The sequence below is a fragment of the Rubrivivax albus genome (assembly GCF_004016515.1).
Taxonomy (GTDB): Bacteria; Pseudomonadota; Gammaproteobacteria; order Burkholderiales; family Burkholderiaceae_C; genus Rubrivivax; species Rubrivivax albus.
On the sequence record NZ_SACT01000003.1, the window covers coordinates 57,672 to 112,268 of the forward strand.

63 protein-coding genes and 5 tRNA genes (2 of these 68 running past the window's edge) are annotated in these 54,597 nt (G+C 65.4%); 7 read left to right on the plus strand and 61 right to left on the minus strand.

The features are described from left to right. The 3 genes from ENE75_RS10770 to ENE75_RS10780 all read left to right on the plus strand — a co-directional run. Window positions 1-1,050 carry the final stretch of a DNA phosphorothioation-associated putative methyltransferase gene (locus ENE75_RS10770; RefSeq protein ID WP_128198744.1) on the plus strand. The gene continues 1,527 nt to the left of window position 1, outside the view, so only the last 1,050 of its 2,577 coding nucleotides appear in the window; the start codon falls outside the window, past its left edge; it ends in the stop codon at window positions 1,048-1,050. 107 nt (window positions 1,051-1,157) lie between these two features. Further along, window positions 1,158-2,054 carry a phosphorothioated DNA-binding restriction endonuclease gene (locus ENE75_RS10775; protein ID WP_128198322.1) on the plus strand — a complete coding sequence of 299 codons (897 nt, stop codon included), beginning with the start codon at window positions 1,158-1,160 and terminating at the stop codon, window positions 2,052-2,054. Between the two features lie 189 nt (window positions 2,055-2,243). Beyond that, window positions 2,244-3,364, plus strand: a protein-coding gene (locus tag ENE75_RS10780) for an IS3 family transposase (protein ID WP_375138482.1) whose coding sequence is annotated in 2 segments (ribosomal slippage) — window positions 2,244-2,508 and window positions 2,508-3,364 — 1,122 coding nt in all. Because the reading frame shifts where the segments join, the coding sequence is not laid out codon by codon here. Between the two features lie 43 nt (window positions 3,365-3,407). Here ENE75_RS10780 and ENE75_RS10785 read toward each other — a convergent pair. The 40 genes from ENE75_RS10785 to rpsL all read right to left on the minus strand — a co-directional run bounded on the left by ENE75_RS10785 (window position 3,408) and on the right by rpsL (window position 30,637). After that, complete coding sequence (locus tag ENE75_RS10785) at window positions 3,408-4,634, minus strand: DNA phosphorothioation-associated DGQHR protein 1 (RefSeq protein WP_128198324.1); 1,227 nt, start codon at window positions 4,632-4,634, stop codon at window positions 3,408-3,410. A gap of 647 nt (window positions 4,635-5,281) precedes the next feature. Continuing rightward, a complete protein-coding gene (locus tag ENE75_RS10795) occupies window positions 5,282-6,823 on the minus strand; it encodes a DNA translocase FtsK (RefSeq protein WP_128198326.1) in 1,542 nt (513 codons plus the stop codon). Beyond that, the gene (dndD, locus tag ENE75_RS10800; protein WP_128198327.1) at window positions 6,820-8,889 is read right to left on the minus strand and encodes a DNA sulfur modification protein DndD; all 2,070 of its coding nucleotides are present in this window, start codon (window positions 8,887-8,889) and stop codon (window positions 6,820-6,822) included. Before dndD ends, ENE75_RS10795 begins: the two co-directional genes overlap by 4 nt. Window positions 8,890-8,904: 15 nt before the next feature. After that, window positions 8,905-9,117, minus strand: coding sequence for a DNA modification system-associated small protein (locus ENE75_RS10805; protein WP_128198328.1), 213 nt, complete (start codon window positions 9,115-9,117; stop codon window positions 8,905-8,907). Next, complete coding sequence (gene dndC, locus ENE75_RS10810; protein ID WP_128198329.1) at window positions 9,110-10,237, minus strand: DNA phosphorothioation system sulfurtransferase DndC; 1,128 nt, start codon at window positions 10,235-10,237, stop codon at window positions 9,110-9,112. The genes ENE75_RS10805 and dndC overlap by 8 nt, the downstream gene beginning before the upstream one ends. Window positions 10,238-10,817: 580 nt before the next feature. After that, a tRNA-Met gene (locus tag ENE75_RS10815) sits at window positions 10,818-10,894 on the minus strand. A 45-nt stretch (window positions 10,895-10,939) separates the two neighbouring features. Further along, window positions 10,940-11,335, minus strand: a complete 396-nt coding sequence (gene rplQ / locus ENE75_RS10820; RefSeq protein WP_128198330.1) for a 50S ribosomal protein L17 — start codon at window positions 11,333-11,335, stop codon at window positions 10,940-10,942. 66 nt (window positions 11,336-11,401) lie between these two features. Further along, on the minus strand, window positions 11,402-12,397 hold the full coding sequence (locus ENE75_RS10825) for a DNA-directed RNA polymerase subunit alpha (protein WP_128198331.1): 996 nt from the start codon (window positions 12,395-12,397) through the stop codon (window positions 11,402-11,404). A 146-nt stretch (window positions 12,398-12,543) separates the two neighbouring features. Further along, window positions 12,544-13,167, minus strand: coding sequence for a 30S ribosomal protein S4 (gene rpsD, locus ENE75_RS10830; RefSeq protein WP_128198332.1), 624 nt, complete (start codon window positions 13,165-13,167; stop codon window positions 12,544-12,546). A 239-nt stretch (window positions 13,168-13,406) separates the two neighbouring features. Next, on the minus strand, window positions 13,407-13,811 hold the full coding sequence (gene rpsK / locus ENE75_RS10835; protein WP_128198333.1) for a 30S ribosomal protein S11: 405 nt from the start codon (window positions 13,809-13,811) through the stop codon (window positions 13,407-13,409). A gap of 28 nt (window positions 13,812-13,839) precedes the next feature. Then, window positions 13,840-14,205, minus strand: coding sequence for a 30S ribosomal protein S13 (gene rpsM, locus ENE75_RS10840; RefSeq protein ID WP_128198334.1), 366 nt, complete (start codon window positions 14,203-14,205; stop codon window positions 13,840-13,842). Window positions 14,206-14,229: 24 nt separating this feature from the next. Further along, window positions 14,230-14,343 carry a 50S ribosomal protein L36 gene (gene rpmJ / locus ENE75_RS10845; RefSeq protein ID WP_128198335.1) on the minus strand — a complete coding sequence of 38 codons (114 nt, stop codon included), beginning with the start codon at window positions 14,341-14,343 and terminating at the stop codon, window positions 14,230-14,232. 32 nt (window positions 14,344-14,375) lie between these two features. Continuing rightward, a complete protein-coding gene (gene infA, locus ENE75_RS10850; RefSeq protein ID WP_128198336.1) occupies window positions 14,376-14,594 on the minus strand; it encodes a translation initiation factor IF-1 in 219 nt (72 codons plus the stop codon). A gap of 9 nt (window positions 14,595-14,603) precedes the next feature. Continuing rightward, window positions 14,604-15,914, minus strand: coding sequence for a preprotein translocase subunit SecY (gene secY / locus ENE75_RS10855; protein ID WP_128198337.1), 1,311 nt, complete (start codon window positions 15,912-15,914; stop codon window positions 14,604-14,606). A gap of 32 nt (window positions 15,915-15,946) precedes the next feature. Next, window positions 15,947-16,378, minus strand: coding sequence for a 50S ribosomal protein L15 (gene rplO, locus ENE75_RS10860; RefSeq protein WP_128198338.1), 432 nt, complete (start codon window positions 16,376-16,378; stop codon window positions 15,947-15,949). Further along, entirely contained in the window at window positions 16,378-16,560 is a 183-nt protein-coding gene (rpmD, locus tag ENE75_RS10865; RefSeq protein WP_128198339.1) for a 50S ribosomal protein L30, read from the minus strand. The genes rplO and rpmD overlap by 1 nt, the downstream gene beginning before the upstream one ends. 22 nt (window positions 16,561-16,582) lie before the next feature. Then, on the minus strand, window positions 16,583-17,101 hold the full coding sequence (rpsE, locus tag ENE75_RS10870) for a 30S ribosomal protein S5 (RefSeq protein ID WP_128198340.1): 519 nt from the start codon (window positions 17,099-17,101) through the stop codon (window positions 16,583-16,585). 25 nt (window positions 17,102-17,126) lie between these two features. Then, complete coding sequence (gene rplR / locus ENE75_RS10875) at window positions 17,127-17,492, minus strand: 50S ribosomal protein L18 (RefSeq protein WP_128198341.1); 366 nt, start codon at window positions 17,490-17,492, stop codon at window positions 17,127-17,129. 12 nt (window positions 17,493-17,504) lie between these two features. Beyond that, window positions 17,505-18,038 carry a 50S ribosomal protein L6 gene (gene rplF / locus ENE75_RS10880; RefSeq protein ID WP_128198342.1) on the minus strand — a complete coding sequence of 178 codons (534 nt, stop codon included), beginning with the start codon at window positions 18,036-18,038 and terminating at the stop codon, window positions 17,505-17,507. A 13-nt stretch (window positions 18,039-18,051) separates the two neighbouring features. Beyond that, entirely contained in the window at window positions 18,052-18,447 is a 396-nt protein-coding gene (gene rpsH / locus ENE75_RS10885) for a 30S ribosomal protein S8 (RefSeq protein ID WP_128198343.1), read from the minus strand. 30 nt (window positions 18,448-18,477) lie between these two features. Further along, window positions 18,478-18,783 carry a 30S ribosomal protein S14 gene (gene rpsN / locus ENE75_RS10890; protein WP_128198344.1) on the minus strand — a complete coding sequence of 102 codons (306 nt, stop codon included), beginning with the start codon at window positions 18,781-18,783 and terminating at the stop codon, window positions 18,478-18,480. Between the two features lie 9 nt (window positions 18,784-18,792). Beyond that, on the minus strand, window positions 18,793-19,356 hold the full coding sequence (rplE, locus tag ENE75_RS10895; protein WP_128198345.1) for a 50S ribosomal protein L5: 564 nt from the start codon (window positions 19,354-19,356) through the stop codon (window positions 18,793-18,795). Between the two features lie 11 nt (window positions 19,357-19,367). Then, the gene (gene rplX / locus ENE75_RS10900) at window positions 19,368-19,685 is read right to left on the minus strand and encodes a 50S ribosomal protein L24 (RefSeq protein WP_128198346.1); all 318 of its coding nucleotides are present in this window, start codon (window positions 19,683-19,685) and stop codon (window positions 19,368-19,370) included. Window position 19,686: 1 nt separating this feature from the next. Next, entirely contained in the window at window positions 19,687-20,055 is a 369-nt protein-coding gene (gene rplN, locus ENE75_RS10905) for a 50S ribosomal protein L14 (RefSeq protein ID WP_128198745.1), read from the minus strand. A 186-nt stretch (window positions 20,056-20,241) separates the two neighbouring features. Next, window positions 20,242-20,751 (minus strand): peroxiredoxin, encoded by a 510-nt coding sequence (locus ENE75_RS10910; protein ID WP_128198347.1) that lies wholly within the window; start codon window positions 20,749-20,751, stop codon window positions 20,242-20,244. A 105-nt stretch (window positions 20,752-20,856) separates the two neighbouring features. Further along, entirely contained in the window at window positions 20,857-21,141 is a 285-nt protein-coding gene (gene rpsQ / locus ENE75_RS10915) for a 30S ribosomal protein S17 (RefSeq protein ID WP_128198348.1), read from the minus strand. Continuing rightward, the gene (rpmC, locus tag ENE75_RS10920; RefSeq protein ID WP_128198349.1) at window positions 21,138-21,338 is read right to left on the minus strand and encodes a 50S ribosomal protein L29; all 201 of its coding nucleotides are present in this window, start codon (window positions 21,336-21,338) and stop codon (window positions 21,138-21,140) included. Before rpmC ends, rpsQ begins: the two co-directional genes overlap by 4 nt. A gap of 14 nt (window positions 21,339-21,352) precedes the next feature. Then, complete coding sequence (gene rplP / locus ENE75_RS10925; RefSeq protein WP_128198350.1) at window positions 21,353-21,769, minus strand: 50S ribosomal protein L16; 417 nt, start codon at window positions 21,767-21,769, stop codon at window positions 21,353-21,355. 3 nt (window positions 21,770-21,772) lie between these two features. Beyond that, on the minus strand, window positions 21,773-22,624 hold the full coding sequence (gene rpsC, locus ENE75_RS10930) for a 30S ribosomal protein S3 (protein WP_128198351.1): 852 nt from the start codon (window positions 22,622-22,624) through the stop codon (window positions 21,773-21,775). Between the two features lie 8 nt (window positions 22,625-22,632). Then, complete coding sequence (gene rplV, locus ENE75_RS10935; RefSeq protein WP_128198352.1) at window positions 22,633-22,962, minus strand: 50S ribosomal protein L22; 330 nt, start codon at window positions 22,960-22,962, stop codon at window positions 22,633-22,635. Window positions 22,963-22,972: 10 nt separating this feature from the next. Further along, window positions 22,973-23,248, minus strand: coding sequence for a 30S ribosomal protein S19 (gene rpsS / locus ENE75_RS10940; protein ID WP_128198353.1), 276 nt, complete (start codon window positions 23,246-23,248; stop codon window positions 22,973-22,975). Between the two features lie 11 nt (window positions 23,249-23,259). Further along, window positions 23,260-24,090 carry a 50S ribosomal protein L2 gene (rplB, locus tag ENE75_RS10945; protein WP_128198354.1) on the minus strand — a complete coding sequence of 277 codons (831 nt, stop codon included), beginning with the start codon at window positions 24,088-24,090 and terminating at the stop codon, window positions 23,260-23,262. Beyond that, complete coding sequence (gene rplW, locus ENE75_RS10950; RefSeq protein WP_128198355.1) at window positions 24,090-24,407, minus strand: 50S ribosomal protein L23; 318 nt, start codon at window positions 24,405-24,407, stop codon at window positions 24,090-24,092. Before rplW ends, rplB begins: the two co-directional genes overlap by 1 nt. Further along, a complete protein-coding gene (rplD, locus tag ENE75_RS10955) occupies window positions 24,404-25,039 on the minus strand; it encodes a 50S ribosomal protein L4 (RefSeq protein WP_128198356.1) in 636 nt (211 codons plus the stop codon). Before rplD ends, rplW begins: the two co-directional genes overlap by 4 nt. Then, window positions 25,039-25,710 (minus strand): 50S ribosomal protein L3, encoded by a 672-nt coding sequence (gene rplC, locus ENE75_RS10960; RefSeq protein ID WP_128198357.1) that lies wholly within the window; start codon window positions 25,708-25,710, stop codon window positions 25,039-25,041. Before rplC ends, rplD begins: the two co-directional genes overlap by 1 nt. 153 nt (window positions 25,711-25,863) lie before the next feature. Beyond that, a complete protein-coding gene (rpsJ, locus tag ENE75_RS10965) occupies window positions 25,864-26,175 on the minus strand; it encodes a 30S ribosomal protein S10 (RefSeq protein WP_128198358.1) in 312 nt (103 codons plus the stop codon). 10 nt (window positions 26,176-26,185) lie between these two features. After that, complete coding sequence (gene tuf, locus ENE75_RS10970; RefSeq protein WP_128198359.1) at window positions 26,186-27,376, minus strand: elongation factor Tu; 1,191 nt, start codon at window positions 27,374-27,376, stop codon at window positions 26,186-26,188. Between the two features lie 117 nt (window positions 27,377-27,493). Further along, window positions 27,494-29,596: an elongation factor G gene (gene fusA, locus ENE75_RS10975; protein ID WP_128198360.1), complete on the minus strand. Its 2,103-nt coding sequence runs from the start codon at window positions 29,594-29,596 to the stop codon at window positions 27,494-27,496. A 70-nt stretch (window positions 29,597-29,666) separates the two neighbouring features. Further along, window positions 29,667-30,137: a 30S ribosomal protein S7 gene (rpsG, locus tag ENE75_RS10980; protein WP_128198361.1), complete on the minus strand. Its 471-nt coding sequence runs from the start codon at window positions 30,135-30,137 to the stop codon at window positions 29,667-29,669. Between the two features lie 122 nt (window positions 30,138-30,259). Next, a complete protein-coding gene (gene rpsL / locus ENE75_RS10985) occupies window positions 30,260-30,637 on the minus strand; it encodes a 30S ribosomal protein S12 (protein WP_058088974.1) in 378 nt (125 codons plus the stop codon). 189 nt (window positions 30,638-30,826) lie between these two features. On the opposite strand from rpsL, the gene ENE75_RS10990 reads away from it, so the two are divergent. Continuing rightward, entirely contained in the window at window positions 30,827-31,270 is a 444-nt protein-coding gene (locus ENE75_RS10990) for a putative toxin-antitoxin system toxin component, PIN family (RefSeq protein ID WP_233259023.1), read from the plus strand. Window position 31,271: 1 nt separating this feature from the next. On the opposite strand, the gene ENE75_RS10995 is transcribed toward ENE75_RS10990, so the two are convergent. From ENE75_RS10995 to trpD, 17 genes are all read right to left on the minus strand, one after another. Continuing rightward, window positions 31,272-32,087 carry a TlpA disulfide reductase family protein gene (locus ENE75_RS10995; RefSeq protein ID WP_128198363.1) on the minus strand — a complete coding sequence of 272 codons (816 nt, stop codon included), beginning with the start codon at window positions 32,085-32,087 and terminating at the stop codon, window positions 31,272-31,274. 103 nt (window positions 32,088-32,190) lie between these two features. Continuing rightward, window positions 32,191-36,420, minus strand: a complete 4,230-nt coding sequence (gene rpoC, locus ENE75_RS11000) for a DNA-directed RNA polymerase subunit beta' (RefSeq protein ID WP_128198364.1) — start codon at window positions 36,418-36,420, stop codon at window positions 32,191-32,193. Between the two features lie 21 nt (window positions 36,421-36,441). Further along, window positions 36,442-40,566 (minus strand): DNA-directed RNA polymerase subunit beta, encoded by a 4,125-nt coding sequence (rpoB, locus tag ENE75_RS11005; RefSeq protein WP_128198365.1) that lies wholly within the window; start codon window positions 40,564-40,566, stop codon window positions 36,442-36,444. 239 nt (window positions 40,567-40,805) lie between these two features. Continuing rightward, entirely contained in the window at window positions 40,806-41,180 is a 375-nt protein-coding gene (gene rplL, locus ENE75_RS11010; RefSeq protein WP_128198366.1) for a 50S ribosomal protein L7/L12, read from the minus strand. 51 nt (window positions 41,181-41,231) lie between these two features. After that, on the minus strand, window positions 41,232-41,753 hold the full coding sequence (gene rplJ, locus ENE75_RS11015) for a 50S ribosomal protein L10 (protein ID WP_128198367.1): 522 nt from the start codon (window positions 41,751-41,753) through the stop codon (window positions 41,232-41,234). A gap of 209 nt (window positions 41,754-41,962) precedes the next feature. Further along, a complete protein-coding gene (gene rplA, locus ENE75_RS11020) occupies window positions 41,963-42,667 on the minus strand; it encodes a 50S ribosomal protein L1 (RefSeq protein ID WP_128198368.1) in 705 nt (234 codons plus the stop codon). Between the two features lie 2 nt (window positions 42,668-42,669). Continuing rightward, the gene (gene rplK, locus ENE75_RS11025; RefSeq protein ID WP_128198369.1) at window positions 42,670-43,101 is read right to left on the minus strand and encodes a 50S ribosomal protein L11; all 432 of its coding nucleotides are present in this window, start codon (window positions 43,099-43,101) and stop codon (window positions 42,670-42,672) included. A 104-nt stretch (window positions 43,102-43,205) separates the two neighbouring features. Then, window positions 43,206-43,802: a transcription termination/antitermination protein NusG gene (gene nusG / locus ENE75_RS11030; protein WP_375138483.1), complete on the minus strand. Its 597-nt coding sequence runs from the start codon at window positions 43,800-43,802 to the stop codon at window positions 43,206-43,208. 10 nt (window positions 43,803-43,812) lie between these two features. After that, on the minus strand, window positions 43,813-44,199 hold the full coding sequence (gene secE / locus ENE75_RS11035) for a preprotein translocase subunit SecE (RefSeq protein WP_128198370.1): 387 nt from the start codon (window positions 44,197-44,199) through the stop codon (window positions 43,813-43,815). Between the two features lie 130 nt (window positions 44,200-44,329). Further along, window positions 44,330-44,405 (minus strand) — tRNA-Trp (locus ENE75_RS11040). A 12-nt stretch (window positions 44,406-44,417) separates the two neighbouring features. After that, window positions 44,418-45,608: an elongation factor Tu gene (gene tuf, locus ENE75_RS11045; protein ID WP_128198371.1), complete on the minus strand. Its 1,191-nt coding sequence runs from the start codon at window positions 45,606-45,608 to the stop codon at window positions 44,418-44,420. Between the two features lie 51 nt (window positions 45,609-45,659). Then, window positions 45,660-45,734, minus strand: a tRNA-Thr gene (locus tag ENE75_RS11050). Window positions 45,735-45,783: 49 nt separating this feature from the next. Then, window positions 45,784-45,857, minus strand: a tRNA-Gly gene (locus tag ENE75_RS11055). Between the two features lie 57 nt (window positions 45,858-45,914). Then, window positions 45,915-46,000: transfer RNA gene (locus ENE75_RS11060), tRNA-Tyr, on the minus strand. Between the two features lie 27 nt (window positions 46,001-46,027). Then, window positions 46,028-46,705: a uracil-DNA glycosylase gene (locus ENE75_RS11065; RefSeq protein WP_128198372.1), complete on the minus strand. Its 678-nt coding sequence runs from the start codon at window positions 46,703-46,705 to the stop codon at window positions 46,028-46,030. Beyond that, entirely contained in the window at window positions 46,702-47,490 is a 789-nt protein-coding gene (trpC, locus tag ENE75_RS11070) for an indole-3-glycerol phosphate synthase TrpC (protein WP_128198373.1), read from the minus strand. The genes ENE75_RS11065 and trpC overlap by 4 nt, the downstream gene beginning before the upstream one ends. 4 nt (window positions 47,491-47,494) lie before the next feature. Then, on the minus strand, window positions 47,495-48,532 hold the full coding sequence (gene trpD, locus ENE75_RS11075; RefSeq protein WP_128198374.1) for an anthranilate phosphoribosyltransferase: 1,038 nt from the start codon (window positions 48,530-48,532) through the stop codon (window positions 47,495-47,497). Between the two features lie 116 nt (window positions 48,533-48,648). Between trpD and ENE75_RS25090 the strand changes: the two genes are divergently transcribed. Then, entirely contained in the window at window positions 48,649-49,281 is a 633-nt protein-coding gene (locus tag ENE75_RS25090) for a PEP-CTERM sorting domain-containing protein (RefSeq protein WP_233259024.1), read from the plus strand. Window positions 49,282-49,321: 40 nt separating this feature from the next. Here ENE75_RS25090 and ENE75_RS11085 read toward each other — a convergent pair whose 3' ends face one another. Together ENE75_RS11085 and trpE are read right to left on the minus strand one after the other, a co-directional pair. Continuing rightward, a complete protein-coding gene (locus ENE75_RS11085) occupies window positions 49,322-49,915 on the minus strand; it encodes an anthranilate synthase component II (protein WP_128198375.1) in 594 nt (197 codons plus the stop codon). Between the two features lie 2 nt (window positions 49,916-49,917). Then, a complete protein-coding gene (gene trpE / locus ENE75_RS11090) occupies window positions 49,918-51,393 on the minus strand; it encodes an anthranilate synthase component I (protein WP_128198376.1) in 1,476 nt (491 codons plus the stop codon). A gap of 298 nt (window positions 51,394-51,691) precedes the next feature. On the opposite strand from trpE, the gene ENE75_RS11095 reads away from it, so the two are divergent. Next, window positions 51,692-52,312 (plus strand): chalcone isomerase family protein, encoded by a 621-nt coding sequence (locus ENE75_RS11095; protein ID WP_128198377.1) that lies wholly within the window; start codon window positions 51,692-51,694, stop codon window positions 52,310-52,312. A gap of 21 nt (window positions 52,313-52,333) precedes the next feature. Here ENE75_RS11095 and ENE75_RS11100 read toward each other — a convergent pair whose 3' ends face one another. Together ENE75_RS11100 and lplT are read right to left on the minus strand one after the other, a co-directional pair. Further along, entirely contained in the window at window positions 52,334-53,092 is a 759-nt protein-coding gene (locus ENE75_RS11100; protein WP_128198378.1) for an EamA family transporter, read from the minus strand. Next, window positions 53,092-54,369: a lysophospholipid transporter LplT gene (lplT, locus tag ENE75_RS11105; RefSeq protein ID WP_128198379.1), complete on the minus strand. Its 1,278-nt coding sequence runs from the start codon at window positions 54,367-54,369 to the stop codon at window positions 53,092-53,094. The genes ENE75_RS11100 and lplT overlap by 1 nt, the downstream gene beginning before the upstream one ends. Before the next feature lie 129 nt (window positions 54,370-54,498). On the opposite strand from lplT, the gene alr reads away from it, so the two are divergent. Continuing rightward, window positions 54,499-54,597: the start of an alanine racemase gene (alr, locus tag ENE75_RS11110; protein ID WP_128198380.1), read on the plus strand. 1,002 nt of this gene lie beyond the right edge of the window; the window shows 99 of its 1,101 coding nt (coding positions 1-99); its start codon is at window positions 54,499-54,501; the stop codon falls past the right edge of the window.

The window sequence follows — 54,597 nt, forward strand, 5'->3', positions numbered from 1 at the left end:
ACTGACGCAGCCGACAGCGCGACAATCTTGGAGGCATGCCGACAGGCCGCGGCCAAGGGTCTTGGGTGGCTCGAAGCAGATCACTCACTGCAGTTGCACGTGTCGCTGGTCGAGCGACTTCCCGTCGTGCTGCGGGCTTACGTCGCTTGCGGCTTGATTTTGTGGGACGCCCTCAGCGAGGTGCAGCTCATCAAGATCCACATCGGTTCGGGGAAGCTGACACTGATGGAGTTCGATGACTTCGACGCGAGCCCGACACCCCTTCTTCGTCGTCGCATCAAGGTCAACGTGCGTAGGCAGGACTACGACCTCTTCGAGTACGGGTCAAGGGAGTATCCCAAGCCTCTGCTCTATCGAAAGAGCCGGTATCTGCATGAGGACTATGCGGGATACGCAGACCAGCTAGCGTTCGACGAAGGTCTAGAGGCAACTGGAATCTTGGGCGACTCTGACTTCGGACCAGCCCCCGAGGCGCTTGCAGCTGCCTTGGAGGCAAGGCGTCTAGGCATCGACGGCATGAAGTTGGTGCGGAGCGAGCGCATCCCCGACCTCGATCAGCGGTGCGGCGAGAACTTCACATTCAGAGACTTCATCGAATGTGGCGAGACGCAAAGGAGGCTCTCGGTACGCAATATCCCCCTGAACCCGCATTCCTACAACGCTCTCTTCGATCTGGCAGTTCACGTTCTGGATCCGCTGGTCGACTACTTCGGTGCGATCAAGCTGACTTACGGCTTCTGCTCATCAGAGCTTGGACGCCACATACATCGAAGGGTGGCGCCGGGTCTTGATCAACACGCAGCGCTTGAGGTCAACCGTTTTGGTAGACAGATATGCGCGCGCGGCGGTGCGGCCTGTGACTTCCTGGTCGAGCACGAGGACATGCGTGAGGTCGCCGACTGGGTCATCGCCCATACTCCCTTCGATCGCCTTTACTATTACGGTCGAGACCGCCCGATTCATGTAAGTTTCTCGCCCGCTGTTTCAGGTGAGGCTTTTCATATGCTCACTACTAAGCAGGGCCGTCTAATTCCACGCCCACTCAATTAGAAACACGGATGAGTCATGTTTTGGAATCAACATCATCAACCGAGCTCAAGGCTTTGCCCTCATTGACAGATCGCGCGGGTCGGCAACAGAAGAACGAGACGCAATAAATGCAAGCGCCCACAGGAGTAGCGAAGATGGCCGAGTTGGCCATATGGAGGCGCGGTGATGTGCGCGCTCCACATAAGCCACTACTTCTGCTACTAGCACTTGCGCGGCGCCGAAAAGGCATCACAGACTTTCCGTACTCCGATTGCGAACCACTCCTGGCGAAACTTCTTCGTGAGTTTGGACGGTCCGCGCGATCTGTCCATCCTGAATACCCTTTCTGGCGGCTCCAGAACGATGGCGTGTGGATCGTGGACACAGGCCGCCCACTAAAGACAAGAGCCTCGAACTCCGATCCCCCACGAAGTGAACTCCGATCAGCCGGTGCGATTGGTAGATTTACTCCGCAGATTTGCGAGGAATTTTCCTCGAATCCCACACTAATCGATACAACTGCGCGACAGCTCCTCGACGCACATTTTCCTTCATCTCTTCATGAAGACATCCTCTGCGCCGTGGGACTTCCACTCGACTTGGACAGTCCAGGTCTCCGGGATCGGCGATCACGAGATCCCGCGTTCCGACTAGCCGTTTTGCAGGCGTACGCTTACAACTGTGCAATATGCGGCCTAGACCTTCGAATTGGCAACCTGACCATCGGCTTGGAGGCCGCACACATACGTTGGTATCAGGCCTCGGGGCCGGACATTGTTCCGAATGGTCTAGCGCTTTGCTCGCTGCACCACAAGCTTTTCGACTATGGCGCCGTTACGATCGACGAGAACAGCCGAGTGCTGGTATCAGAACAAGCTCACGGTACCGCAGGTTTTGAGGAACACCTGATACGGCATCATGGCCAGAAACTTCGATCGACAGTACGGCCAGAGGATAAACCGCTATCGAGCTATACACAGTGGCATAGGCTGCAGGTCTTTAAGGCACGTGCACGTCCCGCGTGAGTACTGAGTCGAATAAAGAACGCGATCTGGGGCAGCCGCGCCGAGAGAAGCACTTGCGGCTTTCCGCTTGGGTGGAAGGGCTTCCCAAAAGGGGCGACTTTCGATCGCCGCTTGCCGTGCACCTCCGTAAGCTCCCCCTGTAGCAGGACAGTTTGAAAATGGAGACTTCCGCATCTTCGAGGAAGAGCGATGAGGAAGTCGAGATTCACAGAGACGCAGATCCTGGGCGTTTTGGGCGAGGGCGATGCCGGCATGCCGGTTGCCGAGCTCTGCCGCAAGTACGGCATCAGCACGGCGACGTACTACCAGTGGAAGAGCAAGTTCGCCGGCATGTCGGTCAGCGAGCTCAAGCGCGTGAAGGAGCTCGAGGCGGAGAACACACGGCTCAAGCGCATGTACGCCGATCTGGCGCTGGAGAACGCGGCGATCAAGGACGTCCTGTCGCGAAAGTTGTGACGCCGACCGCCAGGCGCGTAGCGGTGCAGATCATGGTGGACGAACACCATCTGTCCCGTGTACGAGCCTGCCAGGCCGTGGGCCTGTCGCGGTCGGCGCTCTACAGGCCCACACCGGATCGATCACGCGCCGATGCGCCGGTGATCGACGCGATCAACGCCGTGCTGGAGAAGCGCCCGCGCTGGGGCTTTTGGAAGTGCTTCAGCCGGCTGCGCAAGGATGGGTTCGGATGGAATCACAAACGCGTCTACCGGGTGTACTGCGCGCTGCGCCTGAACCTCAAGCGCAAGGCCAAGCGGCGCGTGCTCACGCGCCAACCGCAGCCGCTGCTGCTGAGCGCCGAGCTCAACCGCGTCTGGGCGCTGGACTTCATGCGCGACACCCTGTACGACGGCCGGCCCTTCCGCACCCTGAACGTGATCGACGAAGGCAACCGGGAGGCGCTGCGCATCGAGTGCGGCACGTCGATCCCTTCGGCGCGTGTGGTGCGTGTGCTGGATCAGTTGCTCGAGGTCTACGGCAGGCCGGAGTCGATTCGCCTGGACAACGGCCCCGAGCTGACCGCCGACTGCTTCGTCGACTGGGCCGAGCGCAACAACGTGAAGCTGCTGTTCATCCAGCCAGGCAAGCCCAACCAGAACGCATTCATCGAGCGGTTCAACCGCAGCTTCCGCAACGAGGTCCTGGACGCGTGGCTGTTCAACGCGGTCAGCCAGGTGCAACAGGCCGCCGACGAATGGCTCGCCGACTACAACGAGTTCAGGCCGCATGACTCGCTGAACGAGCTGACGCCGATGGAGTTCAGGCCAAGAAACTTCAACCAGGAAGTCTCTACTTCTGGACTGTCCTCTTGACGGGGGAGCTTACGCCTCAACTACCGTTCGCAGAAGATTCGAATCAGGCGGTAACGCCCATTGCTCCCTCAATGGCCTTGCGGATGGCAGTTCGACCTGCCCCGCTCGCGCTTCGGTAGATATCGTCTGCGAAGTTCAACTTCGAAGCTGGCTCAAGCGCATCGCCAAAGTAGGTCACTGATATGTTCTTCGAGTCATACGAACTCTTTGCCAAATGCCTTCGAAGCACATCGAATAGCGCTTGGAAGCCGACTGTACGAGTAATAAAGGAGTCCTTCGCAGCAGAAGCCCAGAAGAGCTTCTCGCAAGCCTTCAGATAGTTGATTACTATTGTGTAGAGGATCTTGTCTTGATTATCAAGATAAACATCCCGCAGCGGCGACCTGTCTTTTCTGAGGCCTCTCAATGCGCTGCGCGGCTTACGACTACCATCCAGCAGATCGGATGTATCCTTCTTCGGATTGGTAGTAATCAAGCGCATGATGCCCTCCACGACAACAGCGGTGGAGACCCTCCACTCGGCGCTTTCCTGAAGCTTCTCTAGGGGCTGATCTTTTATCGGTGCAATCGAGATGCGGCCGCGTAGGGGTGACATCAACTCTTCGTCTACGTGCAATCTACGAGTAAGGAACACAGCCAACTTATCAGGACTCCAGTGATCTTCCGGCTCCTCATCAATGTTGTAGCCAAACAGTTCGTAAGTGAGGCTCTTGTCTACCGGCTTTTGCGTTGAATTGATAGTCGCAAACAATTGGGCCTGGTATGGCTTTGGCAGATCCAGAAACACGGAGCAAATCAGCTCCATCTCGTACCGTTGTTCACGCGCCTCCGCGAAAGCGAAGAGCCGATGCTGCCCGTCGATCACAGCGGCCAGCTTATCGCCCGTTGGTATCGTAAGTACGTGCCCTTTATCACCTTCCTGAATTGTCCAACGCCTGGACGCGTTTGCCTGGGCGCGATCGTCGTCGGGATCTTCACCCTCACTCAGGCCATCCTCGGGGCGAATATTGGCAGCGAGGATGATGGTATTCGGGAACGCGGCGTCTGACCTATTAATGTAGTCCGCGATTGCATTTAGCCTCTTTGGCTGGAGCAGTCGCTGCGTACCCTCGAGTTCATAGGACTGTCCGTCCGCACTAATTCTGGCGCTCAACCGATCGCTGTATGCCACCCGCAACAAGAGTTCGGCCGGCAGCACTACTACAAAGTATTCGCCCATAGGCTGGCGAACCCTTAGGGCAGGCACACTGTGCGGGAAGGTTGTCGCCATATGTCTAGGAGCTAAAGCCTTCAAGGCTACCCTGTAGGCTGGAATTCGGGTTGCTTCTACCTATGGCGGCATCAGTCCGACCATCCTGCAGCCCGGGCTGGTTAGCGTTGGCAATCCACCAAGCCCACAACGCGAGCCAACAACCGACGAGCCCCAGCGTGATAGCGGTCGGGGAGCTCACCGAAGACGGCGCTATCGCCAAAGCAAGTATTGAAAGTGCTATCAGCAAACAAACCGCCGACGCACGCAATGCACGGTCATCATTCTCCTCCAAGATCACCTGCATGCAGGCAGAACCAGCGAGCGCCGGGAAGAATGTAATCAGTGCGGTGCGCAAGTTCTCCAATGAGCTGCATTCCCCAGCCGTCGGGAAGAGGAGCTTGTGCAGTTCGAGCCAAAGACCCGCACCGCCAACGAGTAAGACTGAAGCGAAAAAATAGAGTACGAAACTGGGGTGGCGCCAAGGCTTCCGACTACGCTCCAAGAGCGTTCTCTTGATCCGGCGCCAGTAGATGTACTTATCGGCCTCATCGTCCATGGATCTCCCCGCGAGAATGAAAAATCAGGCAGTGCTGCCACCCAGTTCTTCCGATGTTAGTGCCTTGTCCCCACGGGGAACCCCACGAGGGCCCCCTGCAGGAGGGAAGTTACTTCATTAGGGCACCGACGGCCTGGATCACTGACTCCAACCGTACAAAGACACCATGCGCTCGTTTCGGGGACTCGCCAGAAAGACGCATCAGCATGTCCCCGGCTCCCAGCAGATTCTCAGCACCCGTCTCATCCAAGATGATGGAAGATTCACTTCCCCGTTGGACTGTCAGTGCAATCCGACTTGGAATGTTGCTGCGTATGAGTCCGCTGAACGTCTTGGCGTCAGGCCGCTGCGTAGCCAAGACCAAGTGGATGCCTGCCGCGCGAGCCTTCTGCGCCAACCGTGCAATCAAGGGCTCGATGTTCTTGTCCTGCATCACAAGGTCGGCCATCTCCTCGATGAAGACCACGATGTAGGGCATCGCTTGGCCCTTCCGGCGGGCCTCCACGATGTTGTTCACCCCGATGCGGTTGAAGATGCCGTATCGGGCGTCCATCTCAACTGCCAGTTCGGTCAGCATCTCCTTGGCGACCGGAATCTCCGTGGCAATCTCGCCTCGGTAGAGGTTCGGCAGCTTGGCGTACGGCTGGAACTCGACCTGCTTGGGGTCGATTAGCGCCAACTGCAACGTATCCGGCGTGTGCCGCAGGAGCAGCGACAACAGCAAGGAGTGCAAGCAGACGCTCTTGCCCGAGCCGGTCGTGCCTCCCACCAGCAGGTGCGGTGCGCTCGCTAGGTCAAAGCCAATGTCCTCGCCCGTGACCGAGACTCCGGCGTAGACCATCAGCTGGCTTGGATCACGAGAACCGGAGTGCGCCCACTCGCGCAGCCGCTCGATGCCCACCGTCTTCCAGGTCGCCTTGGGCCGAGGGAGGTCGATGAAGACAGTCTTGGCCTCGTCGCCATTGGCCACGGTCGGCAGTGCCGAATTCATGGCCAGGCCCAGCTGCGGCATGTTGCGCTCGAGTTTGGCGGAGTCCGCCAAATTCAATAGCAGCACGCGGTAGCGGGTGATGCGCGGGCCGTGGATGGCATCCTTGACCTGGACCTTGATACCCAGCTCGTTGAGTGCCTTGGTCAGCGTCGCGGAGGCGTCCTCGGGAGCCGCCGTGCCCTCTTGCTCGTCGCCACCGTTGTCCTGGGCCCCCGGCTTCTTGCGGACCACCTCGGGCATGTCGGAGCGGCGCTCGACCAGGGTCTCGATGAACTTGTCGTAGTTCTCTTCGCAGGCCTTCCAGTCCGCCCAGAGGGACAAGGCACCGCGGTGCCAGTGAGCACGGATGGCCAGGCGCAGTCCGTCCATCGAATCAATGACCGGGCCGCCGTTGGTCAGGGAGTGCGCCACGAGCAGGCCCACCCACGCGCCCACGTTCTCGGTGCTGAACAGCGAAGTGGCCGGAATGTCTCGGCCCTGGCCGTCGATAGCACCGTCCGGCAGCTTTCCCATCGCAAGAGAGCGACCGATGGCCAGGCGAGCCACCTGCGCCTTGGTTTCCAGGGCGAGGTGCTGGCGCATCTGGTCCGTGTAGCCGTCCGCTTCCAGGCTGGTCTTGTAGCGCGAGCCCAAAACTTGTTGGAGGTCGATGTCGCTCATGCTGCACCTCCGAAGTACTTGTTGGGCACGACCGTCGTTCGTCCCAGCCCGTCACCCACGTCCTCGTGCTCCAGCAGGAAGGTAGCGCTGACGTTCTTCTTGATGCGCTTGTAGAACTCGGCGTCGATTTCCTCGTCCTGAGACAGCAAGATGACTTGCCGATTGGCGTTGCCAATCCAGAAGTTCAAGATGTTGGCGCGGTGCTTGCTGTCCAATCGGCCCAGAGGCGTGTCGACCACCAACGGAGCCTTGACCTTGGAAACCTCCGCCAGGCCTGCAATCAGGGCCGTGGCAAAGATTTGGTTCTCACCGGCGGAGCGGTCGAAGCCGATTTCCTTGTTGGTCTTGCTCAGAATGTGGGCCGTGCCGTCGCCGTCAATGACGATGCGGGCCACCTGGGTCTTGTGGGCAAGCTGCTTGTAGACCCGGGTCATCGCCTCCGACAGCGCCTTGACTTTCAGCGGGAACAGCGCCGGGATGACCTCTTCCACCACGGCACGCACACGCTCGGACTTGTTAAGCAGCTGACGAACGGGGCTGGTTTCGTCGCGACGCTTGCTCTCCTGCTGATAGCGGGAGCGCGTGTTGTTGACCGTCACCTCCAGACCGATGACCTCGCGCTCATCGTCCTTGATATGGGTCTCCATCGCGTCAATATCGGCGGTGACGCGGCTGAGGTTCTTCTTCAGCTCGGCCAACGTCCCATCGCGGTCGATGCCCTCGACGCGGGAAATCTTGCGGTTCAGCTCTTCAATGCGTGAGGTCAGCTCACGCTGCTGGTTCAGCAGGTCCAGAACTTCCTGCTGACCCACGTCGATGGAGTCGAGGAACGACAGCGCACGGTCACGCAGGCTTTCGTGCAGATAGCTGTGCGTGATGGTCTCGGCACAGTTGGCCGGCGGCGGATGGAACAGCGAGGCCCACGCGGTCTCAATGCGGCCCTTGATGGCGACAACCTGCTCCTCGGTCAGCTGCGGAGAAATCGCAGGCGTCGCAGCACCCAAGAATGCGTTCTCGAACTTGGCACGCTTGGGCTGCAGAGCCCGACACTCGGCCTGCCACTCGGTCAGGGCTACTTCTCGCTGGAGCTGCGTGCGGAACTCCTGCAGCAGCGTGCGCGGCATCAGGTGGAAGGGCAGCTTGTCGGCCAGGATGCGCTCCAGCGACTTCTGCACATCTCGCTGGGCGTTGCGCAGCTGCTCGCGTTCTTCCACGAGGTCCTTGACGGTCGCAATGTCGCCACCGCCACCCCCGGCCGCGGTGATGCGCTCGAAGTACGAGTTGCGCTCTGCCTTGAGGTCGTCGAGCTTCTTCTTGCTCTGCTCGGCATCAAGACGCAGCGCCTTGAGCTTGGCCTCATCTGCCGTCAGCGCTTCCAGCATGCGGTCGATGTTCTGGTCATCAACATTCGCAATGCCTGACCGCTTGTAGCCTTCAAAGCCCTTCAGACGCTCGGCCAGATTGCGCAGCAACACGACACCCAGCAGGCCTTCCAGGCCTTGCTTAACCTGCTCGATGCGGTTCTGGTCGGCCAGCTTCTTGACTTCTTCACCGTCGAAAAAGAAGAACGGGGCGACGTGGGCAGGCACGAAGTTGTCGTCCAGCATTTCTGACAGCAGGAAGTTGTTCTTGCCGTCGGTCTTAGGCATGCCAGGAACGCCGCGCGTGGTCTCACGCACGACAGCTTCATCCTCCTGCCAGGCGCCGGTGGAGGTGCGGAAGTACCAGCGACGAAGAATGTCGATGCCCTTGGTCTTAGTCTTCTGGACCACGACACGAACGGACATGAGGTCTTCGCTGGCTCGTCGAGCCTCGCCATTGAAGGCCCGTTCCAGGAAGGACGGGTAGCCCTTGAACTCATCGGTCTTCAGACCCGCACGAGCCAGGTGGACGATGGCGTCCTTGCCATAGAGGCACAGGTACAGCGCCTCCAGGATGGAGGTCTTGCCATAGCCATTGATGCCGCCGACAAGAACGATGTTCTTCTCGCCCTCCGGCTCCGGGAAGTTGAAGTCGGCGTGACGGTAACTTTTGAAGTTCGTCAGCTCAATCTTTGAAATCCACAAGTTGTCGTCTCCCTGCTATTCCATGCCGCCCAGGATTTCTTCGAATCGGGCGTTAATGCCGGCAGCACGCTCTTGGTGTTGGCGCTCTCGCTGCAACGCCACCAGCTCGGTGATGACGTCTACGGGCACTTTGTGCTTACTGCAGACTTGTCGAAGCACTTCATTGGCTTCGGGGTCCGCCCACAAGGGCAGGTCTGCAACGCTGGTCTCTTCGTAGTTGTCAGGCATTTGCCAGCCTCTCCTCTTGTTGCAAGTCCATCGCCCAGCACTTGTGGATGAGGTCGATTTCCTCGTCCGTGATGAGCTTCGTACCGAACTCAGCCTGGGCAGCCAGTAGCCTCTCAAGAATCTCTTGCCGGGCCTGGATGGTGAACGGACCCGGGATGTGTTTACCCGACACATCGAACGTCAGGCGTCCGTTGCGGCGAATTGCGCTGCGCTTGGTCTTGTCGTTGCGGATGCTGACCAGCCAATCGCGGAAAGCGATTAGGGGCTTGTACGCATGTTGACCCGAGTCGACGAAGCCCTGCAGGCTCTTGTCCTTCTCGACCACGGTGCAGGTCCAGCAGCCGAAGCGGCTGTTCTTCGTGCCGCAACCAGGCGCCTCGTCTTTGCTCAGAACGACCGGGCACTCGCCGCCTTCGGCGTCGCGGTAAAGCTGGAACAGCTTCTTGTGCGAGCCACCCCAGGGAGCGTGGAAGGAGCCCAAAATTTCCCAGACGTCATCGGTCGTGAGGTCGACGATGGGGCGGAAGATGTAGGCGCCAGTGATGCTCGAGTGCAGGTTGAGGTTGGTACCTCGGTCGTTCTCGTACTTGTCGACCGTGCGCATGCGCCGAATGCTTTCCGTGCGTCGCACACCCAGCACTACGACGGCAGCGCCGTGCTTCGAGACGTTGTCGCGGATGTAGGTGCTGGTAGGCTGAATCTTGAGGCGGTCAGTGCACCAGCGCATTTGCTGGTTGGGGCTGGGGTACCCCTTGCCAATGAGGAGTACCCAGAACGTCTTGTCTGGGTCCGGTCGCGTGCGCGCCACCGTGATGGGCAGGCTTAGGTTGTCGACTGCCCCTTGAATCTGGGCAGACACTTCGTCTAGGTGCGCCATGACCAAAGGACTTTCCACCATGGTGTCGTTGGACACGATGTGAACTGGCCGACTGCGTTGGCTAGGCGGTACCGTGGCGAGGGCTTCGAACACCGCGTGGGCGACAACTGTCGAGTCCTTGCCGCCGGAGAAGCCAACAATCCAAGGCCAGCGCTGCGCATCTGAAAGGTACTCGTCCTTAACGTGTTGGACGACTTCGGCCCATCTTTCCTGTATTGGCCTGTCTGTTTGCTCAGCGGTCACGAATCTGTCCTACAAGCATGTTTGTGTGTTCGACGGCAACGCCGGCACCTGTCGCCGTCTGCGAGGCGTAGCCGGCTCGCGCCTCTTGGGAGGGCGGCGGAATCGAGCCGCTCCGCTTCTACACACGGATGGTAGTGGAGACGGTGCGTGGCGCGGGCACTCGGAAACGATTGGGAAATGCGTAGGCAACGGCCGCGTATGCCCGTTTGCTGTCGCGACGCGAAGCGTCGGTCCGCGGCTGGTGTTGCGTAGGCGTCCAGCCCGAAATGTGGTTTGCAGCACGCTCAAACCGCGCATACCAGCTGGACTCGCAACACACTGCCGCGTTTACAGCCTGCACGACGATCACAGGCCTCGCCTCGCGATCACACCGAAGGAGTCGGCCGCCAGGCTTGGCCAAGGTTTGTCGGCAAGATCGAACACTTGTGGGCCAGTAGACCTACGGTCATTCAGGAACCAGTGCTGAGTCACGCGGGCCACAGATGGGCCAACTGTGGGCCACAGACGGGCCACGTGGCCCAGAAACGCCGAAGCCCGCACGAGGCGGGCTTCGTAAGTGCTTGTCAGCACTCATATTTCTTGGTTGCGGGGGAAGGATTTGAACCTTCGACCTTTGGGTTATGAGCCCAACGAGCTACCAGACTGCTCCACCCCGCGACTGAGCCTGACATCATAGCACGCCACGCGTGCCGATGTGAAGTCTTATTCGGCGGCGGGCTCTTCCGCAGCGGCTTCCTCGACCGGACGATCAACCAGCTCGACGAAGGCCATCGGCGCGTTGTCGCCGACGCGGAAGCCCATCTTCAGGATGCGGGTGTAGCCGCCCGGGCGCGCGGCGTAGCGCGGGCCGAGCACGTCGAAGAGCTTGGTCACCACGTCGCGGTCGCGCGTGCGGTCGAAGGCCAGGCGGCGGTTGGCCAGCGTGGCGTCCTTGCCCAGCGTGATCAGCGGCTCGACGAGACGGCGCAGTTCCTTGGCCTTGGGGACCGTGGTCTTGATCGCCTCGTGGGTGATCAGCGAATTGCACATGTTGCGGAACATCGCGGCGCGATGGCTGCTCGTGCGGTTGAGTTTGCGGAGTCCGTGACGATGGCGCATGGTGTGTTCCTTTCCTTATAGAGCCCCGGCCGTGTCAGGTACCGGGGTTGCATGCGACGCGCTGCTTCAGCGCTTGTCGAGGCCCTGAGGGGGCCAGTTCTCCAGCCGAGCGCCGAGCGTGAGCCCGCGCGAAGCCAGCACTTCCTTGATCTCGTTGAGGCTCTTGCGGCCCAGGTTCGGCGTCTTCAGCAGCTCGGTCTCGGTGCGCTGGATCAGGTCGCCGATGTAGTAGATGTTCTCGGCCTTCAGGCAGTTGGCGGAACGCACGGTGAGCTCGAGCTCGTCCACCGGACGCAGCAGGATCGGATCGAAGATCTTCTGGTTGGCGGGCGAGGGGTCGGTCGGGAAAACATTGTCCAGGTTGTCCGATGGCAACTGGGCGAACACGACCAGTTGCTCGACCAGGATCTTGGCCGACGCGCGGATGGCTTCCTCCGGGCTGATGGCACCGTTGGTCTCGATCTCCATCACCAGCTTGTCCAGATCGGTGCGCTGTTCGACGCGGGCGTTCTCCACCGCGTAGCTGACGCGCTTGACCGGCGAGAAAGACGCGTCCAGCACGATACGGCCGATGGCCTTGGTGGGCTCGTCGCCATAGCGGCGCAGGTTGCCCGGCACGTAGCCACGGCCCTTCTCGACCTTGATCTGCATGTCGAGCTTGCCGCCTTGCGCCAGGTGGGCGACGACGTGCTCGGGGTTGATGATCTCGACGTCGTGCGGGGTCTGGATGTCGGCCGCGGTGACCGGGCCCTCGCCTTCCTTGCGCAGGACCAGCGTGACCTCGTCGCGGTTGTGCAGCTTGAACACCACGCCCTTGAGGTTGAGCATGATGTGGACCACGTCCTCCTGCACGCCATCGATGGCCGAGTACTCGTGCAGCACGCCGGCGATCGTCACTTCGGTGGGCGCGTAGCCGACCATCGACGACAGCAGCACGCGGCGCAGCGCGTTGCCCAGCGTGTGGCCGTAGCCACGCTCGAACGGCTCGAGCGTCGCCTTGGCGCGGAAGCCGCCCAGAGGTTCGACGTGGATGGCCTTCGGCTTCAGGAGATTGGTTTGCATTGAGTGTGTGTTCCTGTCAATACCCTCGGCTCGTTACACCGATAAGGCTGATGGACCATGCCGGGCGGAAGTACCGAACCCCGCGCCCGGCGGACAAGGTGCGGTTCGCGGCGCGCCCGCATCGCGGGGCGCCGGCAATGCGGTGATCAGCGCGAATACAGTTCGACGATCAGCGCTTCCTTGATCTCGGCGCCGAATTCGTCGCGGTCAGGCGTCTTCTTGAAGATGCCCTCGAGCTTCGTGGTGTCCACCGACACCCAGGCGGCGAAGCCGATGGATTCGGCCAGCTTCACGGCATCGGTGACGCGCAGCTGCTTCTTCGCGTTCTCGCGCACGGCGACGGTGTCGCCGACCTTGACCGAGAAAGACGGGATGTTCACGACCTGACCGTTGACCGTGATGCCCTTGTGCGACACAAGCTGGCGGGCCTCGGCGCGCGTCGAGCCGAAGCCCATGCGGTAGACCACGTTGTCCAGGCGCGATTCCAGCAGCGTCAGCAGGTTCTCGCCGGTGTTGCCCTTGCGGCGCTCGGCCTCGGCGAAGTAGCGGCGGAACTGGCGCTCGAGCACGCCGTACATGCGCTTGACCTTCTGCTTCTCGCGCAGCTGGATGCCGTAGTCGGAGGTGCGCGAGCCGCTCGTGCGGCCATGCTGCCCGGGCTTGCTGTCGAACTTGGCCTTGTCGCTGATGGCGCGGCGGGCGCTCTTCAGGAACAGGTCGGTGCCTTCACGGCGGGAGAGTTTGGCCTTGGGGCCGAGGTAACGTGCCACGTTGGATCCTTTGTCGTCTCTTCTGACGCGGCCGGAGCCCACCCCGGTGGGATGTGCTCGCCGCGCGAGTCCGGCCGCAGTTCTGTGCAGGGCGCGAACGGTGGGCTTGATGAGGGGGCCGCAGGGCGGGAGCCACTGCGCCGGAACCTCAGGAAAATTGCCGGCGGGCACACAAGGTGCCCACCGGCAGCGGGAAACTTTCTATTGTAGCGCTGTCCGGCAGGTGCTGCCGGCAGCACTCAGATACGGCGGCGCTTCTGCGGACGGCAGCCGTTGTGCGGAATCGGCGTCACGTCGCTGATCGACGAGATGCGGATGCCCAGCGAGGCCAGTGCGCGCACGCTGGACTCACGGCCCGGCCCCGGGCCCTTGATCCTGACGTCCAGGTTCTTGATGCCCTGTTCCTGGGCTGCACGGCCGGCAACTTCGGCCGCCACCTGCGCGGCGAAGGGCGTGCTTTTCCGCGAGCCCTTGAACCCCTGGCCGCCGCTGGACGCCCAGGCCAACGCACCGCCCTGCCGGTCGGTGATCGTGATGATGGTGTTGTTGAACGACGCGTGCACGTGGGCGATGCCGTCCGCAACGTTCTTGCGGACTTTCTTGCTGACGCGACGCGCGGCGGTGTTGACGGGTGACTTGGCCATCAGGTGTTCTCTTCGTTCGCTTCAGGGCTTACTTCTTGTTCGCCACGGCGCCCTTGCGCGGACCCTTGCGAGTACGGGCGTTGGTGCGCGTGCGCTGCCCGCGCACGGGCAGGCCGCGGCGGTGACGGAAGCCCCGGTAGCAGCCCAGGTCCATGAGCCGCTTGATGCTCATCGACAGCTCGCGACGCAGGTCGCCTTCGATCGTCAGCTTGCCGATCTCGTCACGGATGCGCTCGAGCTCGCTGTCGTTGAGGTCCTTGATCTTCTTCGCATAGGCGATGCCGGCTGCGTCGCAGATCTTCTGCGCTGTCGTGCGACCGATGCCGTAGATCGACGTCAGGCCGATCTCGGTGTGCTTGTGCGGAGGGATGTTGATACCGGCGATGCGTGCCATGTGATTACCTCAGTTCCTTCCAGCTCAACCCTGACGCTGCTTGTGGCGCGGGTCGGTGCAGATCACGCGCACGATGCCGTGACGACGGATGATCTTGCAGTTACGGCACATCTTCTTGACCGATGCGGCGACTTTCATGGTCTTCTCCTTGACCCCAATTCTCGACAATCTCACTTGGCGCGGAACACGATGCGTGCCCGCGTCAGGTCATACGGTGTCAGCTCGACGGTGACCTTGTCTCCCGGCAGGATCCGGATGTAGTGCATCCGCATCTTGCCGGAGATGTGACCCAGAACCTTGTGCCCGTTTTCGAGTTTCACTCTGAACGTGGCATTGGGGAGGTTTTCCAGGACCTCGCCCTGCATCTGGATGACATCGTCCTTGGACATCGTCCCTCGTCAGCTGGTCTTGAAATTCGCTTTCTTCAACAGGGACTCGTACTGCTGGCTCATCACGTAGCTCTGGACCTGCGCCCAGAAGTCCATCGTGACAACCACGATGATCAGCAACGACGTGCCGCCGAAATAGAACGGCACGTTGTACTCCAACACCAGGAACTCCGGCAGCAGGCACACCAGCGTGATGTAGATCGCACCGGCCAGCGTGAGCCGGCTGAGGATGCGGTCGATGTGCTTGGCGGTCTGATCGCCGGGACGGATGCCGGGGATGAACGCCCCGCTCTTCTTCAGGTTGTCTGCCGTCTCACGGCTGTTGAACACCAGCGCCGTGTAGAAGAAGCAGAAGAACACGATCATGGCCGCGTACAGCAGCACGTAGATGGGCTGCCCCGGCGACAGCGCCGCCGAGATGTCGCGCAGCCAGCGCACGCTGTCACCAGTGGCGAACCAGCCGACGATCGTGGCCGGCAGCAGGATGATGCTGCTGGCGAAGATCGGCGGGATCACGCCCGACATGTTCAGCTTCAGCGGCAGGTGCGACGACTGACCACCGTAGACCTTGTTGCCCACCTGGCGCTTGGCATAGTTGACCAGGATCTTGCGCTGCCCACGCTCGACGAACACCACCGCGTAGGTCACGAGCACCACCAGGGTGATGATGAACAGGCTGGCCAGGATGCTCATCGAACCCGTGCGCACCAGTTCGAACAGGCCGCCGATCGCGCTGGGCAGACCCGCCGCGATGCCAGCGAAGATCAGGATGGAGATGCCGTTGCCCAGGCCGCGCTCGGTGATCTGCTCGCCCAACCACATCAGGAACATCGTGCCGGCGACCAGGCTCACGACCGCCGTCATGCGGAAACCGAAACCCGGATTCAGCACCAGACCTTGCGAACCTTCGAGCGCAAGGGCAATGCCCAGGCTCTGGAACAGGGCCAGCAGCAGCGTGCCGTAGCGCGTGTACTGCGTGATCTTGCGCCGCCCCGCCTCGCCTTCCTTCTTGATGGCCTCGAGCGTCGGCACGACGTAGGTCATCAGCTGCATGATGATGCTGGCGCTGATGTACGGCATGATGCCCAGCGCGAACACGCTGAAGCGCTCCAGCGCACCACCGCTGAACATGTTGAACAGGTTCAGGATGCCGCCGGACTGCTGATTGAACAGCTCGCTCATCTGCTGCGGGTCGATGCCCGGCACAGGGATGTGCGTGCCCAGCCGGTAGACCACCAGCGCGCCGAGCAGGAAGAAGATGCGGCGACGGAGGTCGCCGAACTTCCCGCTCTTGGCCAGCTGTGTCGCGGAAGTCGCCACGGGTGCGTGTTCCTTCGGGGTTCCGGCTGCCGTCAGGCCACCGAGCCGCCAGCGGCTTCGATGGCCGCCTTGGCGCCGGCGGTGGCACCGATGCCCTTGACCGCGACCTTGCGGGTCAGTTCACCACGCTTGATGACCTTGACGACCTTGATCAGCTCGCCCACCAGGCCGGCGGCCTTGAGCGACAGCAGGTCCACCTCGTCGGCGCCCAGGCGCTCGAGGTCGGCCAGCGTGATCTCGCTGCGGAACTTCAGCGCCGCGCTCTTGAAGCCGCGCTTGGGCAGGCGACGCTGCAGCGGCATCTGGCCGCCTTCGAAACCCACCTTGTGGAAGCCACCGGCGCGGCTCTTCTGACCCTTGTGGCCGCGACCCGCGGTCTTGCCCAGGCCCGAGCCGATGCCGCGGCCCACGCGGCGGCGGGCTTTCTTGCTGCCGTCGGACGGCTTGATCGTGTTCAGTTCCATTACAGCACCTGCACCAGGTACGCGACCTTGTTGATCATGCCGCGCACGGCGGGCGTGTCCTCGAGCGTGCGCGTGCTGTTGAGCTTGCGCAGGCCCAGGCCACGGACGGTGGCGCGATGGTCTTCGCGCGTGCCGGCCACGCTGCGGACGAGCTTGACGGTCAGGGTTTTCTTGTCGGACATGGTCGTTTCTCCGTCCGGCGCGTCAGTTGAAGAGGTCTTCGACCGACTTGCCGCGCTTGGCAGCCACCTCGGCCGGCGTCGTGCTGCGCTTGAGCGCGTCCAGCGTCGCACGGACCATGTTGTACGGGTTCGACGAGCCCAGGCTCTTGGCGACGATGTCGGTCACGCCCATGACTTCGAAGACGGCGCGCATCGGGCCGCCGGCGATGATGCCGTCACCCTGCTTGGCCGGCGCCATCAGCACGCGGGCCGCACCGTGCTCGCCCTTGACGTTGTGCTGGATGGTGCCGTTGCGCAGCGCCACCTTGAACATGTTGCGGCGGGCCGATTCCATGGCCTTCTGCACCGCAACCGGCACTTCCTTGGCCTTGCCCTTGCCCATGCCGATGCGGCCATCGCCGTCGCCGACCACGGTCAACGCTGCGAAGCTGAGCGTGCGGCCGCCCTTGACGACCTTGGTGACGCGGTTGACCGCGATCATCTTTTCCTTCAGGCCGTCGTCGTTGCCTTCGGTCTGGGCGCGGGGAGTGAACTTTGCCATTTCGATTCTCTTCCTGTCGTGGCGCTCAGAACTGCAGGCCGGCTTCGCGTGCCGCCTCGGCCAGCGCCTTCACGCGGCCGTGGTAGGCAAAACCGGCGCGGTCGAACGCGACCTTGTCGACGCCGGCCGCCTTGGCCTTTTCGGCGATGCGCTTGCCGATCAGGGCGGCCGCTTCGGCGTTGCCGCCCTTGCCGTCGCCACCGAGTTGCGCGCGCACTTCCTTCTCGGCCGTGGAGGCCGAGGCCAGCACCTTGTCGCCGCTGCCGGAAATGACGCTGGCGTAGATGTGCAGGTTGGAGCGGAACACCGTCAGACGCGCCACACCCTGCAGCGCGATGCGCGCACGGGTCTGGCGGGAGCGGCGAAGGCGTTGTTCCTTCTTGGTCAGCATGATCTCGCCCCTTTACTTCTTCTTGGTTTCCTTGAGGGACACGCGCTCGTCGGCGTAGCGGATCCCCTTGCCCTTGTACGGCTCGGGCGGGCGGATGGCCCGCACCTCGGCCGCGACCTGGCCCACGGCCTGGCGGTCGGCACCCTTGATGACGATCTCGGTCTGCGTCGGGCACTCGACCTTGACGCCGGCCGGCATGGCCTTGACCACCGGGTGCGAGAAGCCAACCTGCAGGTTCAGCTTGTCGCCCTGAGCCTGGGCACGGAAGCCCACGCCGACGAGGTTGAGCTTCTTCTCGAAGCCCTTCGTGGCACCGGCGACCATGTTGGCCAGCAGCGCACGCATGGTGCCGCTCATGGCATTGGCCTCGGCGCTGTCGTTGGTCGGGGTGATCTTCAGCAGCGCGCCATCGCGCTCCACCTTGACGAGCTTGTTGGCGCCGCGCTGCAGCGTGCCGTTGGCACCCTTGACGACGATCTGCTCGGCAGTGATCGACACGTCCACACCCTGCGGGACGGTGATCGGCATTTTTCCTACGCGGGACATTCCGATGTTCTCCTCAGGCCACGTAGCAGAGGACTTCGCCGCCGACGCCGTTCGCACGGGCCTTGCGGTCGGTCATCACGCCCTTGGGCGTGGTCACGATGGCCACGCCCAGGCCGTTCATCACCTGCGGGATCGCGTCGCGGCCCTTGTAGATGCGCAGGCCAGGGCGGCTGACGCGCTCGATGCGCTCGATCACCGGGCGGCCGGCGTAGTACTTCAGCGCGATGTCGAGTTCCGACTTGGCGCCCTCGGTGCGAACCGAGAAGCTGTCGATGTAGCCCTCGTCCTTCAGCACCTGCGCGATCGCGACCTTGAGCTTCGACGACGGCATCGTGACCACGGCCTTCTCAACGCTCTGCGCGTTGCGGATGCGGGTCAGCATGTCGGCGATGGGATCACTCATGCTCATGAAAAATCTCCTGTGCAGCTCGCGCCGATGTCACCAGCTGGCCTTGACCACGCCCGGGATGTCGCCCTTGAAGGCGAGCTCGCGGATCTTGTTGCGCGCCAGGCCGAACATGCGGAACGTGCCGCGGCCGCGGCCGGTCAGCGCGCAGCGGTTGCGCAGGCGGGTGGGGTTGGCGTTGCGCGGCAGCTTCTGCAGGTCCAGGCGCGCCAGGTAGCGCTCCTCGTCGGACTTCTGCGCGTCGTCGATGACGGCCTTCAGCGCGGCGTACTTCTTCGCATACTGGGCAACCAGCTTCTCGCGCTTGTCTTCGCGCTGCTTGATGGACTTCTTCGCCATGGGTTGTCCTCAGTTCTTGAACGGGAAGCGGAACGCGGCCAGGAGCGCCTTGGCCTCCTCGTCGGTCTTCGCGCTGGTCGTGATGCTGATGTTCATCCCGCGGATCGCATCGATCTTGTCGTAGTCGATCTCGGGGAAGATGATCTGTTCCTTGACGCCGATGTTGTAGTTGCCACGGCCATCGAAGGCGCGGCCGGAGATGCCGCGGAAGTCGCGCACACGGGGCAGCGCCACGGTCACGAAGCGATCCAGGAACTCGAACATGCGCACGCCACGCAGCGTGACCATGCAGCCGATGGGCACGTTCTCGCGGATCTTGAAGCCGGCGATGGCCTTCTTCGACTTGGTGACCACGGGCTTCTGGCCGGCGATCTTGGTCAGGTCGCCGACGGCGTGCTCCATGACCTTCTTGTCGGCCACGGCCTCGCTGACGCCCATGTTCAGCGTGATCTTCTCCAGGCGCGGAACCTGCATCACGGACTTGTAGCCGAACTTGGCCATCAGTTCCGGGACGATCTTGTCGCGGTACTGCTGCTGCAGGCGCGCGGTGCGGGCGGGTTGCTGTTGAGCCATGCTGGTCTGCCTCAGGCCTTGATCTCTTCGCCGCTGGACTTGTAGACGCGGACCTTCTTGCCGTCGTCCAGCAGCTTGATGCCCACGCGATCGGCCTTGCCGGTCGCCGGGTTGAAGATGGCCACGTTGGACTGGTGGATCGGCATCGTCTTGTCGACCACGCCGCCGGTCGTGCCCTTCATCGGGTTCGGCTTGACGTGCTTCTTCACGATGTTCACGCCATCGACCACGATGTGGTCGGCGTCGACGCGCTGCGCGACGGTGCCGCGCTTGCCCTTGTCACGGCCAGCCAGGACGACGACCTGGTCACCCTTCTTGAGCTTGTTCATCTCAGAGCACCTCCGGAGCCAGCGAGACGATCTTCATGAAACGCTCGGAACGCAGTTCGCGCGTCACCGGGCCGAAGATGCGGGTGCCGATCGGCTCCAGCTTGTTGTTCAGCAGGACGGCGGCATTGCCATCGAACTTGACCAGCGAGCCATCCTGGCGACGCACACCCTTGGCGGTGCGAACGACGACGGCGTTGTAGACCTCGCCCTTCTTCACGCGACCGCGCGGCGCAGCCTCCTTGATGGAGACCTTGATCACATCGCCGATGCCCGCATAGCGCCGCTTGGAGCCGCCGAGCACCTTGATGCACATGACGGACTTCGCGCCCGTGTTGTCGGCCACATCGAGCCGAGATTGCATTTGGATCATTTGTCGTCCCCAACTTGCATCCTCGTGGCCGGTCTCTGAACCAGCAGGCAAGGAGGCAGTCTTGGGCTCCGGGTTTGGAGCAGATCCGAATCGGCGGCGCCCGAATGAGCACACGCCTTTTCGGCGAAGCCTTGCATTATGCAGGGAAAGCCCGAGGCGCGTCAAGCGCCCCGGACCCAAAGAAGGTCAGGCCGCGCGCGCCTGCGCCAGCATGGTGTCGGCGTCGCTGACCTCGAACTTGCCCGGGCCCTCGACGTTGAGCGTCTTCACGACGCCGTCCTGGACGAGCATCGAGAAGCGGTTGCTGCGCAGGCCCATGCCGCGCGCGGTCAGGTCCAGCGTCAGCCCGGTGGCCTTGGCGAAGTCAGCGCTGCCGTCCGCCATCATGCGCACCTTGCCCGCGGTGCCCTGGTCGCGGCCCCAGGCGCCCATCACGAAGGCGTCGTTGACGGACACACACCAGATCTCGTCGACACCCGCGGCCTTGAGTTCATCGGCCTTGGCCACGTAACCCGGCACGTGCTTGGCCGAGCAGGTGGGGGTGTAGGCACCGGGCAGGCCGAAGATGGCCACCGTCTTGCCCGCCGTCGCCGTCTGGATGTCGAACGCGTTGGGGCCGATGGAGCAGCCCTCGCCCTCGACCTCGATGAATTCCTGCAGCGTGCCCGCGGGCAGCTTGTCTCCGACCTGGATCATGCGGTGCTCCTCTTCCGTGGTGGTTGGCATCGTTGGCCGAACGAATGACAAACGGCCGGTGCTGGATTGACCAGCCGCCGGCCGTGGCATGCCGAGCCCGGGGCTTTAGACCAGGCGGGCCTTCTCGACCAGGCGGGTCACGACCCAGGACTTGGTCTTGCTGATCGGGCGCCCTTCGGCGATCTCGACCAGGTCACCCATCTTGTACTCGCCCTTCTCGTCGTGGGCGTGGTACTTGCGCGAGCGGGCCACGATCTTGCCGTAGAGCTCGTGCGCGGCACGGCGCTCGACGAGCACGGTCACGGTCTTGGCGCGCTTGTCGCTGACGACACGGCCGATCAGCGTGCGGGTGTTCTTCACCGGGGCGACAGCAGTCTGGACTTCGCTCATTGCGCGGCTTCCTTCTTCTTCTGGGCCAGGATCGTCTTCGCACGCGCGATGTCGCGCTTGACGTTGCCGAGCTGGGCCGTGTTGCCCAGCTGCTGCGTGGCCTTCTGCATGCGAAGCCCGAAATGGGCCTTCAGCAGATCGGTGATTTCCTTCTCGAGCGCCGGGATGTCCTTGGCGCGCAGTTCGGAGGCTTTCATGGGGTCACTCCTGTTCAGGCGCCGACCTGGCGGGCCACGAACGTGCAGCGCAGCGGCAGCTTGGCGGCGGCGAGGGTGAACGCCTCGCGAGCCAGCTGCTCGGGCACGCCGTTGATCTCGTAGAGCACCTTGCCCGGCTGGATCTCGGCCACCCAGTATTCCGGGTTGCCCTTGCCGTTGCCCATGCGGACCTCGGCCGGCTTCTGGCTGATCGGCTTGTCTGGGAAGATGCGGATGAAGATGCGGCCACCGCGCTTGATGTGGCGGCTGATCGCACGACGCGCCGCTTCGATCTGGCGCGCCGTGATGCGGCCGCGCTCGGTGGCCTTCAGGCCGAAGTCACCGAAGGACACCGCGGCGCCACGCGTCGCGATGCCGGTGTTGCGGCCCTTGTGTTCCTTGCGGAACTTGCGGCGATTGGGTTGCAGCATTGCTTATTCTCCTTGCGTGCCACCCGCGGCACCGCCCGGGGCGGCGCGGCGGACGCGCTTGACGGCCGGGGTGCGCGGCGCGTCGCCAGCGGGCGCCGCAGCACGTTCGCCACCACGGTCGCCGGGGCGGCCACGGCCGGCGCCCGGACGGTCGCCACGCGGGCCACGGCGGTTGCGGCGGTCGTCGCCTTCACCTTCGGTCTTCGGCAGCGTGGGGGCCTCGCCATTGGCCAGACGGTCACCGCGGTAGACCCAGACCTTGACGCCGATGACGCCGTAGGTGGTCTTGGCCTCGCTGAAGCCGTAGTCGATGTCGGCCTTGAGGGTGTGCAGCGGCACGCGGCCTTCGCGGTACCACTCGCAGCGCGCGATTTCGATGCCGTTCAGGCGGCCCGACGACATGATCTTGATGCCCTGGGCGCCCAGGCGCATCGCGTTCTGCATCGCGCGCTTCATCGCGCGGCGGAACATGATGCGCTTCTCGAGCTGCTGGGTGATCGAGTCGGCGATCAGCTGGGCATCAACCTCGGGCTTGCGCACCTCCTCGATGTTCACCGCCACGGGCACGCCCAGGCGACGGCCCAGTTCGGCCTTCAGGTTCTCGATGTCCTCGCCCTTCTTGCCGATCACCACGCCCGGGCGCGCCGAGTAGATGGTGATGCGGGCGTTCTTGGCCGGACGCTCGATCAGGATGCGCGAGACCGCGGCATTCTTCAGCTTGGCCTTCAGGAAGTCGCGGACCTGCAGGTCTTCGGCCAGCATGCCGGCGAAGTTGCGGTTGCTCGCGAACCAGCGCGACGACCAGGCGCGCGTGACCGAGAGTCGGAAGCCGGTCGGATGGATTTTCTGTCCCATGCTCTTCCTCAGTTGCCCACGGTCACGTAGATGTGGCAGGTGGGCTTGCTGATGCGGTTGCCGCGGCCCTTGGCGCGTGCGGCGAAGCGCTTCAGCGTCGTGCCTTGCTCGACGTAGATGCTCTTGATCTTCAGCTCGTCGATGTCGGCACCGTCGTTGTGCTCGGCATTGGCCACCGCGGACTCGACGACCTTCTTGACGATGTGGGCGGCCTTCTTGGGCGTGAAGGTCAGGATCTGGATCGCCTGATCGACCTTCTTGCCACGGACGAGGTCGGCCACCAGCCGGCCCTTGTCGACCGACAGGCGCACACCACGGACACTTGCTTTGGTTTCCATGGGGGGCTCCTTAGCGCTTGGCCTTCTTGTCCGCCGGGTGACCCTTGAACGTGCGGGTCAGGGCGAACTCGCCGAGCTTGTGGCCGACCATCTGGTCGGTCACGTACACCGGCACGTGCTGCTTGCCGTTGTGCACGGCCACGGTCAGGCCGATGAAATCGGGCAGGATCGTGCTGCGGCGCGACCAGGTCTTGATCGGCTTCTTGTCCTTGGTGGCGGCGGCCTTCTCGACCTTGGCCATCAGGTGGTGGTCCACGAACGGACCCTTCTTGAGAGAACGCGTCATGGTCTACGGCCTCACTTCCTGCTCTTGCGACGCGAGACGATCATGGTCTGCGTGCGCTTGTTGCTCCGCGTGCGGAAGCCCTTGGTCAGGGTGTTCCACGGCGAGACCTGCGGCATGCCCTCGCCGGTGCGGCCTTCACCACCACCGTGCGGGTGATCCACCGGGTTCATCGCCACGCCGCGGACGGTCGGGCGGATGCCCTTCCAGCGGATCGCACCGGCCTTGCCGTACTGGCGCAGGTTGTGCTCCTCGTTGGAAACCTCGCCGATGGTGGCGCGGCAGTCGATGTGGATCTTGCGCACCTCGCCCGAACGCAGGCGGACCTGCGCGTAGACGCTCTCGCGCGCCATCAGCGTGACCGACGTGCCGGCCGAACGCGCGATCTGCGCACCCTTGCCCGGCAGCATCTCCACGCAGTGGATCGTCGAGCCCACGGGGATGTTGCGGATCGGCAGCGTGTTGCCGGCCTTGATCGGCGCTTCGGAACCCGACAGCAGCGTCGCACCCACCTCGACGCCGCGCGGCGCGATGATGTAGCGGCGCTCGCCGTCGGCGTAGCACAGCAGCGCGATGTGGGCGGTGCGGTTGGGATCGTACTCGATGCGCTCGACCTTGGCCGGGATGCCGTCCTTGTTGCGCCTGAAGTCGACGACGCGGTAGTGGTGCTTGTGGCCACCACCCTTGTGACGCATCGTGATGTGGCCGTTGTTGTTGCGGCCCGACTTCTGCTTCTGCGGCTCCAGCAGCGAGGCTTCCGGCGCACCCTTGTGCAGATGCTTGTGCACCACCTTCACCACGGCACGGCGGCCGGGCGACGTGGGCTTGACCTTGATGACAGCCATTACGCGGCCTCCCCGGAGAAGTTGAGCTCCTGGCCCGGCTTCAGCGCGACGAACGCCTTCTTGACGTGGTCGCGACGGCCGACACGGCCACCGAAGCGCTTGACCTTGCCCTTCTGGTTCGCGGTCTGGACCGAAGCCACCTCGACCTTGAACATCAGCTCGACGGCCGCCTTGATCTGCGGCTTGGTCGCGCTGCGCAGGACCTTGAACATCACCTGGTTGTTCTTCTCACCGACGCGCGTGGCCTTCTCCGAGATGATCGGGGCGACGAGCACGGTGGCCAGGTAGCCTTCGTCGAATTTCTGCGTCGCGCTCATGCGAACATCTCCTTGAGCTGCTCGATCGCACCCTTGGTCACCAGCACCTTCTTGTAGAAGACCAGCGACAGCGGATCGGCGTAACGCGGCTCGATGACCAGCACGTTGGCCAGGTTGCGCGAGGCCAGCGCCAGGTTCTCGTCGACCTGGTCGGCGATCACGAGCACCGAGTTGCCGTTGTCCGTGCCCAGGCCCATGGCCTTGAACTTGGCGGCCAGCAGCTTGGTCTTCGGCGCCTCGATGGCGATCGACTCGACCACGGCCAGGCGGCCGTCGCGAGCCAGCTGCGACAGGATGGACGCCATCCCGGCGCGGTACATCTTCTTGTTGACCTTGTGCGAGAAGTTCTCGTCCGGCAGGTTCGGGAAGGTGCGACCACCCCCACGCCACAGCGGCGACGAGGTCATGCCGGCGCGCGCGCGGCCGGTGCCCTTCTGGCGGAACGGCTTCTTCGTCGAGTGCTTGACCTCGGCGCGCGTCAGCTGGGCGCGCGTGCCCTGGCGGGCATTCGCCTGGTAGGCGACGACGATCTGATGGACCAGCGCCTCGTTGTAGTCGCGCGCGAACACGGTGTCCGGTGCGTCGACCTTGGCCGAAGCCTGGCCTTGTTCGTTCAGGAGCTCGAGTTGCATCACTGGGCTCCCTTCTTGGCCTTGACCTTGACGGCCGGGCGCACGACCACGTGGCCGTTCTTCGCCCCCGGCACGGCGCCGCGCACCAGCAGCAGCGAACGCGCCTCGTCCACACGGACGATGTCGAGGTTCTGGGTGGTGACGGTCTCGTCGCCCATGTGGCCGGACATCTTCTTGCCCGGGAACACGCGGCCCGGGTCCTGCGCCATCGAGATCGAGCCCGGCACGTTGTGCGAACGGCTGTTGCCGTGCGACGCGCGCTGCGAGCCGAAGTTGTGGCGCTTGATGGTGCCGGTGAAGCCCTTGCCGATCGAGGTGCCCTGCACGTCGACCTTCTCGCCGGCGGCGAACAGGGTGGCGGGGATGGCGGCGCCGGGCGCGTACTTGGCGGCCGTCTCGGCGTCGACGCGGAATTCCTTCAGCATCTCCGCAGGCTCGACACCGGCCTTGGCCAGGTGGCCCGACTCGGGCTTGGTCAGCCGCGAGGCCTTGCGGGTGCCGTAGGCGACCTGCAGGGCGCTGTAGCCATCGGTGGCTTCGGTCTTGACCTGGGCGACGCGGTTGTTGGACACATCCAGCACGGTCACCGGGATGGCATCGCCATCGTCGGTGAACAGGCGCATCATGCCCACCTTGCGGCCCAGCAATCCGAGACGATTGCTCAGACTCATGGTTCTTCTCCGTCCCCGGCGGAGCCGATCCGCGGGGCTGGGTTTACACGACTCCGGAACGATTGCCGGAGCTGACTTTTTTGCCGCGCGGCTCGCAACCCGTTCGGGCTGCGAGCCGCGCAAGCGTTCCTGCCTTGCGGCAAGCCCGCCAGTTTACTGCAACTTGATCTCGACGTCCACGCCTGCCGGCAGGTCCAGCTTCATCAGCGCGTCGACGGTCTTGTCGGTCGGGTCGACGATGTCCATCAGGCGCTGGTGGGTGCGGATCTCGAACTGGTCGCGGCTGGTCTTGTTGACGTGCGGCGAACGCAGGATGTCGAACCGCTGCATGCGCGTGGGCAGCGGCACCGGGCCACGCACGATGGCGCCGGTGCGCTTGGCGGTCTCGACGATCTCGAGTGCCGACTGGTCGATCAGCTTGTAGTCGAACGCCTTCAGGCGGATGCGGATCTTCTGCTTGGACATGATCCGGCCCTCAAGCGATGATCGATGCCACGACGCCGGCGCCGACGGTGCGGCCGCCTTCACGGATGGCGAAGCGCAGGCCTTCTTCCATCGCGATCGGGGCGATCAGCTTGACCGTGATGCTGACGTTGTCGCCAGGCATCACCATCTCCTTGTCCTTGGGCAGCTCCACCGCGCCGGTCACGTCCGTGGTGCGGAAGTAGAACTGCGGGCGGTAGTTGTTGAAGAACGGCGTGTGGCGGCCGCCTTCGTCCTTGCTCAGCACGTACACCTCGGCAGTGAAGTGGGTGTGCGGCTTGATGCTGCCGGGCTTGCACAGCACCTGGCCACGCTCGACGTCCTCGCGCTTGGTGCCGCGCAGCAGGATGCCGACGTTGTCACCGGCCTGGCCCTGGTCGAGCAGCTTGCGGAACATCTCCACGCCGGTGCAGGTGGTCTTCTGCGTGTCGCGGATGCCGACGATCTCGATTTCCTCGCCGACCTTGATGACGCCACGCTCGACACGGCCGGTCACGACGGTGCCGCGGCCGGAGATCGAGAAGACGTCTTCCACGGGCATCAGGAAGGTGCCGTCGATGGCGCGCTCGGGCGTGGGGATGTAGCTGTCCAGCGCGTCGGCCAGGGCCATGATGGCCTGCTCGCCGAGTTCGCCCTTGTCGCCCTCCAGGGCCAGCTTGGCCGAGCCCTTGACGATGGGGGTGTCGTCGCCGGGGAAGTCGTACTTGCTCAGCAGCTCACGGACTTCCATCTCCACCAGCTCCAGGAGCTCGGCGTCGTCGACCATGTCGCACTTGTTGAGGAAGACGATGATGTACGGCACGCCGACCTGACGGGCCAGCAGGATGTGCTCGCGGGTCTGGGGCATCGGGCCGTCGGCGGCCGAGCACACCAGGATCGCGCCGTCCATCTGGGCGGCACCGGTGATCATGTTCTTCACGTAGTCGGCGTGCCCGGGGCAGTCGACGTGCGCGTAGTGGCGGTTGGCGGTCTCGTACTCGACGTGCGCGGTGTTGATCGTGATGCCGCGCGCCTTCTCCTCCGGCGCCGCATCGATCTGGTCGTAGCCCTTGGCCTCGCCACCGAACTTCGCCGACAGGATCGTCGTGATCGCCGCCGTCAGCGTCGTCTTGCCATGGTCCACGTGACCAATCGTGCCCACGTTCACGTGCGGCTTGGTGCGTTCAAACTTGCCTTTTGCCATTTCTGTTGCCTCGTCAAAGAGCGTTGCCGGTGGATCGGTTTAAGGTCTCCCGGCGCCGGGGGTCCGCCTGCCACCGGCAGCAGGCGGTCCAGACACCGGAAGACCGATGCGTGTTGCTTACTTGGCGCGCGCCGTGATGATGGCGTCGGCGACGTTGCGCGGCGCCTCGGCGTAGTGCTTGAACTCCATCGTGTACGTGGCGCGGCCCTGGGTGGCCGAGCGCAGCGTGGTGGAGTAGCCGAACATCTCCGACAGCGGCACCTCGGCCTTGATGATCTTGCCGCCGCCAGGGATGTCGTCCATGCCCTGCACCATGCCGCGGCGGGACGACAGGTCGCCCATCACCGAGCCGGCATAGTCTTCAGGCGTCTCGACTTCCACAGCCATCATCGGCTCCAGGATCACCGGGCTGGCCTTGCGGCAGCCGTCCTTGAAGCCGATCGACGCCGCCATCTTGAACGCGTTCTCGTTCGAGTCCACCTCGTGGTACGAGCCGAAGGTCAGCGTGACCTTGACGTCGACCACCGGGAAGCCCGCCAGCACGCCGTTGGGCAGGGTGTCGATCAGGCCCTTCTCGACCGCCGGGATGAACTCGCGCGGCACCACGCCGCCCTTGATGGCGTCGACGAACTCGAAGCCCTTGCCGGCTTCGTTGGGCTCGATCTTCAGCACGACGTGGCCGTACTGGCCCTTGCCGCCCGACTGGCGCACGAACTTGCCTTCGACGTTCTCCACCGCCTGACGGATGGTCTCGCGGTAGGCCACCTGCGGCTTGCCCACGTTGGCCTCGACGCCGAACTCGCGCTTCATGCGGTCGACGATGATCTCCAGGTGCAGTTCGCCCATGCCGGAGATGATGGTCTGGCCCGACTCCTCGTCGGTGCGCACGCGGAACGACGGGTCTTCCGCGGCCAGGCGGCCCAGCGCCAGGCCCATCTTCTCCTGGTCGGCCTTGGTCTTGGGCTCCACGGCCTGCGAGATCACCGGCTCGGGGAAGATCATCTTCTCGAGCGTGATCACGGCATCCGGGTCGCACAGCGTCTCGCCGGTGGTGACTTCCTTCAGGCCCACGCAGGCCGCAATGTCACCGGCCAGGATCTCCTTGATCTCCTCGCGCTGGTTGGCGTGCATCTGCAGGATCCGGCCGATGCGCTCCTTCTTGCCGCGGATCGGGTTGAACACGGTCGAGCCGGAGGCCAGCACGCCGGAGTACACGCGCACGAAGGTCAACTGGCCGACGTAGGGGTCGGTCATCAGCTTGAACGCCAGGGCCGAGAACTTCTCGCCGTCGTCGGCCTTGCGCGAGACTTCCTGGTCGTCCTCGTCGGTGCCGGTGACCGGCGGGATGTCGATCGGCGAGGGCAGGAAATCGATCACCGCGTCGAGCATGCGCTGCACGCCCTTGTTCTTGAAGGCGGTGCCGCACAGCATCGGCTGGATCTCGGTGGCGATGGTGCGCGTGCGCAGGCCGAGCTTGATCTCGTCCTCGGACAGTTCGCCCGACTCGAGGTACTTGTTCATCAGCTCTTCGCTGGCCTCGGCGGCGGCCTCGACCATGCCTTCACGCCACTTCTCGCAGTCGGCCTGCAGTTCGGCGGGGATGTCGACGTAGTCGAACTTCATGCCCTGCGAGGCCTCGTCCCAGATGATGGCCTTCATCTTCAGCAGGTCGACCACGCCCTTGAAGCTCTCCTCGGCGCCGATCGGCACCACGATGGGCACCGGGTTGGCCTTCAGGCGCGTCTTCATCTGGTCGTAGACCTTGAAGAAGTTGGCGCCGGTGCGGTCCATCTTGTTGACGAAGGCCAGGCGCGGCACCTTGTACTTGTTGGCCTGGCGCCAGACGGTCTCCGACTGCGGCTGCACGCCACCCACGGCGCAGTACACCATGCAGGCGCCGTCGAGCACGCGCATCGAACGCTCCACCTCGATGGTGAAGTCCACGTGCCCCGGGGTGTCGATGATGTTGAAGCGGTGCTCGGGGTAGGACATGTCCATGCCCTTCCAGAAGCAGGTGGTGGCGGCCGACGTGATCGTGATGCCGCGCTCCTGCTCCTGCTCCATCCAGTCCATCGTGGCCGCGCCGTCGTGCACCTCGCCGATCTTGTGGTTCACACCCGTGTAGTACAGGATGCGCTCGGTGGTCGTGGTCTTGCCGGCATCGATGTGTGCGCTGATGCCGATGTTGCGGTAGCGCTCGATGGGGGTCTTGCGGGCCATGATGAATCTCCAAATACAGGGGCCGCCCCCGGGTTGGTAGGAACCCGTAGAGGCGGCCGGAAGCCAGGGTTTAGAAGCGGAAGTGCGAGAACGCCTTGTTCGCTTCGGCCATGCGGTGCACTTCGTCGCGCTTCTTCATCGCGCCGCCGCGGCCTTCGCTTGCCTCCAGCAGTTCGTTGGCCAGGCGTGCGGCCATCGACTTCTCCCCCCGCTTGCGGGCCGATTCCTTCAGCCAGCGCATGGCCAGGGCCTGCCGGCGGATGGGGCGAACTTCCACGGGAACCTGGTAGTTCGCACCCCCGACGCGGCGGGACTTCACCTCGACCATCGGCTTGATGTTGTTCAGCGCGATCATGAAGATCTCGAGCGGATCCTTGCCGGTCTTGTTCTCGACCTGCTCCAGCGCACCGTAGATGATGCGCTCGGCGACGGCCTTCTTGCCCGATTCCATGATGACGTTCATGAACTTGGACAGATCGACGGAGCCGAACTTCGGGTCCGGCAGGATCTCGCGCTTCGGTACTTCGCGACGACGTGGCATGGGAGTCTTCCTTTTTTCGATTCAGTTGGCGCCACCTTCGCGGCACCTCGAAGGGCCATCCGGACCCTTCACTTACTGCAGCCCGCCGAGATCCCCCGGGCCAGGCCGCGACATGGCGTGGTTTACGCCTTCTTAGGACGCTTCGCGCCGTACTTGGAACGCGACTGCTTGCGGTCCTTGACGCCCTGCAGGTCGAGCGAGCCACGCACGATGTGGTAGCGCACGCCCGGCAGGTCCTTGACCCGGCCGCCGCGCACCAGCACCACGCTGTGCTCCTGCAGGTTGTGACCCTCACCACCGATGTACGAGATGACCTCGAAACCGTTGGTCAGGCGCACCTTGGCGACCTTCCGCAGCGCGGAGTTCGGCTTCTTGGGCGTCGTGGTGTAGACGCGGGTGCAGACGCCGCGACGTTGCGGACAGTTCTGCATCGCCGGCGACTTGGACTTCGTGACCTCGACCTGACGGCCGTGGCGCACGAGCTGGTTGATGGTGGGCATGTTGACTTGTTCCCGTTTGAAGTCAGCTTCTTGGAATCCCGGGAACCCGCCCTCCGGAGCTTCGCTGGTCTGGCGCGCTTCTGGTGCGCGGCCATGGCAAAGCTCGGCGCAGTTCGCCGAAAAGCCTTCTAGTATATTCCGCCCGCGATGAACGGGCAAGACACCCCTCGCAGCACACCACCCAGCGCGGTGCTGGACACCAACACCGTGCTGGACATGCTGCTCTTCGACGACTCCGGCGCTGCCGCGCTGGCGCGGGCCGTGCGAGCGCACCAGGTGCGCTGGATCGGCACGGCGCGGATGCGCGACGAACTCGCCGGTGTGCTGCAGCGCCCCCGCATGGGCCGCTGGGCGCCGCCCGAGCGCGCGGCAGCGATCCTGGCGTTCGCCGACCAGTGCATGGTGGTCGTGCCCGCGCCGGCGGCGACCGACGCGCCGCGCTGTCGCGACGCCGCCGACCAGATCTTCATCGACCTGGCCTGGGCAGATCGAACAGAGTGGCTGCTCACTCGCGACAAAGCCTTGTTGAAGCTGGCGCGGGCCGCTCGCGCGCGCGCCGTGCAGGTCTGCTCGCCGGCCGCATGGTCGGCCGCATGGATGGCCCGAAGCACCGGGGCCGCGCATACGGCGTGATTCATGGCCTGATCCGCGCCAGCTGCTCGGCCAGCGTGGCCGAGGACAGTTCACCGATGCGCCGTGCCACCAGCCGGCCCTGGGCATCGTAGAACAGCGTGGTCGGCAAGCCGGCGGCATCCAGGGCGGCCGTGCTCTGGCCGCGGCGGTCGAGCAGCACGTTCTGCAACGCCAGGCCGCGCCCGGCCAGCCAGGCCTGCACCTTCTCCGCCGACTCGCCCTGGTTGACGAAGACCACATGCACGTCGGGATGCTGCTGCTGCGCCGCCTGCAGCACCGGCATCTCGCGCACGCAGGGCGGGCACCACGTGGCCCAGAGGTTGACCACCGTGGGTCGGCCGACGAAGCCGGTGAGTTCGACCTGCGCCCCGTTGTCCAGCGCCTGCAGCGCCAGCGCCGGCATGCGCTGGCCCTCGCCGCGCGCCAGCACCAGGGCCAGCGTGCCGCACAGCCACACCGCGGTGGCGGCCACCAGGCCCCAACGCAGCGGGCGCCGGGTGGCCGGTTGCCGCGTCATGCGGCTCAGCCCATACAGCCAGGCCGCAGCGAAGCCGACCACCGGCTCCCAGCCACCGTCGCGCAGGTCCAGCAGCGTCCAGGGCTGCGCCAGGTAGGCGCCGGCGAACTGCCAGACGAAACCCAGCCGTGCGGCCACGAAGCCGACCAGAGCGGCCGTTTCCGGTGTGCGGCCCAGGTCCAGGCCCGCGCGCCGGGCCAGCCGCCCGGCCACCCACAGGCCGAACCACGTCGTGGCCAAGGCCAGCAGCACCGACCACGAGAACACCAGCGGCCCCAGCCGCAATGCATCTGCCGACATCGTCCCTCGTTGCAGCTCAACCGCCGCCCATGAAAAAAGGCGGGCCACCTCGCGGCGCCCGCCTTCGCTGGATCCCGGCCGGCGGCCGGGGTTCCACGGTGGCTTACTCGCCCGCCGGCTCCGCGCCTTCGGCCGCGGCGTCGACACCGGCCAGCTGCGCGGCCGCGAGTTCCTCGGCCTCCTGCAGCGCGATGGCGCGACGCTCGGTCTCGTCCATCTCCTCCTTGGCCTTGCGGGCCTGGTGGAAGGCCATGCCGGTGCCGGCAGGGATCAGACGGCCGACGATGACGTTCTCCTTCAGGCCGCGGAGTTCGTCGCGCTTGCCCATGATCGCCGCCTCGGTCAGCACGCGGGTGGTCTCCTGGAAGGAGGCCGCGGAGATGAACGAGTCGGTCGACAGGCTGGCCTTGGTGATGCCCAGCAGCACGTCGGCATGCGTGGCGATCATCTTGCCTTCGGCGCGCATGCGGTCGTTGGTGTCCAGCAGCTCGGAGCGCTCGACCTGCTCGCCGCCGATGTAGCCGGTGTCACCCGGGTCGACGATCTGCACGCGACGCAGCATCTGGCGGACGATCACCTCGATGTGCTTGTCGTTGATCTTCACGCCCTGCAGGCGGTAGACGTCCTGCACCTCGTCGACGATGTAGCGCGCCAGCTCCTCGATGCCCAGCAGGCGCAGGATGTCCTGCGGGTCCGCCGCGCCGTCGACGATCAGCTCGCCGCGGTTCACCACCTGGCCTTCGTGCACCAGGATGTTCTTCTCCTTGGGCACCAGCTCCTCGTAGACGTGGCCCTCGGGATCGGTGATCTGCAGACGCACCTTGCCCTTGGTCTCCTTGCCGAAGCTGATCGTGCCGGTGATCTCGGCCAGCGTGCCCTTGTCCTTGGGCGAACGGGCCTCGAACAGCTCGGCCACCCGCGGCAGACCGCCGGTGATGTCGCGCGTCTTCTGGCCTTCCATCGGGATACGCGCCAGCACCTCGCCCGGGGCCAGGTCCTGGCCGTCGCGCACCTGGATCAGCGCACCGATCGGGAAGCCGATGGTCACGCTGTGGTCGGTGCCGGGGATCTTCACCTCCTGGCCCGCAGCGTCCAGCAGCTTGACCTGCGGGCGCACCACCTTGGCCGCACCGCGACGCTTCGGGTCGATGACGACCAGCGTCGACAGACCGGTGACCTCGTCGACCTGCTTGGCGACGGTGACACCTTCCTCGACGTTCTCGAACACCGCCTTGCCGGCGAACTCGGTGATGATCGGGCGGGTCAGCGGGTCCCAGTTGGCCAGCACGGTGCCGGCCTTGACGGTCTGGTCGGGCTTGATCGTCAGCGTGGCGCCGTACGGCAGCTTGTGGCGCTCGCGCTCGCGACCGTGCGGGTCGGCGATGATGATCTCGCCGGAACGCGAGATGACCACCAACTCGCCCTTGCCGTTGGTGACGTAGCGCATCGTGGCATTGAAGCCGATGATGCCGTCGCTCTTGGCTTCCACGCTGCTGGCCACCGCCGCACGCGACGCCGCACCACCGATGTGGAAGGTCCGCATCGTCAGCTGCGTGCCCGGCTCGCCGATCGACTGCGCGGCGATCACGCCCACGGCTTCACCGGTGTTGACCAGGCCGCCGCGGCCCAGGTCACGGCCGTAGCACTTGGCGCACAGGCCGAAGCGGGTGGCACAGCTCAGCGGCGTGCGCACCTTGACCTCGTCCACGCCCGCGGCCTCCAGCACGTCCAGCGCGTCCTCGTCGAGCATCTCGCCGGCAGCCAGCAGCACTTCCTGCGTCTCCGGGTGCACGACCTCGATCGCGGTCACGCGGCCGAGGATGCGGTCGCGCAGCGACTCGATCACCTCGCCGCCCTCGACCAGCGCGCGCATGTTCATGCCGTTCTCGGTGCCGCAGTCGTCCTCGGTCACGACGAGGTCCTGCGTCACGTCGACGAGGCGGCGCGTCAGGTAGCCGGAGTTCGCGGTCTTCAGCGCCGTGTCCGCCAGGCCCTTGCGGGCGCCGTGGGTGGAGATGAAGTACTGCAGCACGTTCAGGCCTTCACGGAAGTTCGCCGTGATGGGCGTCTCGATGATGCTGCCGTCCGGCTTGGCCATCAGGCCCCGCATGCCCGCCAGCTGGCGGATCTGCGCCGCGGAACCCCGCGCTCCGGAGTCGGCCATCATGTAGATGGAGTTGAACGACTCCTGGTCGACTTCCTTGCCGTGGCGGTCCTGCACCTTCTGCTTGGACAGCTGGGCCATCATGACCTTGCCGACCTCGTCACCGGTCTTGCCCCAGATGTCCACGACCTTGTTGTAGCGCTCGCCGGCGGTCACGAGACCCGAGACGTACTGCTGCTCGATCTCCTTGACTTCCTTCTCGGCGCGCTCGATCAGGTCGTGCTTCTGCTGCGGCACCAGCATGTCGTCGATCGCGATCGAGATGCCGGCGCGCGTGGCCAGCCGGAAGCCGCTCTGCAGCAGCTTATCGGCGAACACCACCGTGTCCTTCAGGCCGCACTTGCGGAAGGACGCGTTGATGAGCTTGGAGATCTCCTTCTTCTTCAGCGCCTTGTTGATGTTGCTGAAGGGCAGGCCCTTGGGCAGGATCTCCGACAGCAGCGCGCGGCCCACCGTCGTCTCGACCAACTTGGTCTGCGGTGTCAGGCTGCCGGTGTCCTTGTCGCGCACGTACTCCGTCAGGCGAACGCTGATCTTGGCCGTGAGCTCGACCACGCCGTTGTCCAGTGCGCGCTGCAGCTCGGGCAGGTCGGCGAAGATCATGCCTTCGCCCTTGCCGTTGATGCGCTCGCGGGTGGCGTAGTACAGGCCCAGCACCACGTCCTGCGACGGCACGATGGACGGCTCGCCGTTGGCCGGGAACAGCACGTTGTTGGACGCCAGCATCAGCGTGCGGGCCTCCATCTGCGCCTCGATGCTCAGCGGCACGTGCACGGCCATCTGGTCGCCGTCGAAGTCGGCGTTGAAGGCGGCGCAGACCAGCGGATGCAGCTGGATGGCCTTGCCTTCGATCAGCACCGGCTCGAATGCCTGGATGCCCAGGCGGTGCAGCGTCGGCGCGCGATTCAGCAGGACGGGGTGCTCCTTGATCACCTCTTCCAGGATGTCCCACACCACCGGCGTGCCGCTCTCGACTTCCTTCTTCGCCGCCTTGATCGTGGTGGCGATGCCCATCGCCTCCAGGCGGCTGAAGATGAAGGGCTTGAACAGCTCGATGGCCATCAGCTTGGGCAGGCCGCACTGGTGCAGCTTGAGCGTCGGGCCGACCACGATGACCGAACGGCCCGAGTAGTCGACGCGCTTGCCCAGCAGGTTCTGGCGGAAGCGGCCGCTCTTGCCCTTGATCATGTCGGCCAGCGACTTCAGCGCACGCTTGTTCGCGCCCGTCATCGCCTTGCCGCGGCGGCCGTTGTCCAGCAGCGAGTCCACCGCCTCCTGCAGCATGCGCTTCTCGTTGCGCACGATGATCTCGGGCGCCTTCAGCTCCAGCAGGCGCGCCAGGCGGTTGTTGCGGTTGATGACGCGGCGGTACAGGTCGTTGAGGTCGGACGTCGCGAAGCGGCCGCCGTCCAGCGGCACCAGCGGGCGCAGGTCCGGCGGCAGCACCGGCAGGACCTCCATCACCATCCAGTTGGGCTTGATGCCGCTCTTCTTGAAGGCCTCCATGACCTTCAGGCGCTTGGCGTTCTTCTTGATCTTCAGTTCCGACCCGGTCATGTCGTTCCGGATCTTGTCGATCTCCGCGTCGAGGTCCATCTCCTCGAGCAGCTTCTTGATGCCTTCGGCGCCCATCATCGCCACGAACTCGTCGCCGAACTCGGTGCGCTTGGCCTCGTAGTCGTCCTCGGACATGATGCTGAACTTCTTCAGCGGGGTCATGCCCGGGTCGACGACGACGTAGGCCTCGAAGTACAGCACGCGCTCGATGTCGCGCAGCGTCATGTCGAGCACCAGGCCCAGGCGCGACGGCAGGCTCTTGAGGAACCAGATGTGCGCACAGGGCGCGGCCAGGTCGATGTGACCCATGCGCTCACGGCGCACCTTGGTCTGCGTGACCTCCACGCCGCACTTCTCGCAGATCACGCCACGGTGCTTCAGGCGCTTGTACTTGCCGCACAGGCACTCGTAGTCCTTGATCGGGCCGAAGATCTTGGCGCAGAACAGGCCGTCACGCTCCGGCTTGAAGGTGCGGTAGTTGATCGTCTCGGGCTTCTTCACCTCGCCGAACGACCAGCTGCGGATCTTCTCCGGGGAAGCCAGGCCGATCTTGATGGCATCGAAATGCTCATCGGGGGTGAACTGCTTGAAAAGGTCGAGTAGTCCCTTCATGGTGTCTTCCTTTTCCCTTCCTTAGTTGCGCTCGAGCTCGATGTCGATGCCGAGCGAACGGATTTCCTTCACCAGCACGTTGAACGATTCCGGCATGCCGGCTTCGATGGCGTGCTCGCCCTTGACGATGTTCTCGTAGACCTTGGTCCGGCCGTTCACGTCGTCGGACTTCACCGTCAGCATCTCCTGCAGGATGTAGCTGGCGCCGTAGGCCTCGAGCGCCCAGACCTCCATCTCGCCGAAACGCTGGCCGCCGAACTGCGCCTTGCCGCCCAGCGGCTGCTGGGTGACCAGGCTGTACGGGCCGGTGGAACGGGCGTGCATCTTGTCGTCCACCAGGTGGTGCAGCTTCAGCACATGCATGTAGCCCACGGTGACAGGGCGCTCGAAGGCGTCGCCGGTGCGGCCGTCGTGCAGCGTGGCCTGGGTGCGCGTGGCGGTCAGGCCCTTGCGCGCGGCGATGTCGTCCGGGTAGGCGAGCTTGAGCATCGCGCGGATCTCTTCCTCGGCCGCACCGTCGAACACCGGCGTGGCGAACGGCACGCCGCTCTTCAGGTTCTCGGCCATCTCCAGCACCTCGGCGTCGCTCAGCGCGTCGATCTGCTCGGTCTTGCCGCCGCTCTGGTTGTAGAGCTCGTCGAAGAACTTGCGCAGTTCGGCCACCTTGGTCTGCTGCTGCAGCATGTCGCCGATGCGCTGGCCGATGCCCTTGCCGGCCCAGCCCAGGTGCACTTCCAGCACCTGGCCCACGTTCATCCGGGAGGGCACGCCCAGCGGGTTGAGCACGATGTCGCAAGGCGTGCCGTCGGCCATGTAGGGCATGTCCTCGACGGCGACGATCTTCGACACCACGCCCTTGTTGCCGTGGCGGCCGGCCATCTTGTCGCCAGGCTGCAGACGGCGCTTGACGGCCAGGTAGACCTTGACCATCTTCAGCACGCCGGCGGGCAGCTCATCGCCCTGCGTCAGCTTCTTGCGCTTCTCCTCGAAGGCGAGGTCGAAGCTGTGGCGCGTCTGGTCCAGGCTGTTCTTGATCGACTCGAGCTGGTTGGCCACGTCGTCGTCCGCCGGGCGGATGTCGAACCAGTGGTACTTGTCCACCGAGGCCAGGTAGGCGGCGTCGATCTTCGTGCCCTTGGCGATCTTGTTCGGGCCGCCGTTGGCGGCCTTGCCCACCAGCAGCTTCTCGATACGGGCGAAGGCGTCGCCCTCGACGATGCGCAGCTGGTCGTTGAGGTCCAGGCGGTAGCGCTTGAGCTCGTCGTCGATGATCTGCTGGGCACGCTTGTCGCGCTGGATGCCTTCACGCGTGAAGACCTGCACGTCGATCACGGTGCCGCTGGTGCCCTGGTCCACGCGCAGCGAGGTGTCCTTCACGTCGGACGCCTTCTCGCCGAAGATCGCGCGCAGCAGCTTCTCTTCCGGCGTCAGCGTGGTCTCGCCCTTGGGCGTGACCTTGCCGACCAGCACGTCGCCAGGGTTCACCTCGGCGCCGATGTAGACGATGCCGCTCTCGTCCAGGCGGGCCAGCTGCTGCTCGCTCAGGTTCGGGATGTCGCGCGTGATCTCTTCGGAGCCCAGCTTGGTGTCGCGGGCCATGACCACCAGCTCCTCGATGTGGATCGAGGTGTAGCGGTCTTCGGCGACGACACGCTCGCTGATGAGGATCGAGTCCTCGAAGTTGTAGCCGTTCCAGGGCATGAACGCGACGAGCATGTTCTGGCCCAGGGCGAGTTCGCCCAGGTCCGTCGACGCGCCGTCGGCCACCACGTCACCGCGGCCCACGTGGTCGCCACGCTTGACGATGGCGCGCTGGTGGATGTTGGTGTTCTGGTTGGAACGCTGGTACTTGATCAGGTTGTAGATGTCGACGCCGACTTCGCCGGCCACCGTCTCGTCGTCGTTGACGCGGATCACGATGCGGTTGGTGTCGACGTAGTCGACGATGCCGCCACGGCGCGCGGTGACCACGGTGCCGGAGTCGACCGCAGCCACGCGCTCGACGCCCGTGCCCACCAGGGCCTTCTCGGGGCGCAGCGTCGGCACGGCCTGGCGCTGCATGTTGGCGCCCATCAGCGCACGGTTCGCGTCGTCGTGCTCCAGGAACGGCACCAGCGACGCCGCCACCGACACGATCTGCGTCGGCGCCACGTCCATGTACTGCACGCGTTCCGGGCTCAGCAGCACCGATTCGCCCTTCTCGCGCGCCGAGACCAGCTCGTCGGTCAGGCGGCCGGCAGCGTCCAGCGACGCGTTGGCCTGGGCGATGACGTACTTGCCTTCCTCGATGGCCGACAGGTAGTCGATCTGGTCGGTGACCTGGCCGTTCTCCACCCGGCGGTACGGCGTCTCCAGGAAGCCGTACTCGTTCAGGCGCGCGTACAGCGCCAGCGAGTTGATCAGGCCGATGTTCGGGCCTTCCGGCGTCTCGATCGGGCACACGCGGCCATAGTGCGTGGGGTGCACGTCGCGCACCTCGAAGCCGGCGCGTTCGCGCGTCAGACCGCCCGGGCCCAGGGCCGAGACACGCCGCTTGTGCGTGATCTCCGACAGCGGGTTGGTCTGGTCCATGAACTGGCTGAGCTGGCTCGCGCCGAAGAACTCCTTCAGTGCCGCACTGATCGGCTTGGAGTTGATCAGGTCGTGCGGCATCAGGGCCTCGGTTTCGGCCTGGCCCAGACGCTCCTTCACGGCCTTCTCGATGCGCGCCAGGCCCGAGCGGTACTGGTTCTCCGCCAGTTCGCCCACGCAGCGCACGCGGCGGTTGCCCAGGTGGTCGATGTCGTCCACCTCGCCGTTGCCGTTGCGCAGGTCGACCAGGATCTTGACGACGTCCAGGATGTCCTCGTTGGACAGCGTCATCGCGCCTTCGGGCGTGTCGCGGCCCACGCGGGCGTTGAACTTCATGCGGCCGACGCGGCTCAGGTCGTAGGTGTCGGCGCTGTAGAACAGGCGGTTGAACAGGGCCTCGACCGCGTCCTCGGTCGGCGGCTCGCCGGGGCGCATCATGCGGTAGATGGCCACGCGGGCGGCCAGCTGGTCCGCCGTCTCGTCACCGGCCAGGGTCTGGCTGATGTAGGCGCCCTGGTTGAGCTCGTTGGTGAAGATGCACTGCAGGTCCTGGATGCCGGCGCTGCGCAGCTTCTTCAGCAGGGTCTCGGTGAGCTCGTCGTTGGCCTTCGCGATGATCTCGCCGGTGTCCGGGTCGACCATGTTGCGCGCCACCACGCGGCCGATCAGGAAGTCCTCCGGCACGCTGATGTAGCCGGTGCCGCTCTGCTCGAGCTGGCGCACGTGGCGGGCGGTGATGCGCTTGTCCTTCTCGACGACGACGTTGCCGTCCTTGTCGGTGAGGTCGAAGCGGGCGATCTCGCCCTTCAGGCGGTCGGCCACGAAGGCCATCTGGGCGCCCGAGTCCATCAGCTTGAACGTGTCGTTGCTGAAGAAGTGCGCCAGGATCTGCTCGGGGTTCAGGCCGATGGCCTTGAGCAGGATCGTCACCGGCATCTTGCGGCGGCGGTCGACGCGGAAGTACAGCACGTCCTTCGGGTCGAACTCGAAGTCCAGCCAGGAGCCGCGGTAGGGGATGATGCGGGCGCTGAACAGCAGCTTGCCCGAGCTGTGCGTCTTGCCCTTGTCGTGCTCGAAGAACACGCCCGGGCTGCGGTGCAGCTGGGAGACGATCACGCGCTCGGTGCCGTTGACGATGAACGAGCCGTAGTCGGTCATCAGGGGCACCTCGCCCATGTAGACCTCCTGCTCCTTGATCTCCTTGACGACCTTCTGCGGATGGCTCTCGCGGTCGTAGATGATCATCTGCAGCTTGGCGCGCACGGCCGCGGCGAAGGTCAGGCCCCGCTGCTGGCACTCGCGCACGTCGAACGGCGGCTTGGCGATGTTGAACTCGATGAACTTCATCTCCACGAACCCGTTGTGCGACACGATCGGGAACGCGGACAGGAAGGCCGCCTGCAGGCCCTCGGGCTTGCGCTGCTGCGGCGGCACGTCCTTCTGCAGGAACGCGACGTAGGAGTCCTGCTGCATGGTCAGCAGGTAGGGGACCTCGAGCACGCTCGGGCGTTTGCCGAAGCTCTTGCGGATCCGCTTGCGCTCGGTGTAGCTGTAGGACGTGGAAGCTTGCGCCATTGAAATCTCCGTGTCGGAGCCCGCTCTGGCCGTGAACGGACCCTCGTCGGCGACTGGCTGCTCAGACCTTGCGTCTGAAAGCTTGGTGGCAGGCCACTACCTGCCGCTGGCGGACAACCCCGGCGTTGCACCGGAGTCCGACCAAACCCGTTCCCTGCAGTCGGATCAGAGAACACTGGGAAACCCGGCACGCCGGGTTTCGCGGTGGTCTCGACCGGGGGCACGAGGCCCCCGCGAAATCACTTCATTTCCGCCTTGGCGCCGGCTTCCACCAGCTTCTTCACGGCAGCTTCGGCGTCGGCCTTGGCGATGCCTTCCTTCACGGCCTTGGGCGCGCCGTCGACCATGTCCTTGGCTTCCTTCAGGCCCAGGCCCGTCAGTTCGCGCACGGCCTTGATGACGGACACCTTGTTGGCGCCGGCTTCCAGCAGCATCACGTTGAACTCGGTCTTCTCTTCTGCGGCCGGGGCGGCGCCACCGCCACCCGCGGCCGGGGCGGCCATGGCCGCGGCGGACACGCCGAACTTCTCCTCGATGGCCTTGACCAGGTCATTGAGTTCCATGACGGTCATGCTGTCCATCGCGGTCAGGAAAGCGTCTTTGTCGAATGCCATTTGATGTACCTACAAATCGATGAATGATTGGGAACGGATGTCGTCTGGGGCTCAGGCTGCGGCTGGGGCTTCGGCTGGCGCCTCGCCTCCACCACGCTGCTCGGCCACCGCTGCCAGCACGCCGGCCATCCGCTGGATGGGCGACTTCAGCAGGCCGGCGACCTGGGCGATCAGCACCTCGCGGCTCGGGATGGACGCCAGGGCCTTGACGCCCTCCACGTCCAGCGCCTTGCCGGCATAGGCACCTGCCTTGACGACCAGCTTGTCGTTGGTCTTGGCAAAGTCGGCGATGACCTTCGCCGCCGCCACGGCATCTTCAGAAAAGCCGTAGATCAGCGGCCCGACCATGGCTTCCGAGACCACCTCGAACGGCGTGCCAGCGACGGCGCGGCGGGCCAGCGTGTTCTTCAGCACATGAAGGTACACGCCCTGCTCGCGCGCCTGCTTGCGCAGCGCGTCCATGTGGGCCACGGTGAGGCCACGATACTCGGCCAGCGCCAGGGTCTGGGCAGCAGCGGCCTGCGCCGCCACTTCCGTCACCACGGCTGCCTTCTCGTTGCGATTGAGACTCAAGGTCTGCTCCTCACGAATCGTGCTCGGCGGGCGGGCCCGCCTTGCACACGGGTTGCAGCGACCTTCCGTTGCCAGCTCATCCTGTCGGATGCTCCTTCACGGCGGATCGCCATCTGCGCTGGCCATTAAGGGGAGAGGCGCTCCCCACCAGCGGTCTTCGATGGCCCGTGCCCGGCGAACCGGACACGCTCCACCAAATCTTCAGTGCCTCAGGCCGCAGCCTGCGTCAGCGACGCCATGTCCACGCGGACACCGACGCCCATGGTCGAGGACACGGCCACCTTGCGCAGGTAGACGCCCTTGCTGCTGGCCGGCTTGGCCTTGTTCAGCGCATCGATCAGGGCGCGCAGGTTGCCGACGAGCTTGTCATCGTCGAACGAACGGCGGCCGATCGTGCCGTGGATGATGCCGGCCTTGTCGACGCGGAACTGCACCTGGCCGGCCTTCGCGTTCTTCACCGCGGTGGCCACGTCGGGCGTCACGGTGCCGACCTTGGGGTTGGGCATCAGGCCGCGCGGGCCGAGGATCTGACCCAGCGTGCCGACCACGCGCATCGTGTCCGGCGAGGCGATCACGACGTCGAAGTTGATGTTGCCGGCCTTGACCTCGGCGGCCAGGTCGTCCATGCCGACGATGTCGGCGCCGGCGGCCTTGGCCTCCTCGGCCTTGGCGCCCTGGGCGAACACCGCCACACGCTTGGTCTTGCCGGTGCCGTTGGGCATCACGACGGCGCCGCGCACGACCTGGTCGGACTTGCGCGCGTCGATGCCGAGCTGCACCGAGACGTCGATCGACTCGTCGAACTTCGCGGTGGCGCATTCCTTGACGATGGCCAGCGCGTTGTCGATCGGGTACAGCTTGTTGCTGTCCACCTTGCCCTGCAGGGCCTTCTGCTTCTTCGTGAGCTTGGCCATGGTCAGACTCCTTCGACGATGATGCCCATCGAACGGGCCGAGCCGGCGATGGTCTTCACGGCGCGGTCCAGGTCGGCCGCGGTGAGGTCCTTGGTCTTGGTCTTGGCGATCTCCTCGAGCTGCTCGCGCGTGACCTTGCCCACCTTCTCCAGGTGCGGACGGCCGGAGCCCTTCTCGATCTTCGCGGCCTTCTTCAGCAGCACGGTCGCCGGCGGCGACTTGAGCACGAAGGTGAACGACTTGTCGGCGTAGGCGGTGATCACCACCGGCAGCTTCAGGCCGGGTTCGTAGCTCTGCGTCTGGGCGTTGAACGCCTTGCAGAACTCCATGATGTTCAGGCCGCGCTGGCCGAGCGCCGGGCCGACCGGCGGCGACGGGTTGGCCTTGCCGGCCGGGATCTGCAGCTTGATGAAGCCGACGATCTTCTTTGCCATGAGTGGCTCCTTGTCGAGTGCTAGCGCCGGGGTTCAGCCGGCTCCTCGGGGTACAGCCCTGGGGTAAAGATCAGACCGGGGCTGGGACGGTCTGACCAGAAAACTCAGACCTTTTCGACCTGACCGAAATCCAGCTCCACCGGCGTGGCACGACCGAAGATCGTGACCGACACGCGGACCTTGGACTTCTCGTAGTTGACTTCCTCGACCGCGCCGTTGAAGTCGGTGAACGGGCCTTCCTTGACGCGGACAAGCTCGCCGACCGTCCATTCCACCTTGGGCTTGGGCTTGTCGACGCCTTCCTGCATCTGGTTGACGATCTTCATCACCTCGGCTTCGGAGATCGGGGCCGGGCGATTGCGCGCGCCGCCGACAAAGCCGGTGACCTTGCTGGTGTGCTTGACGAGGTGCCAGGACTCGTCGTCCATCTCCATCTCGACCAGCACGTAGCCGGGGAAGAAGCGGCGCTCGGTGACCGACTTCTTGCCATTCTTCAGCTCGACGACTTCCTCGGTGGGCACCAGGATGCGGCCGAACTTGCTCTGCATGCCGGCACGCTCGATGCGCTCGCGGATGTTGCGCTCCACCGCCTTCTCCATGCCAGAGTAGGCGTGCACGACATACCAGCGCATGTTGGTCGGCGCGGGCGCAGGCGCCGGGGCCTCAGCACCCGGGGCGGCGGTGTCGGTGATGTCGTTCATGCGGTTTCCTTCAGCTGCGCCAGCCCAGGATCAGGTCGTACAGCACCCAGCTCAGCGTCTTGTCCGTCAGCCACAGGAACAGGGCCATCACGACGACGAAGGCGAACACGTAGGCCGTCATCTGCAGCGCCTCGTTGCGCGTCGGCCAGACGACCTTGCGCACCTCACGCGCCGAATCGCGGCCGAAGCCGATCAGCTGCTTGCCCGGCTCGGAGACGAAGAACACCACCACGGCCGCGATGAGCAGCGCCAGCAGCGCCAGGACGCGCATCCACAGCGGCTGCTGCGCCAGCAGATAAAAGGCCGCCACGCCGCCCACGAGCAGCACGACCGACCCGGCCAGCTTGGCCTTGTCAGCAGCGGTGGAAACGGTTTCGACGGGAGCGGGCGTGGACATGGGCTGGATGACTCGTGCAAGGCTGCGCGGGACGGCGCGAGCGGGTTCCGACGATGCCTTGCATCAGGCGCAAAACCCGCAAGGCGCGGGCCTGGCGGGCTGGAGGGCCCCCAACGGGCCCGGAATCATTTGGCAGGGGCGGAGGGAATCGAACCCCCGACCTTCGGTTTTGGAAACCGGCGCTCTACCAATTGAGCTACACCCCTGCGGCAAACCTCTTACTCGATGATCTTGGCCACGACGCCGGCGCCGACGGTGCGGCCGCCTTCACGGATGGCGAAGCGCAGGCCTTCTTCCATCGCGATCGGGGCGATCAGCTTGACCGTGATGCTGACGTTGTCGCCAGGCATCACCATCTCCTTGTCCTTGGGCAGCTCCACCGCGCCGGTCACGTCCGTGGTGCGGAAGTAGAACTGCGGACGGTAGTTGTTGAAGAACGGCGTGTGGCGGCCGCCTTCGTCCTTGCTCAGCACGTACACCTCGGCGGTGAAGTGCGTGTGCGGCTTGATGCTGCCGGGCTTGCACAGCACCTGGCCACGCTCGACGTCCTCGCGCTTGGTGCCGCGCAGCAGGATGCCGACGTTGTCACCGGCCTGGCCCTGGTCGAGCAGCTTGCGGAACATCTCCACGCCGGTGCAGGTGGTCTTCTGCGTGTCGCGGATGCCGACGATCTCGATTTCCTCGCCGACCTTGATGACGCCACGCTCGACACGGCCGGTCACGACGGTGCCGCGGCCGGAGATCGAGAAGACGTCTTCGACGGGCATCAGGAAGGTGCCGTCGATGGCGCGCTCGGGCGTGGGGATGTAGCTGTCCAGGGCGTCGGCCAGGGCCATGATGGCCTGCTCGCCGAGTTCGCCCTTGTCGCCTTCCAGGGCCAGCTTGGCCGAGCCCTTGACGATGGGGGTGTCGTCGCCGGGGAAGTCGTACTTGCTCAGCAGTTCACGCACTTCCATCTCCACCAGCTCCAGGAGCTCGGCGTCGTCGACCATGTCGCACTTGTTGAGGAAGACGATGATGTACGGCACGCCGACCTGACGGGCCAGCAGGATGTGCTCGCGGGTCTGGGGCATCGGGCCGTCGGCGGCCGAGCACACCAGGATGGCGCCGTCCATCTGCGCCGCACCGGTGATCATGTTCTTCACGTAGTCGGCGTGCCCGGGGCAGTCGACGTGCGCGTAGTGGCGGTTGGCGGTCTCGTACTCGACGTGCGCGGTGTTGATCGTGATGCCGCGCGCCTTCTCCTCCGGCGCCGCATCGATCTGGTCGTAGCCCTTGGCCTCGCCACCGAACTTCGCCGACAGGATCGTCGTGATCGCCGCCGTCAGCGTCGTCTTGCCATGGTCCACGTGACCAATCGTGCCCACGTTCACGTGCGGCTTGGTGCGTTCAAACTTGCCTTTTGCCATGTCAGCGCTCCTGGCTCGTCAAGAGTAGAGAAGATGTTGCCGAAAGATCGATGGTGCCCATGGCGCGGATCGAACGCGCGACCTCTCCCTTACCAAGGGAGTGCTCTACCACTGAGCCACATGGGCATCGATACGGGTCTGACGACGCTGCGCATCGGCAAACCGGTATCGAGGCTGGAGCGGGAGACGGGAATCGAACCCGCGTCATTAGCTTGGAAGGCTAAGGTTCTGCCATTGAACTACTCCCGCAGCCTTCCAACTCCGCCACCACCGGCACCCCACGGGAAGGTGGCCTGCGGTGTTCTCTGGTGGAGGAGGCTGGATTCGAACCAGCGTAGGCGTAAGCCAACAGATTTACAGTCTGCCCCCTTTAGCCACTCGGGCACCCCTCCGGAGAGCCTGTGAGTATAGCACGGCAATCAGGGCGCGCCAGTCAAGCCCCACCAGTCGATCCGGTCGGCCGTGGCCGCGAAGTGGCTGCCGTCGGCCATGAACTCGCGCCGGATGTCGTGTGACGGGTGGCGCGTGCGGAAGACCGGCACGCTGGGCGCCGCCGGACAGGCGGCGTCAAAGAACGCGTTCGCCGGTTTGCCCCAGAGCAGAAACGCAGGCGGTTGATCGCGGCCGCACAGATACTGAACAATTTGAGCAGTGAGCGCTTGCCATCCGCAGTCCAGGTGGGCGCCGGCACGGCCCACTTCCACCGTCAGCGTCGGGTTCAGCAGCAGCACGCCCTGCTCGGCCCAGGCGTCGAGCTTCCAAATGGCCGGTGGCGCCCAGCCCGGGCGATCCGACGCCAGCACCTGGAAGATGCGGCGCAGCGAATGCGGCCGGCCGTGCCCCGCGGAGAAGGCCAGGCCATCGGCATGACCCGGCTTCGGGTAGGGGTCCTGGCCGAACACCACGACGCGGGCCGCCTCGGGCGGCACCAGACGCAACGCGCGAAAGGGGTCGGCCGGCGCGATGTCGAGCGTGCCGGACGCGGCGCGCACCCGGTCGGTCACCGCCTGCTCCGCGGCCGGCGTCCAGCCGGGCAGCGCGGCGCGCCAGGCCGCAGGCAGCGCGGCAAACGCTGCCGGCAGGTCGTCGGCCGTCACGCGAACAGGTCCGCGAGCGCGGCGCCGGGGTCGGGCGCGCGCATGAACGCCTCGCCCACCAGGAAGGCGTGCACGCCGGCGTCGCGCATGCGGCGCACGTCGTCCCGGCCCAGGATGCCGGACTCGGTGACCAGGAGCCTGTCCGCAGGCACCCGCGGCAGCAGGTCCAGCGTGGTCTGCAGTGTGACGTCGAAGGTGCGCAGGTTACGGTTGTTGATGCCCACCAGCGGTGTCTGCAGCCGCAGCGCACGGTCGAGTTCGGCACCGTCGTGCACCTCCACCAGCACGTCCATGCCCAGCGCCAGCGCCGTGGCTTCCAGGTCGGCCATCAAGGCATCGTCCAGACAGGCGGCAATCAGCAGGATGCAGTCCGCGCCCAGCGCGCGCGCCTCCACCACCTGGTAGGCATCGACCATGAAGTCCTTGCGCAGCACCGGCAGCGCACAAGCTTCGCGCGCCTGTTGCAGGTAGGCGGCCGCGCCCTGGAAGAAGCGCTCGTCGGTCAGCACGCTGAGGCAGGCGGCGCCGTGCTCCGCGTAGCTGGCCGCGATCTCGGCCGGCACGAAGTGCTCGCGCAGCACGCCCTTGCTGGGGCTGGCCTTCTTGACCTCGGCGATCACGCCGGCACCGCCGGCGGCGATCTTCGCGCGCAATGCGGCGACGAAGCCGCGCACGTCACGCCGCGCCTCGGCCTCCGCGCGCCAGCTCTCGAACGACCGCACCGCGCGCCCCGCCGCGATTTCCTCGCGCTTGACGGCGACGATCTTCTGCAGGATGTCGCTCATCGCATCACCCCACCGGGCGGAAGCGGTTGCTGACCTTGACGTACTGGCTCAGCTTGGCCGCCGCCTGGCCCGACGACACCGCCTCCCGCGCGCGCTTGACGCCCTCGGTCACGCTGGCGGCCACGCCGGCACAGTACAGCGCCGCCCCGGCGTTGAGCAGCACGATGTCGCGCACCGGGCCGTCCTCGTCGGCCAGCGCGCGCTGGATGCACTGCACCGACTCCTCCTTGTTGGCCACCTTGAGCACACGGCTGTCGTAGACCGGCAGGCCGAAGTCGCTGGGGTGCACGACGTATTCCTTGACCTCGCCGTCCTTGAGCTCGCCCACCAGCGTCTCGCCCGACAGCGAGACCTCGTCCATGCCGTTCATGCCGTAGACCACCATCACGTGCTCGCTGCCCAGGCGCTGCAGCACACGCACCTGGATGCCCACGAGGTCGGGGTGAAACACGCCCAGCAGCTGGTTGGGTGCATTGGCCGGGTTGGTCAGCGGGCCGAGGATGTTGAAGAACGTGCGCACACCCAGCTCCTTGCGCACCGGCGCCGCATGCCTCATGGCCGCATGGTGGTTGGGCGCAAACATGTAGCCGATGCCGGTCTCGGCCAGGCAGGTGGCCACCTGCTCCGGCGACAGGCCGATGTACGCGCCCAGGGCTTCCATCACGTCGGCCGAGCCGGAGGTGCTCGACACGCTGCGGCCCGCATGCTTGGCCACCCGCGCGCCCGCGGCCGCGGCGACGAACATCGACGCGGTGGAGATGTTGAAGGTGTGCGACCCGTCGCCCCCGGTGCCCACGATGTCCACCAGGTGCGTGCGGTCGGCCACCGGCACGGGCGTGGCGAACTCGCGCATCACCTGCGCCGCAGCCGCGATCTCGCCCACGGTCTCCTTCTTCACCCGCAGGCCCATGGCCAGCGCGGCGATCATGACCGGCGACATCTCGCCGCTCATGATGCGGCGCATCAGCGCCAGCATCTCGTCGTGGAAGATCTCGCGGTGCTCGATGACGCGGGTCAGGGCTTCGGTGTTGGTGATGGGCATGGATGCAGACTCCGAGAGGGGCGGTCCGTCACACCGGCAGCCCCAAGAATGCGGGGTTGTCGCCTGACGACCACCCGCTTACCTTGGGTCGCCGAGTCGGCGCAAAGGAGGACAAGATGACAGGTGCCAACGCGATGCGGCTTGCCACCCTGATTATCGGTGGCGCGCTCACCACCCCGGCAGCGTGGGCCGTCGCCGCCGAGGAGCAGGCGCTGGCCGTGGCCGTGCCGTTCTACTTCGAGGGCAACTGCGAGGATTGCGCGGCCGCGGCGGGCAGAACATCCTTCCGCGTGACCGGGGTGCTCGAGTTGGTCAACTACGCGCAGGGAGCCGACCTGGCGGAGGAGAACTTCGTCAGCTTCAGCTACAGCGGCTCGAACCTGCTGGACCCCTACGTGGTCACGGTGTTCGCGAACAACGCAGCGGTGCCGGCCGACACGGCGTTCCACTACTTTGCTTCGATCTCGGGCAACATCACCCTGGGCGGGCCGCAGGCCGTGCGCATCGATTTCGGCGATGGCCTGGGTTTCCAACTCAGCGCCGACGGCTCGTTCTTCACCTGCGGCGTGCGAGGCAACCGCTACTACGGCGTCCCCTGCGACCCGCTGTGGAACGATGACCTCGGCACCGGGTTCTTCGCTGCGGCACCGGTGCCCGAACCCGCCACGTCGGCCCTGCTTGGGCTGGGCCTCGCGGGTCTGGCCTGGCGCCGCCGCCAGCGCCTCGACACGTCGGCCAGTGAGGCCTGACCTGCCCCCCTGACGGACTACGTCGCCCACGACGACCGCCTCACGCCGCAGGCCTGCCCATGCGCAGGAAGTTGCGCAGCATCGCGTGGCCATGTTCGGACAGGATGGATTCCGGGTGGAACTGCACGCCTTCGAGCGGCGCCGGCCCGCCGGCCAGCGCGCGGTGGCGCACACCCATGATCTCGCCGTCGGCGGTGGTGGACGTGACCTCCAGTTCCGCCGGCAGCGTCTCGCGCTCGATGGCCAGCGAGTGGTAGCGCACCACGCTGAAGTGCGACGGCAGACCCTCGTACACGCCCCGGCCGTCGGCGGTGAGGGTGTCGGTCTTGCCATGCATCTGCACCTTCGCGCGGATCACCCGCCCGCCCAACGCGGCGCCGATGGCCTGGTGCCCCAGGCACACGCCCAGGATCGGCAGCCGGCCCTGGAAGTGGCGGATGGCGTCGATGCAGATGCCGGCCTCGGCCGGTGAGCAGGGCCCGGGGGACAGCACCAGGTGGTCGGGCTTCAGCGCCTCGATGCCGGCGAGGTCGATCTGGTCGTTGCGCACGACGGTCACGTCCGCGCCCAGTTCGCCGAAGTACTGCACCAGGTTGAAGGTGAAGCTGTCGTAGTTGTCGATCATCAGCAGCATGGTCAGAACCCTTCCTCGACGAGTTCCGCCGCGCGGATGAGCGCCCGAGCCTTCTGCTCGGTCTCCCTCCATTCGAGTTCCGGCACCGAGTCGGCCACCACGCCGGCGGCGGCCTGCACGTACAGGGTCTGCTTCTGCACGATGCCGGTGCGGATGGCGATCGCCAGGTCCATGTCGCCGGCATAGCTCAGGTAGCCGCAGGCGCCGCCGTAGATGCCGCGCTTGACCGGCTCGAGCTCGTCGATGATTTCCATCGCGCGGATCTTGGGTGCGCCGCTGAGCGTGCCGGCCGGGAAAGTGGCCTTGAGCACGTCCAGACTGCTCAGCCCGTCGGCCAGCAGGCCCTCGACGTTGCTGACGATGTGCATCACGTGCGAATAGCGCTCCACAGCGAACGCTTCCGTGACCTTCACGCTGCCGGTCTTGGCGATGCGGCCGATGTCGTTGCGCGCCAGATCGATCAGCATCAGGTGCTCGGCGCGCTCCTTCGGGTCGGCCTGCAACTCGGCCGACAGTTCGGCATCACGCTCCGGGGTGGCCCCGCGCGGGCGCGTGCCTGCCAGCGGACGGATCGTGACCTTCGGGCCTTCCGGGGACAGTTCCTGGCGCACCAGGATCTCCGGGCTGGCGCCGACGATCTGGAAGTCGCCCAGGTCGTAGAAATACATGTAGGGCGACGGATTCAGCGAGCGCAGCGCGCGGTACAGGCTCAGCGGGCTCTCGGTGTAGCGCTTGCGCAGCCGTTGGCCGATGACCACCTGCATGCAGTCACCCGCGGCGATGTACTCCTTGGCGCGGCGCACGGCGGCTTCCAGCTGTTCGCGCGAGGTCTCGCGCTCCACGGCGTAGCTGGCCCCGCGCTTCACCGCCGGCGCGGTGACGCTGTAGCGCAGCTTGTCGGTCAGTTCCGCCAGGCGCCGCTTGCCACGGAAGTAGGCCTCCGGCTGCCCCGGGTCGGCCCAGACGATCAGGTACAGGCGGCCGCTGAGGTTGTCGATGACCGCCAGTTCTTCGGTCTGCAGCAGCAGGATGTCAGGCGTGTCCAGGCCGCCTGTCTTCTGCGTCTTCGCCAGCCGCGGCTCGATGAAGCGCACGGCGTCATAGCCGAAGTAACCCGCCAGCCCACCACAGAAGCGCGGCAGCCCCGGGCGCAGTGCCGGCTTGAAGCGCCGCTGGTAGGCGGCAATGAAGTCCAGCGGGTTGCCCTCGTCGCGTTCGACGACACGGCCATCGGTCACCACCTCGGACACGAACCCGGCGGCGCGCAGCAGCGTGCGGGCCGGCAGGCCGATGAAGGAGTAGCGGCCGAAACGTTCCCCGCCGACGACGGATTCGAGCAGGAAGCTGTGGGGTTGCCCGCCGGCCAGCTTGAGGTACAGCGACAGCGGCGTTTCGAGGTCGGCAAAGGCCTCGGCAATGAGCGGGATGCGGTTGTGGCCCTGCGCGGCAAGGCTCTGGAATTCCAGTTCGGTGATCATCGGTCGGGTCCTCGGGCCACCCACGGGGGTGCGCCTGGCGTTCAGAGGGCCAGCCGGGGCGCCCGGGCAGGATGCCGGAGAGGACCGCGGCGGCGTGGTTCAGGCAGACAGGTGCCAGCGACGCCAGGGCCAGGCTCCCCGGTCGTGTGACCCGTTGCTCAGAACGCGCGCGATGAACATGCGTCGGAGTGTAGCCCAGGGCCCTTGAACCTCGACAATACGCGCCGCGCCCGATCTGCGCCCACCCCCGCACGGCCCGCCCCACCGGCGGCCACGCCCGCTTCCTCGAGGACTCACCATGTTCCGCGCCTTCGTTCCCGCCCTGGGCCCGCTGATCGGCCTGTTGATCGGCCTGCTGGCGACCCAGCCCGCGGCCGCCGCCGTCGTCTCCGGCGTCGACTACCCGGAACGCCTCACGGTCGCCGGCCAGCCGCTGGTGCTCAACGGGGCCGGCATCCGCTACCGATTCGTCGTCAAGGTCTACACCGCGGGGCTCTACCTGCCTGCCAAGGCCGCCACGGCGGAACAGGCCCTGGCCATGCCCGGTGCCAAGCGGCTGCACATCCAGATGCTGCGCGACATCGACGGCAACACGCTGGGCCGGCTGTTCACGCGCGGCATGGAGGACAACTCCACGCGCGCGCAGTTCGCCAAGGCCATTCCGGGCACGCTGCAGCTCTCGGAGCTGTTCGTGGCCAAGAAGAACCTCAAGGCCGGCGAACACTTCTCGGTCGAGTACCGGCCCGGCACCGGCACCCAGGTGCTGGTCAATGGCCAGGCGATGGGCAAGCCCATCGTCGAGCCCGAGTTCTTCGCCGCGATGATGCGCATCTGGCTGGGCGACAAGCCGGCCGACGACACGCTGAAGGACCAGCTGCTGGGCAAGCCGGTGGAAGCGCAGCCCGGCCAGCTCAACTGACGGCGGGCCGGCAAGACGCCGTCACTCGCGGGCCGCCAGCAGGGCGGCACCGACGATCAGCGCCCCGCCAGCCAACAGGCGCAGGTCCAGCGTGCCGGCGGCCAGGGCCAGCGCGGGCAGCGCCCAGCCCCAGGCCGGGGCCGGCAGCGCCGGCACCACACCCTGCACGGCCAGCGCCGCAGCCAGGCCGCCGGCCACCACCGTGCCGCCGCTGAACATGGCCAGCGCGCGGGCGGCGTCCGACCGATGCGCCTCGCGCCGCAGCATCACATTGTTGAGGGCGAAGCTGAAGCCGCCGAGCACACCCAGCCATTCCGCCGTGCTGCGCGGCACGGGCCAGCCGCCGCCCTCGGCGGGCCACAGCACGATCGCGGCGCCGGCCAGCGCCATCGCCACGCGCGCACCTGCCAGCGCCGTCAGGCGCTCGCCCAGCAACGCCCGGGCCAGCAGCACGGCCCAGAGCGGCATCAGGTAGAACAGCAGCACCACGCGCACGACGTCGCCGATGGTCACGGCCCAGTTGAAGCTGGCGTTGGTGGTGCCTGACGCGATCACCAGCACCCACAGGCTGGGCGTGCGCAGCAGTTCGCGCCAGGCCGCCGGCCGCGACAGGGTGAGGACGAGCACGGCGATGGCGTAGATCAGCGCCGTGGCCCACAGCGCATGCAGGCCCTGCGCCTGCAGGTGCCGGAACGGCCACCAGGACACGCCCCAGGTGAACGCGTTGAACGTGAGCGCGGCGGCCGCCAGGGCCGCCGCCGAGCGGGCCACCGGCGGCATCAGTGGTGGTCCGAGCGGGCGATGTCGAGCAGGTGCTCGACTTCGGCACGGTGCGCCTGCAGGTTGTGCCGGTGCCAGCGCCGGATGGCCTCCATCGTGCCGGCCACCACCAGCCCGAAGATGGCGATGGCGCCGAAGGCCGAGAGGCCGAACTTCGTCATGCCGGCGTAGAAGGCCCCCAGGCCCAGGATGCAGGCCTGCTCGTTGAAGTTCTGCACCGCGATCGACCGCCCCGCGCCCATCAGGTTGTGGCCGCGGTGCTGCAGCAGCGCGTTCATCGGCACGACGAGGAAGCCGCCCAGCGCGCCGACCATCATCAGGAAGGGTGCGGCCACGGCCACGTCGCGGATGGCGATCATCGCGATCACCAGCAGGCCCATGCCGGTGCCGAGCGGGATCACGCGCGTCGCGCGGTCGAGCTTCATCGCCACCGAGGCCACCACGGCGCCCACCGCCGTGCCGATGGCCACGACGCCCACCAGCAGCGAGGCCTCGGACGTGGCATAGCCCAGCGCCGCCGCCGCCCAGGCCAGCACGATGTAGCGCAGGTTGCCGGCCACGCCCCAGAACAGCGTGGTCGTGGCCAACGAGATCTGGCCCAGCTTGTCGCGCCACAGGCGGGCATTGCACTGCTGGAAGTCGCGCAGCAGTTCCAGCAGGTTGCCCGACATCGAGCGCAGCGGTGCTTCGGTGCGTGGGATCTTCAGGTTGAACAGGGCCGCCACCACGTAGAGCCAGACGATGACGGTGATCGCGGCCTGTGCCGGCAGCACGATGCCCAGGTCAATGCCCGGCACGTCCAGGCCCAGCAGCAGCGGCGCCACCTTGTCGTTGACCAGCGCGCCGCCGACGACCACGCCCAGGATGATGGAGCCGATGGTCAGCCCCTCGATCCAGCCGTTGGCCTTGACCAGCTGCGACGGCGGCAGCAGCTCGGTGAGGATGCCGTACTTGGCCGGCGAGTAGGCCGCCGCACCCAGGCCGACGATGGCGTAGGCCAGCAGCGGGTGGCTGCCGAACAGCATCATCAGGCAGCCCACCACCTTGATGCTGTTGGAGACGAACATCACCCGTCCCTTGGGGATGCTGTCGGCGAAGGCGCCGACGAACGGCGCCAGCACCACGTAGAACAGCGCGAACATCGGCACCAGGGCCGCCCCCTGCCAGGCCGGCGCCTGCGCGTTGCGCAGCAGCTCCACCGCCGCGACGAACAGCGCGTTGTCCGCCAGCGAGCTGAAGAACTGCGCCGACATGATGGTCGAGAAGCCTTTTTTCATGCGGGCGCGCGGGCTGCGGCGGCGGTCCTGGCCGGGCCGACGCGGTGTCTCCTGAAGGCTTTCGAGCTCTTGGGGGTTGACGGGCGCGCGGTTTATAGCACGCACCCCGCTGGCAGAATCCGGCGCACGATGCCGCGTCCGATCCAAGCGTTGATTCATGCCGATGCGCTGGCGCACAACCTGGCCCGTGCCCGCCAGGCCGCGCCCGATGCCCGCGTGTGGGCGGTC

Coding starts and splice junctions, on each gene's coding strand:
- rpsH (WP_128198343.1), bottom strand. CDS start 18,447: ATGAGCATGAGTGATCCCATCGCCGACATGCTGACCCGCATCCGCAAC.
- rpmJ (WP_128198335.1), bottom strand. CDS start 14,343: ATGAAAGTCGCCGCATCGGTCAAGAAGATGTGCCGTAACTGCAAGATC.
- rplK (WP_128198369.1), bottom strand. CDS start 43,101: ATGGCAAAGAAGATCGTCGGCTTCATCAAGCTGCAGATCCCGGCCGGC.
- rplW (WP_128198355.1), bottom strand. CDS start 24,407: ATGAGCGCGACGCAGAAATTCGACGAAGGCTACCTGGCCACCGTGCTC.
- rpsL (WP_058088974.1), bottom strand. CDS start 30,637: ATGCCCACCATCAACCAGCTCGTGCGCCACGGCCGTCAGGTCGAGGTC.
- ENE75_RS10995 (WP_128198363.1), bottom strand. CDS start 32,087: ATGTCGGCAGATGCATTGCGGCTGGGGCCGCTGGTGTTCTCGTGGTCG.
- ENE75_RS11095 (WP_128198377.1), top strand. CDS start 51,692: ATGTTCCGCGCCTTCGTTCCCGCCCTGGGCCCGCTGATCGGCCTGTTG.
- ENE75_RS11085 (WP_128198375.1), bottom strand. CDS start 49,915: ATGCTGCTGATGATCGACAACTACGACAGCTTCACCTTCAACCTGGTG.
- rplE (WP_128198345.1), bottom strand. CDS start 19,356: ATGGCTCAACAGCAACCCGCCCGCACCGCGCGCCTGCAGCAGCAGTAC.
- rplO (WP_128198338.1), bottom strand. CDS start 16,378: ATGGAACTGAACACGATCAAGCCGTCCGACGGCAGCAAGAAAGCCCGC.
- rplL (WP_128198366.1), bottom strand. CDS start 41,180: ATGGCATTCGACAAAGACGCTTTCCTGACCGCGATGGACAGCATGACC.
- rpsE (WP_128198340.1), bottom strand. CDS start 17,101: ATGGCAAAGTTCACTCCCCGCGCCCAGACCGAAGGCAACGACGACGGC.
- ENE75_RS11100 (WP_128198378.1), bottom strand. CDS start 53,092: ATGCCGCCGGTGGCCCGCTCGGCGGCGGCCCTGGCGGCCGCCGCGCTC.
- ENE75_RS10775 (WP_128198322.1), top strand. CDS start 1,158: ATGCAAGCGCCCACAGGAGTAGCGAAGATGGCCGAGTTGGCCATATGG.
- ENE75_RS10785 (WP_128198324.1), bottom strand. CDS start 4,634: ATGGCGACAACCTTCCCGCACAGTGTGCCTGCCCTAAGGGTTCGCCAG.
- rplV (WP_128198352.1), bottom strand. CDS start 22,962: ATGGAAACCAAAGCAAGTGTCCGTGGTGTGCGCCTGTCGGTCGACAAG.
- ENE75_RS10795 (WP_128198326.1), bottom strand. CDS start 6,823: ATGAGCGACATCGACCTCCAACAAGTTTTGGGCTCGCGCTACAAGACC.
- infA (WP_128198336.1), bottom strand. CDS start 14,594: ATGTCCAAGGACGATGTCATCCAGATGCAGGGCGAGGTCCTGGAAAAC.
- tuf (WP_128198359.1), bottom strand. CDS start 27,376: ATGGCAAAAGGCAAGTTTGAACGCACCAAGCCGCACGTGAACGTGGGC.
- ENE75_RS10805 (WP_128198328.1), bottom strand. CDS start 9,117: ATGCCTGACAACTACGAAGAGACCAGCGTTGCAGACCTGCCCTTGTGG.
- rplC (WP_128198357.1), bottom strand. CDS start 25,710: ATGAGTCTGAGCAATCGTCTCGGATTGCTGGGCCGCAAGGTGGGCATG.
- secE (WP_128198370.1), bottom strand. CDS start 44,199: ATGTCCACGCCCGCTCCCGTCGAAACCGTTTCCACCGCTGCTGACAAG.
- rpsK (WP_128198333.1), bottom strand. CDS start 13,811: ATGGCCAAGTCACCCGTCAACACCGCCGCGCGTCGCGTCAGCAAGAAA.
- rplR (WP_128198341.1), bottom strand. CDS start 17,492: ATGCTGACCAAGAAGGAACAACGCCTTCGCCGCTCCCGCCAGACCCGT.
- rpmD (WP_128198339.1), bottom strand. CDS start 16,560: ATGTCCGACAAGAAAACCCTGACCGTCAAGCTCGTCCGCAGCGTGGCC.
- rplP (WP_128198350.1), bottom strand. CDS start 21,769: ATGCTGCAACCCAATCGCCGCAAGTTCCGCAAGGAACACAAGGGCCGC.
- rpsC (WP_128198351.1), bottom strand. CDS start 22,624: ATGGGACAGAAAATCCATCCGACCGGCTTCCGACTCTCGGTCACGCGC.
- lplT (WP_128198379.1), bottom strand. CDS start 54,369: ATGAAAAAAGGCTTCTCGACCATCATGTCGGCGCAGTTCTTCAGCTCG.
- rpmC (WP_128198349.1), bottom strand. CDS start 21,338: ATGAAAGCCTCCGAACTGCGCGCCAAGGACATCCCGGCGCTCGAGAAG.
- trpE (WP_128198376.1), bottom strand. CDS start 51,393: ATGATCACCGAACTGGAATTCCAGAGCCTTGCCGCGCAGGGCCACAAC.
- ENE75_RS10825 (WP_128198331.1), bottom strand. CDS start 12,397: ATGCAAACCAATCTCCTGAAGCCGAAGGCCATCCACGTCGAACCTCTG.
- rplQ (WP_128198330.1), bottom strand. CDS start 11,335: ATGCGCCATCGTCACGGACTCCGCAAACTCAACCGCACGAGCAGCCAT.
- rpsS (WP_128198353.1), bottom strand. CDS start 23,248: ATGACGCGTTCTCTCAAGAAGGGTCCGTTCGTGGACCACCACCTGATG.
- ENE75_RS25090 (WP_233259024.1), top strand. CDS start 48,649: ATGACAGGTGCCAACGCGATGCGGCTTGCCACCCTGATTATCGGTGGC.
- ENE75_RS10910 (WP_128198347.1), bottom strand. CDS start 20,751: ATGATCCAGGTCGGAGACAAGCTGCCCGCGGGCACGCTGCAGGAATTC.
- rpsM (WP_128198334.1), bottom strand. CDS start 14,205: ATGGCACGCATCGCCGGTATCAACATCCCTCCGCACAAGCACACCGAG.
- rplF (WP_128198342.1), bottom strand. CDS start 18,038: ATGTCCCGCGTAGGAAAAATGCCGATCACCGTCCCGCAGGGTGTGGAC.
- rplX (WP_128198346.1), bottom strand. CDS start 19,685: ATGAACAAGCTCAAGAAGGGTGACCAGGTCGTCGTCCTGGCTGGCCGT.
- trpD (WP_128198374.1), bottom strand. CDS start 48,532: ATGCCCATCACCAACACCGAAGCCCTGACCCGCGTCATCGAGCACCGC.
- rplB (WP_128198354.1), bottom strand. CDS start 24,090: ATGGCTGTCATCAAGGTCAAGCCCACGTCGCCCGGCCGCCGTGCCGTG.
- rpoB (WP_128198365.1), bottom strand. CDS start 40,566: ATGGCGCAAGCTTCCACGTCCTACAGCTACACCGAGCGCAAGCGGATC.
- nusG (WP_375138483.1), bottom strand. CDS start 43,802: ATGAACGACATCACCGACACCGCCGCCCCGGGTGCTGAGGCCCCGGCG.
- rpoC (WP_128198364.1), bottom strand. CDS start 36,420: ATGAAGGGACTACTCGACCTTTTCAAGCAGTTCACCCCCGATGAGCAT.
- fusA (WP_128198360.1), bottom strand. CDS start 29,596: ATGGCCCGCAAGACCCCCATCGAGCGCTACCGCAACATCGGCATCAGC.
- rpsQ (WP_128198348.1), bottom strand. CDS start 21,141: ATGAGCGAAGTCCAGACTGCTGTCGCCCCGGTGAAGAACACCCGCACG.
- rplD (WP_128198356.1), bottom strand. CDS start 25,039: ATGCAACTCGAGCTCCTGAACGAACAAGGCCAGGCTTCGGCCAAGGTC.
- rpsJ (WP_128198358.1), bottom strand. CDS start 26,175: ATGTCCAAGCAGAAGATCCGCATCCGCCTGAAGGCGTTCGACTACAAG.
- rpsG (WP_128198361.1), bottom strand. CDS start 30,137: ATGCCACGTCGTCGCGAAGTACCGAAGCGCGAGATCCTGCCGGACCCG.
- trpC (WP_128198373.1), bottom strand. CDS start 47,490: ATGAGCGACATCCTGCAGAAGATCGTCGCCGTCAAGCGCGAGGAAATC.
- tuf (WP_128198371.1), bottom strand. CDS start 45,608: ATGGCAAAAGGCAAGTTTGAACGCACCAAGCCGCACGTGAACGTGGGC.
- rplA (WP_128198368.1), bottom strand. CDS start 42,667: ATGGCCAAGCTCACGAAGAAGCAGAAGGCCCTGCAGGGCAAGGTGGAC.
- rpsN (WP_128198344.1), bottom strand. CDS start 18,783: ATGGCGAAGAAGTCCATCAAGCAGCGCGAAGACAAGCGCGAGAAGCTG.
- rplN (WP_128198745.1), bottom strand. CDS start 20,055: ATGATCCAAATGCAATCTCGGCTCGATGTGGCCGACAACACGGGCGCG.